At 67.1% G+C, this 56,029-nt stretch carries 53 protein-coding genes and 2 pseudogenes; 24 read left to right on the plus strand and 31 right to left on the minus strand.

Translation table 11 applies throughout. The features are described from left to right. From NA4_RS01305 to NA4_RS01325, 4 genes and pseudogenes are all read right to left on the minus strand, one after another. Window positions 1-441, minus strand: a pseudogene (locus tag NA4_RS01305) (hypothetical protein); the annotation flags it as partial. A gap of 35 nt (window positions 442-476) precedes the next feature. Further along, window positions 477-1,397: an RNA polymerase sigma-70 factor gene (locus NA4_RS01310; protein ID WP_067462559.1), complete on the minus strand. Its 921-nt coding sequence runs from the start codon at window positions 1,395-1,397 to the stop codon at window positions 477-479. Between the two features lie 139 nt (window positions 1,398-1,536). Then, window positions 1,537-2,727, minus strand: coding sequence for an NAD(P)/FAD-dependent oxidoreductase (locus NA4_RS01315; RefSeq protein ID WP_067462562.1), 1,191 nt, complete (start codon window positions 2,725-2,727; stop codon window positions 1,537-1,539). A 592-nt stretch (window positions 2,728-3,319) separates the two neighbouring features. Further along, window positions 3,320-4,573 (minus strand): cytochrome P450, encoded by a 1,254-nt coding sequence (locus tag NA4_RS01325; RefSeq protein ID WP_067462566.1) that lies wholly within the window; start codon window positions 4,571-4,573, stop codon window positions 3,320-3,322. 105 nt (window positions 4,574-4,678) lie between these two features. Here NA4_RS01325 and NA4_RS01330 point away from each other — a divergent pair, with 105 nt between their 5' ends. Continuing rightward, complete coding sequence (locus NA4_RS01330) at window positions 4,679-5,149, plus strand: winged helix-turn-helix transcriptional regulator (RefSeq protein ID WP_067462569.1); 471 nt, start codon at window positions 4,679-4,681, stop codon at window positions 5,147-5,149. A 351-nt stretch (window positions 5,150-5,500) separates the two neighbouring features. On the opposite strand, the gene NA4_RS01335 is transcribed toward NA4_RS01330, so the two are convergent. Next, entirely contained in the window at window positions 5,501-6,175 is a 675-nt protein-coding gene (locus tag NA4_RS01335) for a class I SAM-dependent methyltransferase (protein ID WP_157128732.1), read from the minus strand. Between the two features lie 99 nt (window positions 6,176-6,274). Between NA4_RS01335 and NA4_RS41185 the strand changes: the two genes are divergently transcribed. Next, the gene (locus NA4_RS41185; RefSeq protein WP_169810960.1) at window positions 6,275-6,439 is read left to right on the plus strand and encodes a hypothetical protein; all 165 of its coding nucleotides are present in this window, start codon (window positions 6,275-6,277) and stop codon (window positions 6,437-6,439) included. A 39-nt stretch (window positions 6,440-6,478) separates the two neighbouring features. Here the strand turns inward: NA4_RS41185 and NA4_RS01340 are convergent, their stop codons facing one another. The 4 genes from NA4_RS01340 to NA4_RS01355 form a co-directional block, all read right to left on the minus strand. After that, on the minus strand, window positions 6,479-6,823 hold the full coding sequence (locus NA4_RS01340) for a hypothetical protein (RefSeq protein ID WP_157128733.1): 345 nt from the start codon (window positions 6,821-6,823) through the stop codon (window positions 6,479-6,481). A 119-nt stretch (window positions 6,824-6,942) separates the two neighbouring features. Next, window positions 6,943-8,622, minus strand: a complete 1,680-nt coding sequence (glpD, locus tag NA4_RS01345; RefSeq protein WP_067462576.1) for a glycerol-3-phosphate dehydrogenase — start codon at window positions 8,620-8,622, stop codon at window positions 6,943-6,945. Between the two features lie 51 nt (window positions 8,623-8,673). After that, window positions 8,674-10,194 (minus strand): glycerol kinase GlpK, encoded by a 1,521-nt coding sequence (gene glpK / locus NA4_RS01350; RefSeq protein ID WP_067462578.1) that lies wholly within the window; start codon window positions 10,192-10,194, stop codon window positions 8,674-8,676. Window positions 10,195-10,229: 35 nt separating this feature from the next. Beyond that, entirely contained in the window at window positions 10,230-11,045 is an 816-nt protein-coding gene (locus NA4_RS01355; protein ID WP_067462581.1) for an MIP/aquaporin family protein, read from the minus strand. 261 nt (window positions 11,046-11,306) lie between these two features. On the opposite strand from NA4_RS01355, the gene NA4_RS01360 reads away from it, so the two are divergent. The 5 genes from NA4_RS01360 (at window position 11,307) to NA4_RS01385 (ending at window position 18,027) form a co-directional block, all read left to right on the plus strand. Then, a complete protein-coding gene (locus NA4_RS01360; protein WP_067462582.1) occupies window positions 11,307-12,071 on the plus strand; it encodes an IclR family transcriptional regulator in 765 nt (254 codons plus the stop codon). A gap of 48 nt (window positions 12,072-12,119) precedes the next feature. Continuing rightward, entirely contained in the window at window positions 12,120-13,634 is a 1,515-nt protein-coding gene (gene glpK, locus NA4_RS01365) for a glycerol kinase GlpK (protein ID WP_067462585.1), read from the plus strand. Between the two features lie 653 nt (window positions 13,635-14,287). Beyond that, window positions 14,288-15,484, plus strand: a complete 1,197-nt coding sequence (locus NA4_RS01375; RefSeq protein WP_067462591.1) for a cytochrome P450 family protein — start codon at window positions 14,288-14,290, stop codon at window positions 15,482-15,484. Between the two features lie 84 nt (window positions 15,485-15,568). Beyond that, a complete protein-coding gene (locus NA4_RS01380; protein WP_084496696.1) occupies window positions 15,569-16,846 on the plus strand; it encodes a wax ester/triacylglycerol synthase domain-containing protein in 1,278 nt (425 codons plus the stop codon). A 341-nt stretch (window positions 16,847-17,187) separates the two neighbouring features. Next, window positions 17,188-18,027 carry a DUF72 domain-containing protein gene (locus NA4_RS01385; RefSeq protein WP_084496697.1) on the plus strand — a complete coding sequence of 280 codons (840 nt, stop codon included), beginning with the start codon at window positions 17,188-17,190 and terminating at the stop codon, window positions 18,025-18,027. 52 nt (window positions 18,028-18,079) lie between these two features. Here NA4_RS01385 and NA4_RS42385 read toward each other — a convergent pair. Then, window positions 18,080-18,264 (minus strand): annotated as a pseudogene (locus NA4_RS42385) (YceI family protein); the annotation flags it as partial. A 26-nt stretch (window positions 18,265-18,290) separates the two neighbouring features. Then, window positions 18,291-19,517, minus strand: coding sequence for an alpha/beta hydrolase (locus NA4_RS01390; RefSeq protein ID WP_218022225.1), 1,227 nt, complete (start codon window positions 19,515-19,517; stop codon window positions 18,291-18,293). Between the two features lie 232 nt (window positions 19,518-19,749). On the opposite strand from NA4_RS01390, the gene NA4_RS01395 reads away from it, so the two are divergent. Next, window positions 19,750-20,277: an Rv3235 family protein gene (locus tag NA4_RS01395; RefSeq protein WP_157128734.1), complete on the plus strand. Its 528-nt coding sequence runs from the start codon at window positions 19,750-19,752 to the stop codon at window positions 20,275-20,277. Window positions 20,278-20,655: 378 nt separating this feature from the next. Here the strand turns inward: NA4_RS01395 and NA4_RS01400 are convergent, their stop codons facing one another. Then, window positions 20,656-21,564, minus strand: coding sequence for a cutinase family protein (locus NA4_RS01400; RefSeq protein ID WP_084496698.1), 909 nt, complete (start codon window positions 21,562-21,564; stop codon window positions 20,656-20,658). 220 nt (window positions 21,565-21,784) lie between these two features. Continuing rightward, complete coding sequence (locus NA4_RS01405; protein WP_067462606.1) at window positions 21,785-22,384, minus strand: TetR/AcrR family transcriptional regulator; 600 nt, start codon at window positions 22,382-22,384, stop codon at window positions 21,785-21,787. A gap of 108 nt (window positions 22,385-22,492) precedes the next feature. On the opposite strand from NA4_RS01405, the gene NA4_RS01410 reads away from it, so the two are divergent. Beyond that, window positions 22,493-23,506: a crotonase/enoyl-CoA hydratase family protein gene (locus NA4_RS01410; RefSeq protein ID WP_067462608.1), complete on the plus strand. Its 1,014-nt coding sequence runs from the start codon at window positions 22,493-22,495 to the stop codon at window positions 23,504-23,506. Window positions 23,507-23,682: 176 nt separating this feature from the next. Here NA4_RS01410 and NA4_RS01415 read toward each other — a convergent pair whose 3' ends face one another. Together NA4_RS01415 and NA4_RS01420 are read right to left on the minus strand one after the other, a co-directional pair. Next, window positions 23,683-26,241, minus strand: coding sequence for an MFS transporter (locus NA4_RS01415; RefSeq protein WP_067462611.1), 2,559 nt, complete (start codon window positions 26,239-26,241; stop codon window positions 23,683-23,685). 7 nt (window positions 26,242-26,248) lie between these two features. Beyond that, entirely contained in the window at window positions 26,249-26,824 is a 576-nt protein-coding gene (locus tag NA4_RS01420; RefSeq protein ID WP_245671028.1) for a MarR family winged helix-turn-helix transcriptional regulator, read from the minus strand. A 278-nt stretch (window positions 26,825-27,102) separates the two neighbouring features. On the opposite strand from NA4_RS01420, the gene NA4_RS01425 reads away from it, so the two are divergent. After that, on the plus strand, window positions 27,103-27,777 hold the full coding sequence (locus NA4_RS01425) for a DUF8176 domain-containing protein (protein ID WP_067462617.1): 675 nt from the start codon (window positions 27,103-27,105) through the stop codon (window positions 27,775-27,777). Window positions 27,778-28,002: 225 nt separating this feature from the next. Next, window positions 28,003-29,181 (plus strand): lipase family protein, encoded by a 1,179-nt coding sequence (locus tag NA4_RS01430; protein ID WP_157128735.1) that lies wholly within the window; start codon window positions 28,003-28,005, stop codon window positions 29,179-29,181. A 183-nt stretch (window positions 29,182-29,364) separates the two neighbouring features. Here NA4_RS01430 and NA4_RS01435 read toward each other — a convergent pair whose 3' ends face one another. Together NA4_RS01435 and NA4_RS01440 are read right to left on the minus strand one after the other, a co-directional pair. Further along, window positions 29,365-29,556, minus strand: coding sequence for a DUF397 domain-containing protein (locus tag NA4_RS01435; protein WP_067462623.1), 192 nt, complete (start codon window positions 29,554-29,556; stop codon window positions 29,365-29,367). Continuing rightward, the gene (locus NA4_RS01440; RefSeq protein ID WP_067462625.1) at window positions 29,549-30,355 is read right to left on the minus strand and encodes a helix-turn-helix domain-containing protein; all 807 of its coding nucleotides are present in this window, start codon (window positions 30,353-30,355) and stop codon (window positions 29,549-29,551) included. The genes NA4_RS01435 and NA4_RS01440 overlap by 8 nt, the downstream gene beginning before the upstream one ends. 96 nt (window positions 30,356-30,451) lie before the next feature. On the opposite strand from NA4_RS01440, the gene NA4_RS41190 reads away from it, so the two are divergent. The 4 genes from NA4_RS41190 to NA4_RS01465 all read left to right on the plus strand — a co-directional run bounded on the left by NA4_RS41190 (window position 30,452) and on the right by NA4_RS01465 (window position 32,633). Then, complete coding sequence (locus NA4_RS41190) at window positions 30,452-30,814, plus strand: hypothetical protein (protein WP_067462628.1); 363 nt, start codon at window positions 30,452-30,454, stop codon at window positions 30,812-30,814. A 35-nt stretch (window positions 30,815-30,849) separates the two neighbouring features. Continuing rightward, window positions 30,850-31,056, plus strand: coding sequence for a hypothetical protein (locus tag NA4_RS41195; protein ID WP_169810961.1), 207 nt, complete (start codon window positions 30,850-30,852; stop codon window positions 31,054-31,056). Window positions 31,057-31,659: 603 nt separating this feature from the next. Continuing rightward, the gene (locus NA4_RS01460) at window positions 31,660-32,043 is read left to right on the plus strand and encodes a hypothetical protein (protein ID WP_084496699.1); all 384 of its coding nucleotides are present in this window, start codon (window positions 31,660-31,662) and stop codon (window positions 32,041-32,043) included. Continuing rightward, entirely contained in the window at window positions 32,040-32,633 is a 594-nt protein-coding gene (locus NA4_RS01465; protein WP_084496700.1) for a DUF3558 domain-containing protein, read from the plus strand. Before NA4_RS01460 ends, NA4_RS01465 begins: the two co-directional genes overlap by 4 nt. A 248-nt stretch (window positions 32,634-32,881) precedes the next feature. On the opposite strand, the gene NA4_RS01470 is transcribed toward NA4_RS01465, so the two are convergent. The 7 genes from NA4_RS01470 to NA4_RS01500 all read right to left on the minus strand — a co-directional run bounded on the left by NA4_RS01470 (window position 32,882) and on the right by NA4_RS01500 (window position 38,705). Beyond that, complete coding sequence (locus NA4_RS01470) at window positions 32,882-33,592, minus strand: ESX secretion-associated protein EspG (RefSeq protein WP_067462639.1); 711 nt, start codon at window positions 33,590-33,592, stop codon at window positions 32,882-32,884. 8 nt (window positions 33,593-33,600) lie between these two features. Then, the gene (locus tag NA4_RS01475) at window positions 33,601-34,770 is read right to left on the minus strand and encodes a hypothetical protein (RefSeq protein WP_157128737.1); all 1,170 of its coding nucleotides are present in this window, start codon (window positions 34,768-34,770) and stop codon (window positions 33,601-33,603) included. A 179-nt stretch (window positions 34,771-34,949) separates the two neighbouring features. Then, window positions 34,950-35,579, minus strand: a complete 630-nt coding sequence (locus NA4_RS38575) for a DUF3558 domain-containing protein (RefSeq protein ID WP_084496701.1) — start codon at window positions 35,577-35,579, stop codon at window positions 34,950-34,952. After that, the gene (locus NA4_RS01485; RefSeq protein WP_067462648.1) at window positions 35,576-35,944 is read right to left on the minus strand and encodes a hypothetical protein; all 369 of its coding nucleotides are present in this window, start codon (window positions 35,942-35,944) and stop codon (window positions 35,576-35,578) included. Before NA4_RS01485 ends, NA4_RS38575 begins: the two co-directional genes overlap by 4 nt. Window positions 35,945-36,022: 78 nt before the next feature. Continuing rightward, window positions 36,023-36,601, minus strand: a complete 579-nt coding sequence (locus NA4_RS01490) for an LppA family lipoprotein (RefSeq protein WP_169810962.1) — start codon at window positions 36,599-36,601, stop codon at window positions 36,023-36,025. A gap of 32 nt (window positions 36,602-36,633) precedes the next feature. Next, entirely contained in the window at window positions 36,634-38,391 is a 1,758-nt protein-coding gene (locus NA4_RS01495) for an alpha/beta hydrolase (RefSeq protein ID WP_067462653.1), read from the minus strand. After that, entirely contained in the window at window positions 38,388-38,705 is a 318-nt protein-coding gene (locus tag NA4_RS01500; protein ID WP_067462656.1) for a hypothetical protein, read from the minus strand. Before NA4_RS01500 ends, NA4_RS01495 begins: the two co-directional genes overlap by 4 nt. A 105-nt stretch (window positions 38,706-38,810) precedes the next feature. Between NA4_RS01500 and NA4_RS01505 the strand changes: the two genes are divergently transcribed. Next, window positions 38,811-39,284 (plus strand): hypothetical protein, encoded by a 474-nt coding sequence (locus NA4_RS01505; protein ID WP_067462659.1) that lies wholly within the window; start codon window positions 38,811-38,813, stop codon window positions 39,282-39,284. Window positions 39,285-39,494: 210 nt separating this feature from the next. Here the strand turns inward: NA4_RS01505 and NA4_RS01510 are convergent, their stop codons facing one another. Further along, window positions 39,495-40,550 (minus strand): phosphotransferase family protein, encoded by a 1,056-nt coding sequence (locus NA4_RS01510; RefSeq protein ID WP_067462662.1) that lies wholly within the window; start codon window positions 40,548-40,550, stop codon window positions 39,495-39,497. Further along, complete coding sequence (locus tag NA4_RS01515; RefSeq protein WP_067462850.1) at window positions 40,547-41,755, minus strand: acyl-CoA dehydrogenase family protein; 1,209 nt, start codon at window positions 41,753-41,755, stop codon at window positions 40,547-40,549. The genes NA4_RS01510 and NA4_RS01515 overlap by 4 nt, the downstream gene beginning before the upstream one ends. Before the next feature lie 155 nt (window positions 41,756-41,910). Between NA4_RS01515 and NA4_RS01520 the strand changes: the two genes are divergently transcribed. From NA4_RS01520 to NA4_RS01535, 4 genes are all read left to right on the plus strand, one after another. After that, window positions 41,911-42,507: a TetR/AcrR family transcriptional regulator gene (locus NA4_RS01520; protein WP_067462665.1), complete on the plus strand. Its 597-nt coding sequence runs from the start codon at window positions 41,911-41,913 to the stop codon at window positions 42,505-42,507. A gap of 366 nt (window positions 42,508-42,873) precedes the next feature. After that, window positions 42,874-44,433, plus strand: coding sequence for a hypothetical protein (locus NA4_RS01525; RefSeq protein WP_067462668.1), 1,560 nt, complete (start codon window positions 42,874-42,876; stop codon window positions 44,431-44,433). Window positions 44,434-44,679: 246 nt separating this feature from the next. Further along, a complete protein-coding gene (locus tag NA4_RS01530; RefSeq protein ID WP_067462671.1) occupies window positions 44,680-45,285 on the plus strand; it encodes a ClpP family protease in 606 nt (201 codons plus the stop codon). Further along, the gene (locus NA4_RS01535) at window positions 45,282-45,875 is read left to right on the plus strand and encodes a ClpP family protease (RefSeq protein WP_067462673.1); all 594 of its coding nucleotides are present in this window, start codon (window positions 45,282-45,284) and stop codon (window positions 45,873-45,875) included. Before NA4_RS01530 ends, NA4_RS01535 begins: the two co-directional genes overlap by 4 nt. On the opposite strand, the gene NA4_RS01540 is transcribed toward NA4_RS01535, so the two are convergent. Continuing rightward, window positions 45,876-46,262, minus strand: a complete 387-nt coding sequence (locus NA4_RS01540) for a helix-turn-helix domain-containing protein (RefSeq protein ID WP_084496702.1) — start codon at window positions 46,260-46,262, stop codon at window positions 45,876-45,878. It lies immediately after the preceding gene. A 158-nt stretch (window positions 46,263-46,420) separates the two neighbouring features. Here NA4_RS01540 and ilvD point away from each other — a divergent pair, with 158 nt between their 5' ends. Further along, window positions 46,421-48,136: a dihydroxy-acid dehydratase gene (gene ilvD / locus NA4_RS01545; RefSeq protein WP_067462856.1), complete on the plus strand. Its 1,716-nt coding sequence runs from the start codon at window positions 46,421-46,423 to the stop codon at window positions 48,134-48,136. Between the two features lie 230 nt (window positions 48,137-48,366). Here the strand turns inward: ilvD and NA4_RS01550 are convergent, their stop codons facing one another. From NA4_RS01550 to NA4_RS01560, 3 genes are read right to left on the minus strand one after another with little or no spacing between them, the layout of a single operon-like run. Beyond that, window positions 48,367-49,848 carry an aspartate ammonia-lyase gene (locus NA4_RS01550; RefSeq protein ID WP_084496703.1) on the minus strand — a complete coding sequence of 494 codons (1,482 nt, stop codon included), beginning with the start codon at window positions 49,846-49,848 and terminating at the stop codon, window positions 48,367-48,369. After that, the gene (locus NA4_RS01555) at window positions 49,848-50,918 is read right to left on the minus strand and encodes an asparaginase domain-containing protein (protein ID WP_067462675.1); all 1,071 of its coding nucleotides are present in this window, start codon (window positions 50,916-50,918) and stop codon (window positions 49,848-49,850) included. The genes NA4_RS01550 and NA4_RS01555 overlap by 1 nt, the downstream gene beginning before the upstream one ends. Continuing rightward, entirely contained in the window at window positions 50,915-52,399 is a 1,485-nt protein-coding gene (locus NA4_RS01560; protein ID WP_067462678.1) for an amino acid permease, read from the minus strand. Before NA4_RS01560 ends, NA4_RS01555 begins: the two co-directional genes overlap by 4 nt. Window positions 52,400-52,599: 200 nt before the next feature. Here NA4_RS01560 and NA4_RS01565 point away from each other — a divergent pair, with 200 nt between their 5' ends. Both NA4_RS01565 and NA4_RS01570 read left to right on the plus strand, forming a co-directional pair. Continuing rightward, window positions 52,600-53,277, plus strand: coding sequence for a FadR/GntR family transcriptional regulator (locus NA4_RS01565; RefSeq protein ID WP_218022226.1), 678 nt, complete (start codon window positions 52,600-52,602; stop codon window positions 53,275-53,277). Window positions 53,278-53,415: 138 nt separating this feature from the next. Then, window positions 53,416-54,135 (plus strand): DUF8020 domain-containing protein, encoded by a 720-nt coding sequence (locus tag NA4_RS01570; RefSeq protein ID WP_067462863.1) that lies wholly within the window; start codon window positions 53,416-53,418, stop codon window positions 54,133-54,135. Window positions 54,136-54,323: 188 nt separating this feature from the next. On the opposite strand, the gene NA4_RS01575 is transcribed toward NA4_RS01570, so the two are convergent. Beyond that, a complete protein-coding gene (locus tag NA4_RS01575) occupies window positions 54,324-54,914 on the minus strand; it encodes a TetR/AcrR family transcriptional regulator (protein WP_067462681.1) in 591 nt (196 codons plus the stop codon). A gap of 84 nt (window positions 54,915-54,998) precedes the next feature. Between NA4_RS01575 and NA4_RS01580 the strand changes: the two genes are divergently transcribed. Then, entirely contained in the window at window positions 54,999-56,000 is a 1,002-nt protein-coding gene (locus NA4_RS01580; protein WP_067462684.1) for a saccharopine dehydrogenase family protein, read from the plus strand. Window positions 56,001-56,029: the final 29 nt, after the last annotated feature.

Below are 56,029 nucleotides of genomic sequence, written 5' to 3' on the forward strand. Positions count from 1 at the left end.
TAGGGCGGCGAGGTCGCGGACCCCGGTCGGCGTGCTGGTGCTGCCTGCCTGGCCGAGGCCGGTCGCCATGGCCTGCAGGGTTTGAGCGATGGCTGGGCTGGCGGCGGAGGCGACGATGACTTGCGGGGTGCCGGAGCCGAGGTCGATCGCCCCGTATACCTGCCGGTCGCGGATGAGTTGTTCCGCGGCCGTGGTGTCGGTGACTTCGGTGATGTCGAAGCCGCCTGGCAGGCGTCGGTCGAGTGCGGTCCGGGTCTGCGCGACCGCGGTGGCCGGCCCGGCGACGGCGATCGGGACATCGTGGACCGACGACCGTACCGACGGCCAGGCGAAGGCGACCAGCAGCACGCTGGTGATCGCCGTGAGCAGGACGACCGCTGCGGCGACCTTCGGCCATCGCGACGGAAGTGTATCGGTGGCGAGCGGTGCCCGCGTGGTCATGTCTACTCCTCGGACAGCTGGGCCGTGACCGGTGTTCAACGCAGGGTGAGTGGGGTCTCGGATTCGATGTGGGTCAGTTTGTGCGGGTTGCGGACGTAGTAGACGCCGCTGATGTGGGTGTCCTCGACGCGCAGCGCGATGACGCCGTCGAGTTCCCCATTCACGTGCAGAGCCAGTGCGGGGCTACCGTTGACCGTCGTCGGCTCGACGGTGAGCACGACGTCGTTCTTGGTGAGGCCGCCGACGATGAAGCGGGCTACCTTGTCGGCACCGATGACCGGCCGTGGTGTCGCCTTCTTGATGCCGCCTCCGTCGCTGATCGCCACAACGTCCGGGGCGAGCACGTCGAGCAGGCCCTGTAGGTCTCGTGTCTCGAGCGCACGCTGGAACGCTTCGAGAACTGCCTGGGCCTGGCGCGCGGTGACCGAGCGGCGCGGACGGCGGGCTTCGACGTGGCGGCGGGCGCGATGGGCGATCTGATGCACGGCGGCGGGGGTCTTGTCCACCGCGGCCGCGATCTCGTCGTAGCCGATCCCGAATGCTTCGCGCAAGACGAACACCGCCCGCTCGGTCGGGGTCAATGTCTCGAGTACGAGCATCAGCGCCATCGAGACGCTTTCGGCGAGTTCGACATCGGCGGCCACATCCGCAGTGGTGAGCAGTGGCTCCGGCAGCCAGGAGCCCACGTATGACTCCCTGCGGCGTTTCATCGACCGCAGCCGGTTGAGCGCTTGGCGGGTGGTGACCCGAACCAGGTAGGCACGAGGTTCGTCGACCTGCGCCGCGTCGACTCCGACCCAGCGCAGCCAGGTCTCCTGCAAGACGTCGTCGGCGTCGGCCCCCGATCCGAGCATTTCGTAGGCGACGGTGAACAGCAGATTGCGATGCGCGACGAACGTTTCGGTCGCCTCGACGGTGGCGCGGTCGCGACTGGCGAATTCCTGTGGGGTGTTCATGGGGTCCTCTCCCGTGCGTCGTGAGGTCCGAGTTCGGGTCGCCGATCACGCACGATGTGCGGCAGCGTCCGAGGAGATCCGGGCGATGACGGACATCGTGCGGCCGAGATCACCGGCAGCCGACACTGGGTTCTGTGTTCTACGCGACCGTCTCCGCCGCGTCGCTGTGCTGGGCCGCCAGCTGCGCCGGCCGATGCTGGCCGTCCTTCGGCCAGTGGTGCGAACCGGGCTTACGCGCCTCGGTCACCAGATGTTTCACGCTGGCGGCACAGCTGAACTCCTTGATCGTCTTGCCCGCGAACCCGGTGAAGTACAGCGGCACCGCGGTGTCGTCCTTGTGAGCGAGCTGGAAGATCCCGGTGCGGCGGCCGAAGCTGATGCACATCGCGGGAAACGACAGGTCGATCGGCGTCGGCTGCTTGCCCGCGATCCGGTTCAGCACGGTGTCGGCGGCATGCGCACCCAGGCACCCCGCGGCGTAGGCGCTCATCCTGAACGGCAGGTCGGATGGTGCCGACGAGTCACCCGCCGCGACGATGCGCTCGTCGTCGACACTGGTCAGTGTCTCGTCGGTAAGCAGACGCCCGGCGGCATCGGTACGCAGCCCGCTAGTGGCCGCCAGGTCGGGGACACCGAAACCCACGGTCCACACGGTGACCTGACTTGCCAACGTGCGGCCGTCGGCGAGTTCCACGGCCTCCCGTGTGACCGCGGTAACCGACGCATCGGGGCCTTCCAGCACGCTGACTCCCAGCTCGGCGAGGTATTTGCGGGCGGTGCGCCGGGCCCTCGGGTGCAGATACGGACCGAGCTCACCGCCAGAGACCAGCGTCACGGCGCGCCCCTGCTCCGCCAGCTCCGCGGCGGTCTCGATGCCAGCCGGACCGCCCCCGACGACCGTCACCGGGGCCGTCATCGACGTGTCGAAGAGCACCGACCGCAGCCGCTGCGCCGCCTCCAAGGTCGCGACCGGGTAGGCGAACTCGGCCGCGCCCGGCACCCGCGGGCCGCCGCTGACGCTGCCCACCGCGTAGATCAGATAGTCGTAGCCGATCGTGCCGCCCTCGGCCAGGGCCACACTGCGCCCGGCCGCATCGATCCGCGTCACGTTGTCGACGACCAGCCGCACACCATCGGCCAGGACGTCCTGGTATTCGACGACCGCATCGTGCGTCCCGCCCACCAACTGGTGCAGGCGCAGTCGCGGAACGAAGACCGGGCGCGGGTTGATCACGGTCACCGTCACGTCCTCGCGCTGCGTCAAACGATTGGCCGCCATCACACCGGCGTATCCGCCGCCGATCACGACCACATCGGTGTTCTTGCTCATGGTGTCTCCTTCGCTTCGAGAGGCTCGTGAACAAGACACCGCGGCGACGAGAATCCTGACACTCTGTGACGCAGGTCACCGAATGGCTCGCGTGATCGTCCACCATCCAGTGTTCTGAAAGTGGGTGAAGGTGGGCGCGTGCCCGCCTGTCTGTGTCGGAGCGGGCTCGACCTCGACCCCCGGGTGGCTCGACCTGCGCGTGGCCGTCGCGGCGGGCACCTGCGGCGTGCTTGTGCGCGCCGCGACGGTGGAATCCGCACTCACCCGCCAGAGGATGCGGTCAGCGGCATCGGCGATGGCCTGCGGCATCTTCCAGATCAGTGCCTACACTCCCGCGCGCTGCCACCGCCGGAACAGCCGTTACACCGCCGGAACAGCCCGTACACCGTCTGCCACAGCCCGTGACACTCCGGCACGTCCCGCCAAGTCCGCGCAGATGGCCGTGTGGTCATCGAGCGAGAACCGTGTCATGTGCCAGGCAGCGCGAGAATGCGGCCACGTGCACGTTGAGGTTTGAGCCGACTTCGGCGACAGCTGCTTTCGCTCGCCTTCGAGATCACGCCCGAGACACCAATGTCATGGGACATCACTGCTACCGGGGTCGAATGGCCGCGAACTCGATGGGCAACTGAGCAGGTCCACGCAGATTGACGTGTTCCCGGTAGCGCGGGGGGTCCACCGGTAGCGATGGGGATTCGACGCGCTGGGCGAACCGGGTCAGTGCTACCCGTGCTTCCAAGCGGGCCAGCGGTGCGCCGACGCAGAAGTGGGCTCCGAGGCCGAAGGCCAAGTGGCGATTGTCGCGGGCCGGATCGAATCGGTCGGGGTCGGCGAACACCGCGGGATCGCGATGTGCGGCGGCGATCAGCAGCACTACCAGGTCGCCGCCCTGAATGTCCATGCCGCCGATGGTCAGATCGTCGGCGGCGATGCGTGGAATCAGCTGAACCGGAGGGTCGAACCGCAACGTCTCCTCGACCACACCGGGTCCTCGGTCCGGGTCCGCGCGGAGTGCGGCGAGTTCATGGGGCCGGCGCAGCAAGGCGAGGGTCGCGTTGGCGATGAGGTTGACCGTTGTCTCATGTCCCGCGACCAGTAGCAGCGCGCAGGTCGCGATGAGCTCCGCGTGGGTGAGCACGTCACCGGCGTCCTCGGCCGCGATGAGTTCGGAGAGCAGATCCGGGCCCGGCGTGCAGCGGCGGCGTTCGGTGAGTTCTTCGAAGTATGCGTGCAATTCGGTGCCGGCGCGCTGGATTTCGGCCTTGTCGGCGCGGAACTGAGGAGCCGCGCGCGAGGTCGGATCGAGGGTGCGCGACAGCAGCGCGGACCAATTGCTCAGCCGCGCTTCGTCTTCCAACGGCACACCGAGCAGTTCACAGATCACGGTCACGGGGAGCGGATAGGCCAAGTGCTCGACCGCGTCGAAGGTCCCGGCATGGGCGCGCTGGTCGAGCAGATCGTCGACGATCTCGGTGATTCGCGGCTCCAACTGCCGGGCGACGCGCGGAGTGAACGCCTTCGACACCAGGCGGCGCAGGCGGGTGTGGTCCGGCGGGTCGAGGAAGAGGAACGACGGCTTCGCCTGTGCCGCACCGTCTTCGCGTGTTCCGTCGTAGATGGGCATGGAACCGAGCTGCAACCGCGCGAGCGACCGGTCGACGCTGGCCCGCGGATCGCGCAGCATCGCGGCGCAGTCGTCGTAACGGGTCAGTACGACCACGGGTGCGGTGCCGATCCGGAACGGGCCGGACTCGCGCAGCCGGGCGAAAAGGGGGTACGGGTCCGGCCGCACCGCCGGGTCGAGCAGCCGCACGTAGTCGTCGGTCGGGTGGTTCGTGGTCGTCATCGACACTCCCAGCGGTCCGGCCCGGAGTCGGCGCCGAGCTTATCGGTATTATTCCGATACCGATGGTAGGAAGGCAATACCGCTAGGGGATGCGAAAATGTCGCCATGACACTCCGGCGCCCGGTCGACGATTCGGTCACCCGCGTCGTCGAACTGCTCGGCGACCGGTGGACCATCCTGCTGATCGCCGAGGCGTTCTTCGGGGTGCACCGCTTCAGCGATTTCGCCCGCAATATCGGCATCACCAACCGCAATCTGCTCACCAGCCGCCTGCGCATGCTGATCGACGCGGGCATCCTCACCCGCACCGACCACGGCGGTGGACGCGTCGACTATCACCTCACCGCCGCGGGCCGCGAGCTGTATCCGATCGTCATCTCCATGATGGTCTGGGGTGACAAGCACCTGGTCGGGGCGGAAGGCCCGCCGATCGTGCTCGAACATCGCCGCTGCGGACACCAGACCGCGCCGGTGCTGGTTTGCGACCACTGCCGCGAGCCGCTCGACCCGCGCGAGGTCGAACCCAAGGCGGGGCCGGGCTTCCACCAGCCGCCAGGCGCCGAACAAACCGGATAGCCAGGTTCGTAGGCCCTTTCGAGCCGCTGTCGGCACGGCAGCGGGCGGACATCGAGGACAGTGTTGGTCCGGTCGCCGAGACCGCCGGAGCGGATCCGCCCGCGGTGCGCTGGAACTGGCGCCGTTCAGTCCAGCAGGCGGAAGAAGGCTTCGGCTAGATAGAACGGCAGCAGGACGTAATACAGCAGCATCGCCATCGAATCGGCTCCGATCATGAACGCAGGTCCCACGTCGTGCGGCACGTCGCACCGGGATTGGAGACCGAGTGGTCTCACGAGAGCGGGACGCTAGTGCAGCGTCGCATCGTCGGCAAGACCGATCAGCGTGTCGCCGGACAGCAGCGTGCCTGCGTTACTCGCGGCGGATCCTGGCCAGCCACGCGGCGAGATCGACTTTGCCGGATTCGGAGACCTCCAGGCCTTCCGCGTTCTGGGCCACCGTGTCGGTGATCCGTCCCCGGTAGCGAGTAGGACGCAGGTCCTCCAGCGTCCAGCCGTCGCGGAAGGATTCCCGGATCAGGGTGTCGCTGATCCGAGGACCGAACCCGGGCTCGGTGTCGGAGAGCGCGAGGACATGGAGAATGCCGCCGGGCTTGCAGACCGCATGCAGGCTGCGGACATACGCGGCGCGCTCGGCGTCCTCGGTCCCGAAAACATGGAACAACGCGCTGTCGACGATGGTGTCGAACGCGGGCGCAGATCCGGGCGGGTCACCGGCGAAATCCGCTCGTTCGCCCAATGCGAGCGCATCGGCCACCTCGAACGCGGCAGTCGGCACGCCCTGTGCGGCGGCATTGGCGCGGGCATACTCCACCGCGCTGGGTGACATGTCGATCCCGCGCGCGTCGTATCCGAGTCTGGTCAGCAGGATCGTGTGCTCGCCTGCACCGGAGCCGGGATCGAGCACACGTCCGGTGATCCACCCCTCGCGTTCCAGTTCGACGATGGCGGGCTGTGGCTCGCCGATCACCCAGGGAGCGGTGTCATTGTCGTAGACGGAATTCCAGAAATCAGCTGGACGAGTCATGGCTCCATGGTCCATCCTCAACCGCGCTCGAGGTCAAGATCGGACAGACCGTCTACCGGCACCCTGCGTCGAGGGCCCACGACCGGGTACGCGCCGGGTATGAGCACACCCGATATCGATCCCACCACGGCGCAGTCGATGCGGCAGGACGCGGATTTCGCCGACGAGCACACCAAGCCGACGCACGCCGACGAGCATCCCACCGGCGAAGAGCTGGAGACCGACGAGTCGACTCCGCGCGGGCACGGTGGCATGGACCGGTGACCACGACACGGCACGGGTGAGCGGAACCGTGCCACGCGGTCAGCCGATGGCGGTCAGCCCGGCCGTGTCGGCGGATTGGTCACGGGCCGCCGGCACGGCATGGGTCCAGGCGATCGCGCGCTCGGCGGGTGGGGGCGTCGCAGCCCAGGCACGCGCTGCCGGACACGGTCCGAGGAACAATCGTTCGCACGGCAGGCGCGGCAGTAGCCGACAGTCCTCGATGGTGCTGCGGAGCAATTCGATCGTGCACCACTGATTGCGCATCCAATCATGGAGCAGATTGGACACCGCTGCCGCAGCCGCCGCGTAGTCGAACGCCACGTCAGCCAGCCAGATCCGTAGGTGCACATCACCTATGGGTGGGAACGATCCCTCGGCGCTCATGGCCTATCGCCTCCTACACCTTTCCGGATGAGGCAATCAGTCGGCTTCGCGCGGCTTGCGGCATGGACCGGATGAGTACGGCGTGGCACGGTTCGCCGGGAACCGTGCCACGCACGGGCTCAGGCGATGGCGACCAGCCGGGCCGCGTTGGCGGATTCGTCGTCGGCCGCCTGGTTGGCGGCCAGCTCCGCATGCACCCGCTCGCGGTAGCGGGCGATCTCGCGCTCGGTGGCGGCGGCGTCCCAGCCCAGGTGGGCGCCGATCAGCCAGGCCACCTCCGGACCGGCGGCCAGTCCGCGGTCGGACGCCTCGATGGAGATCCGGGTCCGGCGGGTGAGCACGTCGTCCAGGTGCAGCGCGCCCTCGTGGGTCACCGCGTACACCGCCTCGGCGCCGAGGTAGTCCGGCGCCCCGGTCAGCGGCTTGCCGAGGTCGGGTTCGCGTGCGATCAGGTCGAACAGGTCGGTGATCGCCGAACCGTAGCGCCCGAGCAGCCGCTCCACCGTCGCCCTCGGCAGGCCCGCACGCTGCGCGAGGCTGTCCAGGTCGGCGGCGAGTTCCTGGTAGCCGACCGCGCCGATGATCGGCAGATGCTCGGTCACCGACGGGGCCGCCGCCCGGCCGAGCCCCGCCACGGCCGCGTCGACGACGTCGGCGGCCATCACGCGGTAGGTGGTGTACTTGCCGCCCGCGATCACGAACAACCCTGGGGCCGGTTCGGCGACCGCGTGCTCCCGGGAGAGCGTCGCGGTGTCGGCCGACGCGCCGGACAGCAGCGGACGCAGCCCCGCGTAGGTGCCGACGACGTCCTCGTGCGTGAGCGGATCGCGCAGCACCCGGTTGACCTGGTCGAGCAGGTACCGCACGTCGGCGTTGCTGGCGGCCGGGTGGTCCTTGTCCAGCGACCAATCCGTGTCCGTGGTGCCGATGATCCAGTGCGCGTGCCACGGGATGACGAACAGCACGCTCTTCTCGGTGCGCATGATCAAGCCCGTGTCCAGGTTCAGGCGGTGGCGTGGCACCAGGATGTGCACGCCCTTGGACATGCGGACGTGGAACGGGAAATCGACCCCGGTCATCCGGTTCATCTCGTCGGTCCACACGCCGGTCGCGCTGATCACCCGGCGCGCGCGCACGGTGTGCACCCGGCCGGTCTCCAGATCGGTGACCTCCGCGCCGACCACGCGTTCGCCGTCGCGCAGCAGCGCGGTCACCTTGGTGCGGGTGAGCACGGTCGCGCCGTGCTGGGCCGCGGTGCGGGCGATCATCATGGTGTGGCGGGCGTCGTCGACCTGGGCGTCGAAGTACCGGATGGCGCCGGTCAGCGCGTCCGCCCGCAAGGCGGGCGCCAGTTCCAGCGCGCGCGTGCGGGACAGGTGCCGGTGCATCGGCAGTGCGCGGGCACCGCCGATGGTGTCGTACAGCGCGACACCGGCTCCGATGTAGGCGCGCTCCCACACCCGATGCCGCAACGGCAGCAGGAACGGGACGGGCCGCACCAGGTGGGGCGCGAGGCGGTGCAGCAGCAGGCTGCGCTCTTTCAACGCCTCGCGCACCAGCCAGAAGTCGAGCTGCTCCAGATAACGCAAGCCACCGTGGATGAGCTTGCTGGAGCGGCTCGAGGTGCCTGCCGCGAAGTCCCTGGCCTCCACCAGGGTCACGGTCAGGCCGCGGGAGGCGGCGTCGAGGGCGGCGCCCGCGCCGACCACGCCACCGCCGATGACGAGCACATCGATCTCGGTGTCGCCGAGTGAGTTCACCGCGCGGGCGCGGTACTGGGAGTCCAATCGTGCGGACACAGCGGTATCTCTCCTTGTTTCGGTGTTATTCGGATAGGCCGACGTCGCCCCTCATTCGTCGACGTCGATCCAATCGAGGGTGCGGGCGACGGCCTTCTTCCAGCGCGCGTAACCGCGCTCGCGCTGCTCCTCCGACCAGGTGGGGCTCCAGCGCTTGGCCTCGTTCCAGTTCTGTTCGAGCTCGTCGGTGTCGTTCCAGAATCCGACGGCCAGCCCCGCCGCGTAGGCGGCGCCGAGCGCGGTGGTCTCGGCGACTACCGGACGCGACACCGGCACACCGAGGAAGTCGGCCTGCAACTGCATGCACAGCTCATTGGCGGTGACGCCGCCGTCCACGCGCAGGACGTCCAGCTTCACACCGGAGTCGGCCTGCATGGCTTCGACCACGTCCCGGGTCTGGTAGCAGATCGATTCCAGCGTCGCCCGCGCGAGATGGGCGTTGGTGCTGTAGCGCGACAGGCCGACGATGGCGCCGCGCGCATCCGAGCGCCAGTACGGCGCGAACAATCCGGAGAACGCCGGGACGAAGTACACCCCGCCGTTGTCCTCGGCCTGCCGGGCCAGCGATTCGCTCTGCGACGCACCGGAGATGATGCCCAGCTGATCGCGCAGCCACTGCACCGCCGAGCCGGTCACCGCGATCGAACCCTCCAGCGCGTACACCGGCTTGTCCGAGCCGAGCTGGTAGGCGACCGTGGTGAGCAGGCCGTGCTGCGACCGCACGATCTCGGTTCCGGTGTTCAGCAGCAGGAAGTTGCCGGTGCCGTAGGTGTTCTTGGCTTCGCCGGGACGGAAGCAGACCTGCCCCACCGTGGCCGCCTGCTGGTCGCCGAGCACACCCGACAGCGGCACCGCACCGCCGAACGGGCCGTCGGGGCGGGTGGTGCCGAACAGCTCCGGGTTGGACGAGGGGGCGATGGCGGGCAGCATCGCGCGCGGGATGCCGAAGATCGACAGCAGCTCGTCGTCCCAGTCCAGCGTCTCCAGGCTCATCAGCATGGTGCGGCTGGCATTGGTCGGATCGGTGACGTGTACCCCGCCGTCCACGCCGCCGGTGAGCTGCCACAGCAACCAGGTGTCGGTGGTGCCGAAGAGCGCGTCGCCGCGCTCGGCATCCTCGGCCACACCCGGGACGTTGTCCAGGATCCAGCGCAGCTTCCCGCCGGAGAAGTAGGTGGCGGGCGGCAGGCCCGCCTTGCGCCGGATCGTTTCGCCGTGCCCGGCCTTCTCCAGATCGGCGGCGATGCGATCGGTGCGGGTGTCCTGCCACACGATGGCGTTGCAGTACGGCCGCCCGGTCTTGCGGTTCCACACCACCGTGGTTTCGCGCTGGTTGGTGACGCCGACCGCGGCCAAGTCGCTCGCGACCAGGTCGGCCTTGGTGAGGGTGCTCTGGATGACCGCGCGGGTGCGCTCCCAGATCTCGGTCGGGTTGTGCTCCACCCACCCGGGGCGCGGCAGGATCTGCTCATGCTCGAGCTGGTGGCGGGCAACCTCGTTGCCGCTGTGGTCGAACACCATGAAACGGGTGCTCGTGGTGCCTTGGTCGATGGCGCCGACGAACTTGGTCATCGCGGTCCTTTCGAGAAACTGCTGTCGGAAACGGATCAGAACAGGAACTGGGCTGCGAGACCGGCGAGCGCGCCGCCGACCAGCGGGCCGAGCACCGGCACCCAGGCATAACCCCAGTCGGAGTTCTTGCCGCGCGGTTCGGTGCCGGCTTCCGGAGATTCCAGCGCCGCACCGGCGCCAACGGTGACCGGCACCCGGTTCGCCTCGGCAGGCACGGGCTTGCTGACCGGCAGCAGTGCGTGCGCGATGCGCGGACCGAGGTCGCGAGCCGGGTTGATGGCGTATCCGGTCGGGCCGCCGAGCGACGCGCCGATGCCGACGACAAGGAACGCCGCCGCGACCGGGCCGAGCCCGGTGGGGGTGTGCCCGAACGCGAGGATCACCAGGACCAGGGTGAACGTGCCGATCACCTCGGTGGCGAAGTTCCAGCGGAAGGCGCGGATCGCGGGGCCGGTGGCGAACACCGCGAGCTTCTTCTCCTCGTCGGTCTCCTCGTCGAAGTGGCGCTTGTAGGCCAGGTAGGCAGCGGTCGCGCCGAGGAAGGCGCCGACCAGCTGACCGCTCAGATAGGCGAGCGTGGTGGCGCCCGAGATGGCGATTCCGGAGGAGTACTCGTCGGCGCCGCTGAACAGGATGCCGATGGTGACCGCGGGATTGAGGTGGCCGCCGGTCTTATAGGCGACATAAACGCCGGCCAGCACCGCGAACCCCCATCCAATGTTGATCAGTAGCCAGCCGCCGTCCTGTCCCTTGGACTTGGCCAGCAGTACGTTCGCGACCACACCGACCCCGAGCAGCAGCAGTACCCCTGTACCGAGTGCTTCGCTGAGGAAGATTGAGCCGAAGTTCATCGTTGAGCCTCCGTTTCGCCCCGCAGGTCGCGGGCGCGACCGTGCGTGAAACGGAAAATTACGGGGGGATTTCACAGTCCGACATAGCTCGTGTTCGACAATGTCGAATGGCTCGGCTGGTTGCCGGAACGCGGCGCCACTACCGTCCGACCCGCGAGGAGGATGTATGGCGCAGCTCACACTGGGTTTCAATGATGTAACCCAGGTATCACCGAAGATTCGACATTGTCGAATCGCGACTTGCCGGATAGGTTTCCCGATATGCCAGGTCCGATCCAATCAATCGAGCGGGCGGCGGCTGTCTTGCGGTTGCTGGCCCGTGGATCCGGCCGTCTCGGCATCGGCGACATCGCGGGTGCGCTGGATCTGGCCAAGCCGACCGCGCACGGCATTCTGCGCACGTTGCAGGGCGTCGGTTTCGTCGAGCAGGACCCGGCGACCGGCAGGTATCAGCTCGGTGCGGCGCTGCTGCACCTGGGCACCAGCTATCTCGACGCCAACGAGCTGCGCTCACGGGCGATCAACTGGGCCGACGCGCTGGCGGCGCGTACCGGAGAGTCGGTGCGGATCGGCGCCCCGGTCGACGGCGCGGTGGTGGTGGTCCACCACGTGTTCCGGCCGGACAACACCGAGCAGGCGCTCGAGCTCGGCGAACTCCTGCCCCCGCACGCCACCGCTCTGGGCAAGGTCCTGCTGGCCTACGACACCGACCTGGCCGCCACGGTACGCGGAAGCGAACTGGCTCCGCTCACCCACCGCACTCTCGTCGACCGAGCCGCGCTGGCCAGGGCGCTGGCCGGGGTACGGCAGGCCGGTTGGGCAGGTGAAACCGAGGAGTTCCGGTCGGGCGAGGCGGGTATCGCCGCGCCGATCCGGGCGCCCGGCGGTCTCGTGGTCGGCGCGATCGGCATCACCGGCCGGGTGGATCGGTTGTGCGACGCACAGTTGCGGCACCGGCGGGCGCTGGTCGGTTTCGTCCTCGACGCCGCACGGGCGGTCTCGAGGGATCTCGGTGCCCCGCACTGAGTTCCGGCAGGCCGGTGACCGGCCGACTTCGGCCGAAGGCGGCCGCCGATGACGCAACGCTACGTGCTGTCCATCGACCAGGGCACCACCTCCACCCGCTGCATCCTGTTCGACCAGCGCGCCCGCTTGGTCGGCGTCGGGCAGCGCCCGCATCAGCAGTACCATCCGCGCCCGGGATGGGCCGAGCAGGACGCGCTGGAGATCTGGCGCAACGTCGAACGGATCGTGCCGCAGGCGATGCGGGATTCCGGCGTCGCCGCCAACCAGATCGTCGCGCTCGGCATCGCTAATCAGCGTGAGACCACCGTGGTGTGGGACCGCCGCACCGGGATGCCGATCGGGCGCGCCATCGTCTGGCAGGACGTGCGCACCGAGGATTTGGTCGGCGAAATGCGCGAACGTCCGGGTGCGGACCGGATCCGCGAGCTGTGCGGCCTGCCGCTGGCCACGTACTTCGCGGCGCCGCGGCTGCGGTGGATGCTGGACGCCGTCCCGGGTCTGCGCGAGCGCGCCGAGCGCGGCGAGGTGCTGTTCGGCACCATGGAGACCTGGCTGATCTGGAATCTCACCGGCGGTGTCGACGGCGGGCTGCACCTCACCGATGTCACCAATGCCAGCCGCACTTTGCTGATGAACCTCAGCACCCTCACCTGGGACGACGAACTGCTGGCGTTCTTCGGCATTCCCGCCGCGATGCTGCCGCACATCCAGCGCTCCACCGCGTCCTATGGTGTGACCCGCCGGGTGGTGCCCAGCATCCCGATCGCCGCCGCGCTGGGCGACCAGCACGCCGCCCTGTTCGGCCAAACCTGTTTCGCGCGCGGGGAAACCAAGTGCACCTACGGCACCGGCGGATTCCTCATGATGAACACCGGACGCGAGCTGGTGCGGTCCGAGCACGGTCTGCTCACCACGATCGGCTACCAGATCGGTCCCGAGCCGGTGTACGCGTTGGAGGGACCGATCGCGGTCACCGGCTCGCTCGTGCAGTGGGTGCGGGACAACATCGGCCTGGTCACCAGCGCACCGGAGATCGAAACCCTCGCGCGCAGCGTCGAAGACAACGGCGGCTGCTATGTGGTGCCCGCCTTCTCCGGGCTGTACGCGCCACACTGGCGCAGCGACGCCCGCGGCCTCATCGCCGGACTGACCTCTTACATCACCAAGGGGCATATCGCCCGCGCCGTGCTGGAGGCCACCGCGTGGCAGACCCGCGACGTGGTCGAGGCGATGAACACCGACTCCGGCCTGCAGGCCGCCGCCCTGCGCGTGGACGGCGGCATGACGTCGAACAACCTGCTCATGCAGATCGTGGCCGACGTGCTCGACGTTCCCGTCCTGCGTCCGTTCGTCGCCGAAACCGTCTCGCTCGGCGCGGCGTATGCCGCCGGCCTCGCCGTCGGCTACTGGCCGGATCTGGAAGGGCTGCGCAATAATTGGCGCCTTGCCGCCCAATGGATTCCGCGGATGGACCCGGCGCATCGCGAGAACGAGTACGAGAATTGGCGGCGCGCGGTCGAGCTGACTTTCGGCTGGGTGCAATCGAAACCGCGGGCCCGGTAGCCGACTTTCGCGCGTGCGAAAGCGCCCGAACACCACCGGCATCTCCCGCGAGGTGTCGGGCACCATACGCCCGGCGGCGATCAACGTTTGCCGTGCTGCTGCATTGCGCGGGCACGTGTCGGCGTGGCATCCGCGATGGCGCTGCATGGTGGCGTGCGCTTCAGGCAAGCTCAGCGGGTGGTCGGCTGCCTCCTGCGCGCAGAGACCGCCGCACCGCAGTATGCCCGGGGCCTTGTGCATGTCCAAGAACTAGTCGGGCACATGATGCGCTCGGCGCGACGTGACCTCACAACGGGCGAACTCGGCCGCCTCGCGCAACGAGTCGGCGTCATACCCGTCTGACCGACAGGAGTTAGGAGTCGAGTTTTCCGCGCACCTGGTCTACGGCGTGGCCGAGCGGTGGTCGGCCTTCACCAACCGGGTTCGACGGCCGAAACTTCGAATCGGCTGTGGCCGATGCGGCGCGGCATAGTTCGCACGAAACACCCCTGGACAGTACGCTCCTCGAAGTAGCACTAGTTGTTCGGCGGCCGAAAGCCGGGAGGCGCGGATGACCGCGTCCCCACAACACACGAATATCTGGAGTTCCATTCTTGAGTACGACACAGTCCCGACCGGACACCCCGACCTGTCCGGTCGTCCACGGCTCGCCGATGGCTTCCGAAGGTCCGAGGGTGCCGCTGTACTCGTCGGAATTCGCCTCGGATCCGCACCGTGTTTACGACGAAATGCGAAGGCAGTACGGCTCTTTGGCTCCGGTTGAGCTGGCGCCGGGCGTGCCGGCCACGTTGGTGGTCGGGTATGACACCGCGCTGCGGATTCTCAACGATCCCGAGCACTTCCCTGTCGATCCGCGCACCTGGCAGCAGAACATCCCGGCCGACTGCCCGGTCCTGCCGCTTATGGAGTGGCGTCCCAACGGGACTCGAAACGACGGAGCGGTCCTCCAGCGCTACCGGCAGGCAATCACCACGAGTATCGACGCGGTAGATCTGTACGCTCTCCATGCCACCGTGGAGAAGATCGCCATCCCGCTGGTCAACACCTTTTGCCAGGCCGGTGCAGCCGATCTGATCAGCCAGTACGCGCTCCCACTTTCCTTCGCGGTCACCGATTCCCTGCTCGGCTGCCCGCCGGAGATCGGACGGCGGGTCGCCGCAGGCATGGCCGCGATGCTCGAGGGGATCGATGCCGAGGACGGCAACCAGATGATCGCCGAGGCGCTGCTGGAACTGGTGGCCCTCAAACGAACCCATCCTGGCAACGACATCACCTCGCTACTGCTGCGGCATCCGGCCGAACTCGATGAACTGGAGATGATCCACCAGCTGACGAGCTTCTACGGCGCCGGGATCGAACTGCAACAGAACCTGATCGGCAATACCCTGCTGCTGATCCTCACCGACGAACGCTTCGGCGGAAGCGTCGTCGCCGGGAACCTGTCCACCCGCGACGCTCTGGACGAAGTCTTGTTCAACAACCCGCCGCTGGCAAACCTCCTCACCACCTACCCCCGTCAGCCGATCCTCATCGACGACGTCTGGCTGCCCGCGCACCAGCCGATCCTCATCAGCATGGCCGGCTGCAACAACGACCCCGCGATCCGGACCGAGAATCGCACAGGCAATCGCTCGCATCTGGCATGGGGCATCGGCCCACACGCCTGCCCCGCGCCGTCGCTGGCCTACATGATCGCTCAGGACGCGATCGATCAGCTTCTCGATGCGCTGCCCGAGATCCGGCTGGCCGTACCTGCCGACGCACCGACCTGGCGGCCTGGTCCCTTCCACCGGGCCTTAGTGGCTCTGCCGGTCACCTTTCCCCCTTCTGCTCCGTTGAACGAGCACTGAGAATCTCGCAATCTCCCGCCCGCGTCGGAAGCGACTATCGGCCGGCGATGCCACCGAAGCCGCACAATTGAAGGAAACTGCACGATGAGCGCACTCCGGAGCACCCTCGACCTGCCCACTACGGCAATGGATCGGACGCTACGCGGTTTAGGCTCTCCCGAAATTCCGCTGAATATCGGCGCAGTTCTGCATTTCGACGGACAACCGCCCCACCTCGGTGACATCCAGGACTACATCGCTACCCGGCTGGCTGCTCTGCCGGCGTTGGCTGTATGGATGACCCGGGGAGCCCGGCATTGGACGGTGGCCGACGAGGTGGACCTGACCAGCCATGTTGTCGAGCACGTTGTGCCCGCCCAGGATAATCTGGAGCAGGTCGTTGTCGAGCTGGCGAAAACTCCGCTGCCGGAGAGCGCTCCGCACTGGCGGATGTGGTTGCTGCGCGGTTACGCGCCGGATCGATACGCCCTGTTGTATCTGGTGCACCACTGCGTACAAGACGGCGCGGGAATGCTTCGAACACTGGAGTCGCTGTTCGCACCTGGTGTCCCCGAGAGTGAATCGTCGGCGGCATATCACGGTTTCGCCCAATACCCTCGCACGTCGGCCCGCACGCGAGTGCAGTGCGCCGCAACGGATCTGCAGAGCCTTCGGAGCCTGGGTGCCTGGGACCTGCCCGAATGTCGGCCCGCACATGAGGTCGGATTCGCGTGGAGCCGCGTGCCCACCAGCACGCTCACCTCCGTCGCCCGCGCTTTCGGCTGCACCCGCAATGACGTATATGTCGCAGCACTCGCCCACGCGCTCACCCGCTGGCAGAGCGAGATACGTGGGAGTGCCGACTTGCCCGACATACCGTTACTGGTGGCGGCCAATGTCCGTCGCCCGGACGAGGTCGCCCTGGCGGGCAACAGGACAGCCATCCCCTACCTCAGACTGCCGGGAGCGCCGCTGCCCTTCGACCAACGGCTGACCAGCACCATCCGCGCCACTGCACCATTGAAGTCACCAACTGTCCGGGCAGCGTTGCGCCGCAACTTCGACAGCACGCCCGCATGGCTCATGCGCACAACGTTTTCCGCTATTTCGACTCCGCGACGTACTCCGGCCGCGGTGTCGAATGTCGTTTTGCGTCATCCCCTCGCGCTGCACGGCGATCCCGTCACCGCGATCGATCCGATTACGACCACCCTCGGAGGCATTCCGCTGAGCGTGCTCCTCCTTGTCAATGGAGACAGCGCCACCGCATGCTTCAGAACGAACGCCGGATACTCCGGCCTCGATCAAATACACCGCACGTGGGAACAGACCTTGCTCTCATGGCAGAGCAACGCGGCCACAGCTGAGTCGATCCCAGGCTAGGGTCCTGCGCCCATAGGCCAACGGCATGGTTTCCGTGCGAGTTCGAATTGGTACTTTGCAGTGCCCTTGCTCAGGACTGCCATTGTGCCCATCGCGCAGGTGGTGAGGCTGGTTTCAGCGCACCCGGCCGCGGTTCCATCGGCCACAGATCACACGGTACTGTCGGTACCATGACCAGCGACGATGCGTCTAGTCTCAGAGCGCACACTGGTAACTCATCGGGTACGCCCAGAACCTGAGCGGCATCCAACGCAGGACCTGAACGCAAATCTCGCCTCACCCGGCTGGTACGGCCTGAAGACACGGAGAGGCGGGACAGCGCCTGGGATAACGTCGAAGGCATGCGGCTTCACGTGGGGTGTGCGATGTGGACGCACGCGGCATGGCAGGAACGGCAGCTCCCTCCGGGGGAGCGGCTGCGCTGGTACGCCACGTGGTGCAACGCGGTGGAGGGCAACACGACGTTCTACGCCACCCCGTCGCGGCGCACCGTGGAATCGTGGGCGAGCCAGTGCGATTCGGAGTTCCGGTTCGTGCTCAAGCTGCCCCGACCGATCACGCACGAGCGCAGGCTGTCCGGCGTCGAGGAGGAGCTGCGGTCGTTCCTCGCCGCGATGGCGCCGCTCGGGGAACGCGTGCACGCGCTATGGGTGCAGCTGCCCGGCTCGTTCGGTCCGACCGATCTCGGCGCGCTCGCCGGATTCCTGCGCCTGCTGCCGCGCGCCTACCGCCCCGCCGTCGAAGTCCGTCATCCCGCGTTCTTCGGCGACGAGCAGGCCGCGCGCAGACTCGAGTATGTGCTGTCGCGCGTCGACGCCGAATGGATACCGTTCGACACCACAGTGCTTTTCGACGGTCCGGCCGCCAGCGCGGCCGAGCAGGAGGCGGCGGCGAAGAAGCCGCGGGTGCGACGTCGGATGCGCGCGTTGACGGCAAACCCGATCGTGCGTTATCACGGCCGCGACGACGTCGAGCGGACGGTCGCGGGCTGGCAACCGTGGGTGGCCACGGTCGCCGCATGGCTGCGCGAAGGCAGGTCGCCGACGGTGTTCCTGCACACCCCGGACAACGCGGGCGCGCTGGAGCTGGCTCGCCGTTTCCATGACGAGGTCCGTGCGCGCCTGCCGGAGCTGGACCCGCTGCCCGAGCCCGTGCCCGCCGAGCCGATGACGCTGTTCTGACCGAGAAGGACGCTCCCGCACGGAACGTCTTTGCCGTTCGGGACCGCAGGCCGACTTCGATCGTGAGCGTGATCTTGTCGCCGATCACCGCGCCGCCGCCGGGCAGCGGCATGTCGATGGTGATGCCGAAATCGCGGCGATGGATCACGGTCTTGGCTTCGAAGCCGGCGACCGGCCCTGGCCCGCGCCGGGATGCACGCCGAGGAACTCGACGGCGAGCGATACCGGCTCGGTGACGCTCCCAGGCGGCGGTGTGGCGTCGGTCAGGCCAGATTTTCCTCCAGCCAGGTGCGGGTGAGAAGGCGGGTCACCTGGGCGCCGGTGTCGAGTTCGGTGCTGCCGAAGGCGTGGTCGAGGAAGGGGAGTTCGACGTAGCGGTGGGGGATGGCCGCGGCGTCGAGCGCGGCGGCGTAGGCCGCGGTGTGCGCGGCGAGCACGAGGTGGTCGTTCGCGCCCTGGACCAACAGTGTCGGCGGGGACTTGCCGGTGATGTGCGGCGCGGAGTCGGTCGCGGTGTAGCGATCGGGATACTGCTCGGGCGTTCCGCCGAGATACTTCCGGGCCGCGCCGGACCCGACCGCGGTCTCGGTGCCGGAGGCGGTGAGGTCGACCACGGGATACAGCGCGATCACCGCGCCCACCCGGGGCAGGTCGGCGGCGTTGCCGCAGCTGGGCCGCAGGACACCGGCGTTGATCTTGTTCGCAACGTTGATCGCGAGATTGCCGCCCGCCGAGCCGCCGAACGCGGCGACACGGCCCATGTCCCAGTTGTACTGCCGCGCGTGTGCCGCGGCCCAGGTCAGTGCGCAGGCGACGTCGGCGTCCGCGGTGTCCCAGCGGTGCGCGGCGTCGTCGGAGAGGCGGTAGTCCACATCGAGGACGGCGTAGCCGTTGTCGGCCAGCCATGTGGTGTAGGCGTTGGTGCCGCGGCCGCCGCTGACGAACGCGCCGCCGTGAATGCTGAGCACCAGCGGCGCTGGTGCGGATCCGGCTGCGGGCAGGTACAGATCCGCCTGGATCGGCTGCCCGTCGACGGTCGCGTACGTGACGGTTTCGTCGGGCGCGTCGCCGACGGTGCTGAACGGAACGGCCGGGGCGAACGGTATCCACTCGCCCGCGGCGTCTCGCGCCGCGAACACCAGCGCCGCGCTCGTCGTGACGGAAAGTGCCAGACCCACGGCGGCCACCCCGGTCACCGTCCCCGCGACGCGCCGCCGGCCCGCCGCACTCCGGCGCAGCACTACCAGCGCGAGTCCGGCCGTCACCACCGCCAGCACCACGTTCCATGAGCCCATCGCGTCGCGCACCGCGCCGAGCAAGAGCAGGGCGGATTGGCTGATCGCGTTGCGCAGCAACGGCATGACCCACGAGACCGGCACGACGGCGATCAGCTGGCTGAGTGCGACGTACCCGGTCAGCGCCGCCGCGAGCGTCAGCAAACCGAGCCGGGCCAGGCGCCGCGGCGGCTTCGGCGTTCCGGGTGCGGTCATGTCCGCTCCTCGCTCGTCGGTCATTCGGGCTCTCCGCTTCGGCGTCGGTTCGTGCGACTCCAACATAGGTCGACCGCTATGCGAGCCCCTTCCCGCTGGCGACGCGTGCGTAAGTACTCGGGTAGCCGACTACGCACGACTTTCGGCAGCGGGTCCGCAGAATCGGTCGCCAAAAGTGACTTCGGACACAGTGGTTTTGGAAGGTGTTTGGATGGCTGGATATAGTGATTGGTTGACACCCGCTCCGAATCCGGAGCCGCCGTTGGACAGTCGCCGCCGGGCCGAGCGCGACCGGACGGCGAGCGATCCAGCGGCAGCGCGCGCACTACCGTGCCGACCTCGGACGCACCTCGCCGCCTCCGGGCGGCCGGGCGCGGGCGTGCGCGGCGCGCTGCACCGGAGTCATCCGCAGGGAACTCAGCGCGACGACGCAACACTCGCCGCGGCGCGGCGTTTCGCCGATTCAGCGGTGCGGATCGTGCTGGAGGTGCTGGACCGCAGGAGACCGGTCGCGCAGCTCGCCGTGGTCGCCGACGCCACGGTCATCGCCGCGACGCGCACCCTGATCGCGGCGGACCTGGTGCCGGGCCGTGCCCTCGGTGTCGCGGTGCCGATGCGCGTGAGCGTGGCGCTCGTCGATGCCAAGACCGGCGAGGTCTACGCCGCTTACGCCCGCGGTGCCAGGCATTTCGCGCTGGCGGCGCGCATCGTACGCACCCGGTCGGCTGGCTGGCGGCTGACCGCCTTGCGCATCCGGTGACAGACGGCGCGCATGTGGCGGTGCCCGGTCAGCGCCGTCACGCGCAGGTCGAGCTGCTGGACGATCAGTTCTGGGCCGCTGGCCGGGGTGCCGGTCGCGGGCATCCTCGGCGACCAGCAGGCCGCCACCGGCTCGGTGACGCGCCGGAGCGCCGGTGGTGGATAGAACCCGTCGATCTGCCCTACCTTCAAGGTCAAGTAGCCCGCTACCTAGGTCCGTACTTCGCCCGGTGTGATGGCGGAGCAGTGACCCGCCTGTGGAACCGAGCGCCGGAGCGTCGCGGTATCGGCCCACGGTGGCGCACCTGTCACATGCCCACGCGGCGGCCTACACACCGTGGTCTCAGTGTGTGACAGGCGTCGTCGACTGCCCGCTGCTTCAGGCCTGCGAGCTCAGCCAGTCGCGCATCCAAGACAGCGCGGTCGCGCCCCCGCCGACTGGGTAGCTGCCGTAGGCGGTGTGGGCCTCGGAGCGGTAGAACTCCTCGAGCAGTCGCGCGCGTTCCTGGTTGGCCGATTCCGACAGCTGGCTCTGCAGCAGCGTGATCCCGCCGCTGGACATGAGATCGCCGATGATGGCGTTCATCTCGAGTTGGTAGCGCCAGAGGTAGGCGGGGTCCGGATGCGAGGTCTGGGCCAGGAAGCCCGCGAAGCGGGTCACGAAGTCGTCCGCGGCCGTGGCGCAGTAGAGGTCGCCGACCGCGCAGATGGTGCGGGTCTGCGGGGTGACGAAACCGAACCCGCCGATCCGCGGACCCCCCGCGCCCGCACCGCCGACCGCAGGCCCGACCAGCGCGTCGGTGGGGGAGCGGCGCGGATCGGAGATGAGTCCGACCGCCGCGATCCGGTGCGGCGGCACGACGCCCAGGCCGGTGCCGATCTCCGCGGCGAGATCCCCCGCGGCGTCGGCTCCTTGGCTGTAGCCGAGAAGCGCGATCTTCGTCGCACCGCACTCCCTGGCCATCGCCGCGATCATGCCGCGCGCGTTGTCCACGGCCTCACGCTTGGAGGCGCCGTAGACCTCGCTCTCCCACGGGAACGCCGTAGCGGAGTAGCTGACGTAGTCCACCCGCGCCGAGCTGGGCAGTCCGGCAGTGACCCCCGCGAGCATTCCAGGTCCGGGCGGGTCGCCGTCCGGCCGATCGCTGGTCTCCCATGTTCCCGGGATCGCCACTACGTACAAGCTCGGGCACTCCGGTTCGGCGACGGCCGGCCCGCTGCCGGGGCCGGCGTACATCAGCGTCATCGCCGCGATACCGATGGCCGCAGAGATCAACTTCGATCGCATGCGCTCGCTCCTGGTAGTCCACGCGCCGCAGGCGCTCCCCGGCAGGAATCGGCCTCCGCCGGTGCCGCGCGGTGGTCGGACCCGGCCCCGTCGAAGGCAGCAATGAGACTCGATGGTCTCAAAGTGCAGCCAGGATAGCGAGACTGTGTCAGACAGCACAATCGACCAACTAAGTGACGCGTGTCACAGTCCATTTGCCTCCGTTTGCGTCGGATGATTGCTATGGGCTGTGACCGAGCAGGATGGCAATGGCCTCCGCCCATCGGTCGATAGTTGCCGCGGCGGCGCGCTCCGTCGAGCGCAGTGGCCGGGACATCGCGGTGCCGCGCAATATCGCGACCGTGAGATCCCGGACGGCCGGATAGCGCGGATGCGCGACGCAGTCGGGACCGAACAGCGCGTCGACCACGCGATGGAGATCCCGCCCGGCCTGCCGTTCGGCCGCGCGCAACGCCTCGGCAAGCGACGGATCGGTGCGCGCGGCCGCCCATAATTCGAACTCCGCTTGTGCCGCGGGCCGGGCCATCGACTCGTACAACGCGGTCAGGGCGCGCAGTACCGGGTCGGAGCCCTCGCCGAGCCGATCGGCGACCTCCCGGACGGCCGCTTCGTTGCGTGCGACCAAATGACCGACCAGCCCCGAAATCAAGGCGTCGATGGTGGGGAAGTGGTGAAGTAGCGCCCCGCGGCTGACACCCGCCGCTCGCTGCACCGACAGGGTGGACAGCGCCGAGTATCCCCGCTCTGCCAGGAGATCCGCGGCGGCGTCGAGAATGCGGACGCGAGTCGCCCGCTTCTGCTCCTCACGCCGTCCGGCCATCGGGCTCCCTTCCTCGCCGAGGACGATTTCACAGTCAGTATTGACTGTCAAATGCTCCGTGCGCCAGACTGCGGATACCCGCTTCCGGCCGACGCCGAAAGGAAAACGATGACCGACAGTGGACTTCAGGACGACGCGGCCGCGTGGTACCGCAACTGGGCCGAGACCCCGGACTCGCCGTGGGCGGGCCGCCCCGAACCGGACGACGCGGCCGAGTACCGCACGCTGACCTACGAACGAGACGGCCGGATAGCGCGTATCACCTTCAACCGGCCGGAAAAAGGCAACGCGATCACGCCGGACACCCCGCACGACTTGGCGCGTGCGGTCGAGCGCGCCGATCTGGACCCACGGGTGCATGTGATCCTGCTGTCCGGGCGCGGCAAGGGGTTCTGCGGCGGGTACGACCTGAGCATGTTCGCCGAGCAGAGTTTCGCGGTGACCGGCGGACCAGACGACGTGGCGGGAACGGTCGTCGATCCGGTGGTGCAGGGCCGCAATCACGACCCGGCGCAGAACTGGGACCCGATGATCGACTACGCGATGATGAGCCGGTTCAACCGTGGGTTCGCCAGCCTGATGCAGGCGAACAAGCCGACCGTGGCCAAGTTGCACGGTTTCGCCGTGGCGGGCGGCAGCGACATCGCCCTGTTCGCCGACCAGATCATCTGCGCCGACGACACCAAGATCGGTTATCCGCCCACCCGCGTGTGGGGCGTCCCGGCCGCGGGTATGTGGGCGCATCGTCTCGGTGACCAGCGCGCCAAGCGCCTGCTGTTCACCGGTGACTGCCTCACCGGCAAACAGGCCGTCGAATGGGGCCTCGCGGTCGAATCCTGGCCCGCCGACGAACTCGATGCGCGCACCGAAGAATTCGTCGCCCGGATCGCGCGCATGCCGGTCAACCAGCTCATGATGGCCAAGCTGGCGCTCAACTCGGCGCTGTATGCGCAGGGCGTCGCCAACTCCGGCATGGTCAGCACCGTCTTCGACGGCATCGCCCGGCACACCAGGGAGGGTTATGCCTTCCAGAACCGTGCTGTCTCAGTGGGTTTCCGCGAGGCAGTCCGTGAGCGCGACGAGCCGTTCGGCGATCACAAACGCGAGCGGTCCGACCGCTAGATCGCCCGGGCGGGCCGACGCGCAACCGAGACCTGCACGTAGTTCTCGTCGGCGTCCACGTCAGGGTCCACATTCCGCGCTGCTCGTGATCATGGCTGCCCACCGGTGTACGTCTCGGAGTGCCGAGGGGGCTTGGTCGCCACGGTATCTCCGCGTCTCCGCGCGGCGACCTCGAGTCAGTGCTCGGGCGAAACCTTCCCGGCCGCTCGGTCCTCGACGTCATAGCTGAGCCGGACATCGTGCGCCGCCTCGCCGCCGCACACCGCGATCTGGCTGGTCACCGGCGGATAGCCGCGCGCGACGATCGTGTAGTCGCCCTCGGCCAGATCGGTGACCACGTAGCGGCCGTGCTCGTCGGTGCGCGTCGTCGCGATGAGCACGCCCGCGGTGTCGAGCACGCTGATCTGGACATCCGAGACCGCCCTGCCGTCGTCCGACCACGCTGTCCCGGCCAGCGCAGTCATCGGGGCGAGATCGATGTCATAGTGCAAAGGACCGTTGTCCGGCACCGTCAGCGTGATCGCGCTCGGACGCATGCGCTCGGCGATCGCCACCAGAGTGTAGGTGCCGGGGACCACGCCATGGCAGAGATAGGCGCCGTCGGAGGCGGCGGTGACGGAGCAGACGACCTCGCCGTCCGGATCGGTCAGCGTGACGGTTGCGCCGGGCAGGGGCTCGCCGCGGGTGCGCCGGACGACGCCGGACACCTCTCCTGAGCCGAGCAGCGTGATGTCGACCTGCTGTGGCCGGTCTCCGAGGGTGACATTGAGCGCCGCTGGTTGATGCCCGGCAGCCGAGACGATCAGCACGTAATCGCCCGCCTCGGGCGAGCCGACGACATAACGGCCGTCGGAGCCGCCGGTCGCCCGTGCGGCCTGACGTCCGCGCTGGTCGATGAGGGTCAGCGCGGCAGCGTCCACGGGGTGGCCGTCGGCACGGTGAACGTAACCGCCGAGGGAGCGCCCCTCGTATTCCGTGCCGTTGCCCGCGTCGAAGCTCGCGCGCGGCTCCAGATGGCGCGCGCCGTTGCCCGCGGGATCGCCCGACGCATGCTTGCCCGACGCGGCGAGTACCGGTGCCGGCTCGGACAGCGCTTGCGCGGCGCCCTCCCAGACCTGATCCGCGTCCCACCGCGGCTCGGCGTCCTCCCGCTCGCCGCCCTGCGCCGCCGCCGGGACCGGATTGTCTTGCAGCGGAATCTCTTTCATGAACATCAGCACCACGCAGGCCAGCAGCGCCACACCGGCCGCCGCGTAGAACACGCCGTGCATGGAGTCGGTGAACCCCGTGAGGATCGGTATCTTCAGCTCGTCGGGCAGAGCCGCGATACCGCTGGTGTTGGACTGCATGCCGCTGAGCTGCTCGGGGCCGAACCCGGGCGGCAGCACGCCGCCGAACGCGTCGGTGATCCGGTGCGGCAACAGGTTGAACAGGATGGTCAGGAACACCGCGACGCCGAGGGTGCCGCCCATCTGCCGGAAGAAGGTGGCCGACGCGGTGGAAACGCCCATGTCCGAGCGTGGTCCGGCATTCTGCGCGGCGATGATCAACGTCTGCATGCAGCAGCCGAGCCCGAGGCCGATCACGCCGCCGTACACCAGCGGCTGCCACAGCGCGCTGTCGTAGTGCACCTGCGCGTACAGCGTCGCGCCGATCGCGACGATGAAGGTGCCGGTCACCGGCAGGATCTTGTAGCGACCCGTCCACTTGGTGATCCGCCCGGCCACCTGCGAGCCGATCGTGATGCCGAGCACGAGCGGCAGCATCAGCAACCCGGCCTTCGTCGGCGAGTAGCCGCGCACCACCTGGAAGTACTGCGGGACCATGGTGATCGCGCCGAACATCGCTACGCCGACGATGAACCCGCCCAGGATGGTCACGCTGAAGGTGGAATTCTTGAACAGCCGCAACGGGATCAGCGCCGCGTCCTTCATCAGGTACTCGACCAGGACGAACAGCAGGAAGCCGACCGCCCCGACGCCGTAGCAGATCAGCGCGCGCTCCGACGACCAGCCCCAATGGCGGCCCTGCTCGGCGACGATCAGCAGCGGTACGACGAAGATCGCCAGCGCCAGCGCGCCGGACCAGTCGATGCGGTGGTTCTGGCGCTGGTGCGGCGCGTTGAGCACCTTGGCCACCACGAGCATGGCGAGCACGCCGACCGGGACGTTCACCAGGAACACCCAGCGCCAGCCTTCGATGCCACCGAGCTCTTGGTACTCGGAGAAGAAGCCGCCGAGCACCGGGCCGAGCACGGTGGCGCTAGCGAAGACCATCATGAAATAACCCTGGTAGCGCACTCGTTCCCGCACGGGGACGATGTCGCCGATGATGGTGAACGCCAGCGCCATCAGCCCTCCCGCACCGAGGCCCTGGAAGGCGCGGAACCCGGCGAGCTGGTACATCGAGGTGGCGAAGGTGCACGCCACCGAACCGATGACGAACAATCCGATCGCCACCAGATAGAACGGCTTGCGGCCGTAGATGTCGGCCAGTTTGCCGTACAGCGGCGTGGTGATCGTCGCGGTGATCAGGTAGGCCGTGGTCGCCCAGGCCTGTTCGTCGAAACCGTGCAGGCTGTTGGCGATCTTCACGATCGCGACGCTGACGATGTTCTGGTCGAGCGCGGCCAGGAACATGCCGAGCATCAGGCCGGACAGGATGGTCAGGATCTGCCGGTGCGACAGTGCCGTGCCCGTGGCCGGCGGCGGAGCCTGAGTGGTGGAATTCGTCATGGATGTGCTATTTCCAATCGGCTGGCTGTCGGGGAGTTCTCTCGATCCCTGCGGTGAGCCGGTCGAGCAGACCGGTCAAGGTGTCCCGGTCCCGCGCGGACCAGTCGGCCAGGATGTCGGCCAGCCATCGGTTGCGCAGCGCGCGGTTCTGCTCGAAGACGCGCACGCCCTCCGCGGTGGGAGCCAGCATGCACGCGCGGCCGTCGACCGGATCGGCCCGGCGCTCCACCAAGCCGTGTGCCACCAGCGATCTGGTCTGTCTGCTGATGGTGGAGGCTTCAGCGTGCAGCAGTTCGGCGATCCTGCCCGCGCGCTGCGGTCCCTCGTGGACCAGGCAGAACAGCACGGAGTAGGCCAGCCGTTCCAGCCCGTCGGGGCCCGGCTTGGCCAGCTGCGACTTCGTCCGGTTGACCGCTCGCATGAACCGCACGAGCTGCTTGCCGAGCTCGTCGGCGGCGGCGAGGTCGGCCGCCGTGACGGTGCGCTCGTGAGCGAGCGCAGGGAGCGAACCATCAACACAGCGCGCATCGCGCATGACTGAGCCGAGCGCCGGCGAGGTGCCGTCAGGAGCGGTAGCGGACATGGCACTCACCTCGGATATTCCAGAACACAGGTTAGTTAGCAAAGTCAATTAGTTGCTTATGGTAACTATACATCCGCTTGCCGAAACTTTGCGGGTGGGTCACTTCGCGGACTCGTCACCATCGTCGCGAGCGACTTTCGGCGACGCATCGGCCTTGCCTGTTGACCATTCGACCGACAGAATCCGCCCGAATATGCAATGTTGTTACTGCCCAACGGCATTCAGAGGGAACCCACGGTGGCCGAGTAGGCGCCGGTAAAAGGGGGTGCGGCGAGATCATGTCGTCGAACACGTCCGAGCCGGGCGGTCTGCCCGCCCGCCCGGGCCTGGCGCGGCCTCAGCGCGTGCCCACATGGCCCGGGATGATCGCGCCGCAGGGTCCGTCGCACCGCGCCGTCCGTGACCAGCGCCGGGTGCCCCGCAACCGGCGTCGGTCACGGCGCCGACCACACCGGGCCTGGCTGGTCGGCGGCGTCGGGATGGCCGCCTCGCTCGCTGCCGCGGCGCTGGTGCTGGTGTACACGGACGCGGCGTCCGCGCCACGGCAATCGGCCACCGTCGCCGACCCGGTGCTCGGCGGCGGCCCAGGCTGTGAGCCGATCCGTGGCGATCAGCTGGTGCGCGGCAACGGCACCGGTTCGGTCGACTCGGGTCCGGACGTGATCCTGGCTTTCCAGCACGCCTATTACGTAGCCCGCTCGGGCGCGGTCGCCCGTGCGTTGACGGCCCCGGACGCCGCTGTGCCACCGGTCGCCGTGATCGACGCGGGCATCGCTTCGGTGCCGGCCGGGACCCAGCACTGCGTCATGATCACCTCCATGCTCGACGGGCGCTACGACGTGGTCATCACCGAACTGCGCCCCGACTCGGCCAACCGCACTTATCGCCAGTTCGTCACCGTGGCAACCACCGGCGGCAAAACCACCATTATCAAGATCGCCGCGCCGAACTGATCCGCTCCGATTCTCCGGGTCATCGTCATTACGCCCCTGGAGCGCAGCGGATTTCGCTACGATTTCATTGCCGGAGCGGTCGATCGGCGACGAAATGCGGGGCACGTCGGGTCGGTTCAGGGGAGGTTGTCGGTGGGATTCGCACGATGCGGTGCGGTTGTGGGAGTGGCACTTTCGGTTCTTCTGGGTCTGCCTGTCCCGTCGGCTGCGTCGCCAGGCGGTTCGGTGGTTGCGGAGCCCGTGCCGCCCGAGCAGGACGCGTTCTATCGGCCACCAGCCGATTCGGTCGTGTCGAAGCGGCCGGGCGAGATCCTCGCCGCGCGGCCGATCGAGATCGCGAACCAGCTCGGCGCATCGCTGGATGCCGAGGTGTGGCAGGTGTCCTACCGGTCGAACAACAGCGCCGACCAGCCGATCGCCGCGGTCGCGACATTGCTGAAACCGCGCGCGGCAACTGGAAAGCTGGTGTCGCTGCATCCCGCCGAGGACTCCACCGGGCTCTTCTGCGCGCCGTCGTACACGATGCGCCGCTCGGTGCAGGCGGGGCTGCTGGACGGCCAGCTCGATCCGCTGCGCGGCGCGGCAGCGCTGCTGGCACAGGGGTGGAGCATCGTGGTGCCCGACCATCAGGGGCCGAACGCGGCTTTCGCCCATGGTCCGCTGGCCGCGCGGATCGCCTTGGACGGCATTCGCGCCGCCCAGCGTTTCGGCCCGCTTGGACTGCCGGGCGCGGACACCGAGGTGGCGATGTGGGGCTATTCCGGCGGCTCGATCCCCACCCTGCACGGGGCGGAACTGCGCGCGGCCTACGCACCGGAGCTGAATCTCGTCGGCGTTGTCTCCGGCGGCACCGATGTCGATCTCGAGATCATCTCGCGGGAGGCCGACAAGGGACCCGGCGCCGGTCTGGTCGCCGCCGCGATCATCGGACTCGCCCGTGAGGAACCGGCGCTGGACGCCTTCCTGCGCGCGAACGCCACCCCGCGCGGCCGCGAGCTACTCGCGGCGAAGGACCGCATGTGCGTGCTCCAACACGCCATGACGGACCCATTTCTCGACATCGACAGCCTGGTGCGGGGCGGCCTGCTGCACACGCCGATCATGCGGGACGTCTTCGCGCGCACCAGGATGGGCAAGTCGGTCCCCGACGCCCCGGTCTACCTCTACCACGCGACCGCCGACTGGCTCGTCCCCATCGGCCCGGCCGACGCTCTCGCGGCCGCCTACTGCCAGGACCCCGCCGCCCGGGTCACCTACCTCCGCGACCACCTAAGCGAACATCTGACACTGAACACCCTCGCAGAGCACAGCGTGGTCGCCTGGTTGCGCGATCGATTCGCCGGGATTGCGGCCGAAAGTGGCTGCACCACAGCGAATGTCGCCTCGATGGCACTCGGACGCTGAGCGCGTTGTGTGGGTTGTCTCCTACTCGTTTCCGGCGACCCTCCGGCAGCGCCAGTCCAGGTAGTTGATCATCAGCGGCGCTTGGACATTGTGCATGACCTGTAGACGCTGGTCGGCGGGGAGGGGACGGATGTGATTTATCCCGGATTGAGATCTGTGTGGACCGTGCTGCAACCGCAGAGGTCAGGCCAGGTCGTCGAACTCTCCGGCCTTGCAGCCCTTCAGCCAGGCTGAGAACTCTTCACGGGTGAAAGCCACGGTTCCGGCCTCGCGTGCGTTGCTGTTGCGAACGTAGATGGTGTTCGGGGTTCCAGCTACCTCGACGCATGTCTCGTTATCCGTGAAGCTAGACACTCGCCAGTCGAGGTCATCCATCGTGCTTGTACTCCCATTTCTCTGCTAGTCCGCGGACGAACTTGCGCGACTCGGTAGGGCTCAGAGCAATCTTTGCCCCGTGGTCGAACGCACTGGCGAAGTATCCCACTTCCTCGGCATCTGTGATGAACCGCCCGCCGCCGTAGGACTCGATGTGAACCCGCGGTGAACCCCACGGGTGAGACATGATCGAGAACGAGTGCAGCCGTCGCGCCTCGTACTGTCCGGCGTCAGAGGTCGTCACCCGTACCGTCACGTTCGGCAACTCCGACAGCTCCGCCAATGTCCGCAACTGTTCGGACATCACATCTGCCGTGCCGACACAGAGCCTCAACGACGATTCCGGCTGAATCACGTCCAGCACCAAGTCCCCCGACCGGACACGCTTCTGTCGGTGCAAGCGCTGGTCGACAGCCTGCTGAACGTAGGTGTCCGAGACTCCCGAGATGCCCACTCTGCTCACCAGGGCTTCAACGTAGGCCGGAATCTGTAGCAGTCCGTAGACGGCTCGTGGTTCGTGCGTGCGGATGGACGTAGCCGACTGTTCCATGCCGAGATACGTCGACAGCCATTCCGGCATCTCGCCCTCGATGGCAGGAAGGCTACTCAGCATCGCCGAAAGTTCATCCGTCGTAACTCCAAGTGCCTCGGCGTATTTCGGCCGCTGCGCCGGATACGGCGTCCCCTCGTTACGCTCCCATCTGCCAAGCGTGGTTCGATCCACCCCCACTGCTTCGGCTATCTGCTCTTGAGTCTTCCCGGTCGCCTTCCGCGCCTCGATAAGACGGTGCCTGCGCATACATGCATCGTAGGTGCAACTTGCGCGCCGTGGTCTGTTTCGACGGCAGCGCTGAACATTGAATGCACCAGGGGAAATCCGAAGAGAGGCAGTTCAATGTACGCACTACCGCAACGGATTCCGGGTGAGCATGAGTACCCAGCGGGCACGGTAGAGCGTCCGTCCGTCGATCTGATCAGACGTACCGCCGTCGCGCTTGCGCAGTGGGCGGACGCCGACGCGAGGGGGTTGTCAGTGGATACCGGAACGGCAGAGGCAGCGGTATTGGCTGTACTCGCACCGGGCGGGATGCTCACCGCCGACCAGATCAGCCGCGACGCGCAGCTCACCGGATGGTCGGCCCGCCGGGCGATAGGTCAGCTCGAATCACGTGGCCTCATCATGGCGACTCCGCACGCTTCACGGTGGTCGATCACCCCACGCGGGCGGTCGGTGTGGGCTGCCCAGAGCGGCTGGTGAAGATGGGCGACGGATGCATCGCGGTCGCTATCGGCTTGCCGCTCGCCGCGTTCATCGCGGTGATCCTCTGGCCGAAACGGATACCGAAACGACGGTCGGTGGAGGAAATCAAGCGGCGGCTCGAGGACGAGCTTGCCGGGCTCCGCCGCTGGATTGTGCCGGTGCGCGACCGGTTCCGGCCCAGCATGGAAACCATCCTGGACGCGCCGACCGAGGCAGACCGGGAGATGTGCAATGCCTGAATGTGATTGTGGCCCGTGGATAAAGCTGTCGCACTGCGGAGTCGGAAAGTTCGACCCACGCACGAACACGCTAGTCGAAGTCGCCTGCCCGGCACGGTCCTGCATGAAATGGGTGCCGCTCGTACACGGCAGGATCGACAAACACGACGGCTGGGTTCCTGGGGGTTGTCCGTGGATCGGCGTCCGCGTGGTCGATGACCGCGCTGACGTTCCGGCCCGTCAACGGGGAATCATCGACAACGAGACAGTGCGACGGGACGGTACGCGGTGAGGACCGATGTGCCCCCGCTCCCCGAAGAATCGGATGTACGCCTCAGCGTCTTTCTGCACGGTGCACGATTCGACTTCGCCGCCTGCCTCACTGCCGCGCTGCTATTCTTTCAAGACCACCAGGCGCGCCACTACGCGGACGCTGTCGAAGTGCTCCCTGGCGACACCGCGAACCTGCCCCGGCTACCGTGTGAGCGCTTGTTTCTCGAACCGTGAATCAGGAACTACCAGCGGCGCTCCTTCTCGGCGCGGCACCGTCTCGCACTATCAGCTGGCAAGCAGTCGGGCGACGAAGAAGCTGGTAGCCCGCCAGAGACGGTCGATTGGGGGTTCATGATGCAGGTCGAGCACGGCAGGGCGGAGATCCAGGCGTTCAGCCAGGCCGCCGGGGCCGGGCAGCTCGAGTTCGACAAGGATGCGGTCCGAGAAGTCGTTCGGCTGTATGACGTTCTCATCGACGGTCTGGTGGCTGAACAGAGATACATCAAAGATGCCCTCGTCCTAGCAGGTTTCGGAGGGTTCGGTTCTACGCAGCAACTTGCGGCCGGGTTCTCGAACAAGGCCAATCAGCTGTTCGACGTGCTGACGCAATTCATCGAAGGCGCGATGATGCTGCAACAGGCGTATTTGCGCGCAGGCCAGATGTACGAGGAGGCGGACCAAAAGAACGCCGCTGCATTGCGTTTCACCGCTGAGTCCAATGGACTGGACGCATGAAACCTACAGCCGCTGCCGCGTGGTGCGGCATCGCCGCCCTGCTTGTCGCGGGCTGTAATGCTGGATCATCAGGCGAAGACCCCGCTACTGTGGCGTCAAGCCAGGCAAAGCTGGCTGTTTCCGTGCCGCCGGCTCCGGCCCAACGGAACCAAGGTCGTCAAGACGTAGTCTTCGACCCCTGTTTCAGGATCGACGATGCCACAATCGAGCGAGCTGGCTACGACCCGAGGACCCGCAAGCGCTCGGATTTCATCGCCGACCGCTATTCCTTTCTCGGATGCGAGTTCGAACACAAAGAGAAGGGGCTGTTGATCAGGTCGGTAACCATCGATTCGACGAACCTGACGCTCGAGGAGTATCGAAGTCGATACTCGAATTCCCTGACGAATACATCGGTGGCCGGCCGCGAGGCTGTGATGTACCAGCTTCCGGGCGACTCCGCGAACACGACGTGTTTCCTGGCTATGAAGTCGCTTGACGGGGTGCTCGAACTGCAACTCAACGTCAATGAGGCTCGGACCGCAGACCGAGCCTGCGACCTTATCCAAGGCACGGCCGAGACCATCGAACCAAGCCTGCCACGCGCGTAGAGGAGATCGCTGCAATACGAGTCCGATCTGCCAGCATGATCACACTCAGGCGCGAACCTTGCGTCTGGCTACGGCAAGGTAGCTTCTATCGCCCGAGCGGCGGCATCAATCTGGTCGCACGGCTTCCAGTCCGGAGCACTAGTGGCGCCGCCCAGCCGTACGCTGACCGTGCCATCAGGTCCGACCATCGCGTAGAGGCACTCGTGCCAGGAGCGCACCAGGCTGAGGTGCTGCGAGCTATCCGCAGGCTACGCCTCCATCAGCCGCGCGAGGGATCGGCGGACCTCATCGGCACTGCACGGGTCGATGAGGAAGTCGCCGTGGCGGCGCGTGTATACATAGCGGCCGTCGCCCTCGACATCGAACCAGCTCAGGTATCGGGGCGGAAGAGGGCGTGCCGCGCGGCGGTCACACAGAATCTCGATATGCCCAGAGCCGACGCGAGGTGCGGCAAGCAGGCTACGCATCCGGTCGAGAATTGACGACTCATCGCGAACCAGCCCGACAACCGGGTGGTCCTCCTGGAGCCGGCCCCAGGACTCGACCATGCTGGGATGTCGGCCCGCAGGCTGATTTCCAGAGACAGCAGCAAAGACCTTCGGCACGAACCCTGGAGAGCCGACCTCGATAATGACGTTGCCGCCGACTGCAGGCTCTGGGCCGGGCCGCTGCACCATCGTGACACCGATGTTCGCGGTCACCGCACCGCAAGCGCGTAGCGGGTGTCTCCGGCTGCCGATCAGGATGAGCGACATGTCCGGGTCCGCAGCAGTCCGCAGCACCGGCAGCAGGTCAGGATCCTCGAGCACCGGAAGCCGTCGTCGCAGTTCGCGTTCGATTTCCTCCCATTCGTCACGCCACACCACCGACGGCCGCAGGCTCAACGGGATAGGGTTGCGATCAGCGCCTAACTGTTGCCAGGCATAGAGGAATTCGTCCGGCGTGAACTCCCACCTCATCGATCACGCTAACCCTGGTCCGGTCGCGTCCGGTCACGCGCGTCGGCCCAGTCGTCCCGCGGCGGGGCAGGATTTTCACCGAGCACCGGAGGCACCATCGGTCTGCGCTCACCGACGAGGTCGATCTTGTTCTGCTCATGGACCAACAGCTCCCGGCGGCCCTGGTGCTCTTTGTCATCGTCCGCGGACTTGCCCCGCGCACCGGGCGGCATCATGCCGGGCATACCCGGCATTCCTACCGAAGCCGCAGGCCGTGCCGCAACGCCACCGGGCGCACCGAACGGGTTGCCAGCTCCAGGTGACCCGGCAGGACTCCGGACGCTGTGCCCCGGACCACCCGGGCTTGCCGACGTGCTCGGGCCGGGCGAACCCTGGATTCTGGAGCTTGGCGCACTCCCCGGAGCAGCTCCCGTCGGTGTGGTATTGCCAGGACCGACACCGGCGGGCGTGGTCGATGCTGGCGTACTGCTGGTCTGCGGACTGCTTCCTTGGCTCCCAGTCGAATCCGCGGCCGTAGCGGCCGGTGAGACGCCAGCCGTTTCGGTCCCCGGCTGCCCCTGGGTGTCAGGCCCGCCAGGCGCGGTCGGTTCACTGGAGCCACTGCCGACCTGCTGGTTGCCGTTAGCGAAGCCTGCTGAGCCCAGACCGTTGGATACCGGCAACCCCGGGCCGTCAGCTGGTGAACTCGGGGCGACGAAGGTCGGGACTCCTTGTCCGGCGGGCTCGTATGTTGGCACGTAGTAATTCCGCATCGCCCAGATGGCGGTCTGATGCGCTTCCTGCTCGATCGCCTGCTGAGCGACCGCCTGCGCGGGACTTTCCGCACCCGCAAGCGCGGGAATCGGCGCCGACGGGGGGACCGGCGGAATTTGTGCCTTCACCACCTCCGCCCCAAAAGCGGAAGCCTCGATCCTCTGGTACACCCCTTGGACGATGTCCTGGATATCGCCCAACTCGTTCAGGAAACGCTGCGTCGCGGCCTGCACTGCGTCCGCTGAGGCCCCCTCCCAGCCCTGCGCGATGCTCGTGCGCAACTTCGCGTTGAGACCCATTATGTTGGCCAGGAAGGCGTCACCGATCTTCTTCCACGCCTGCGCCGACGAATGCATGACACCAGGCTGCATGGCCTGCGCCTTCTCGTAGATCTCCTGATGCGACAATCCGGCGAACTCCTCCATCCGCTGGATGTAGGCAGGGTCCCGGCCCCCATGACCAACCAGACGGTCTGCACCCTCGGCCCCACGCTGCATCGTTTGTGATGCATCGCGTTTCGGCGCCACCTTCGAATCAAGACCCGGAATACCCGACAGGACGGGGAACGGGGACCCAGACGGGTTCGACTCGTCATTGCTCACGATCAGTTGTCCTTGCCAATGGAAGGTTCAAGGGCTGTCGCGGCTTCTACTATGCCGTCGCAGGGCTTGAGGCCCTTAACGCGGCCTGGGGTGCTGACGAAGAAGGAAAGTCCGAGATACCCTGCCTTCGTCCGCATGTCGAGTGAGCACTCGTCGAGATTCGTCTTCTGCGTGATAACGGCTTCACGACCATTGATGGTCACCGGCTGCGTCTTCCCTGCGTACTTGCTCTTTACCTCTTCGAGCGCGACATTCCCAGAATCGAGTTGCAGGGTTCTGTCCGAAGTCCTGAAATCGCATGTGAGGAAGGTGTATTCGCCGACAATGTCGTTGCCGCGCTTCCGTGTGGCCGGGTCGAACCCGAGTCGAGAAATCACGTCATCTTCGACCCACGTGCAAGGGTCAACAACAACATTGGGGCGTCCACCGGCCTTCGTGAAATCGTTGTCTTGCGAGGGTGGCTGGAGCCTGGAGGCCGTCAGGGTTGGCCTGCTGACAGTTGTCGCCGCCGCCGTGGCTGGCTCAGATGCCGATGTCTCCGATGCCGGGGTGCCGTCGTTCGAACATGCACCCAGTGCCCCGATAGTCAGCGCGAGCACCGCTGTCTTACTGCCGATGGCGCGCCATTTCATCGCGTGACCTCCCTGGTTGCGGTGCTGATCGCGGCGGCGTTGGCAGCGTCCGCCTCGTCGAGTAGTCCAGCTGCGCGGAGGATTGCCGCTTTCATGCGAAGCGCACCCTGCTCCGCAGCTATCAGGGCTTCTGCCCCCTGAACAGCCTTGCCCTCGAACCCGGACTGCAATTGCTGCGCTGAGTCGAATCCGCCAAATCCATCGAGCTTCTGGAGTCGTCCGATCTCCTCTTGGCGAAGGCGCATCATCTCCGCGAACCAGTCGAAGTGGGCCGCACATTCACGCGCGGTACCTGGTTCTAGGCGGAACTGCCCGGCTACCGCTGCCTGCCACAGTTCGGCCGCCGAGGCGTGTCCGATGTCCATCACTGACCCTCCTGCTCCAGCGTGCGGTTACCTACTTGGACGCGCCGGGCGACCGAACGGTTCCACCTGCCACGAATTTCACCGAGTCGAGGGGATAGGCGAGCCGAACTTGTCTTGCGGCAGGTGGCATCCGACGGTTCCGGAGATGATGGTGACACGGTCGCTGCCGATCCAGATCGTCGTGCCAGTGTCGGGGTTGTAGAAGTTGGCCCCACGCCCCATGTCGGTGCTTGGTTCCTCAGTTGCCTGCCCCTGCCGGATAGCACCGAGCGTGGCGGCCAGCGCACGTACTCGTTCGACGTACGTGGGCCAGACGTCGTCGGGTATTCGTATGTTCGAGTATAGATTTTGAAGTCGCACCGTTCGGCCCTCTGTCTGGTCGAATGGCCGCGGACAGCTGGCGACCTCTCGGTCGCGGTTCGGGCCGAGGCTGATTCCTGGCACGAGTTCGTTAGCCACGGTGCCGATTTGTTCCATGATCGTCCGCACCTTGCGTTCTGCTTCTTCGAGGCTGGGTCGATCGAGCAGCTGCTGCGTAGCCTGCCGAGTTTCCTCGTCTGTCGTCTGTGGGTGCGGATCATCGGCTGCCTCGTAGACCACGACCGTCAGCACGACGACCCCGATAATCGACAAGACGATGCTCGCGAGGATGATCACGACGGTGAGGCTGATCCGTTGGAATCGGGTTCTCATCGCATCGCATTCTCGGGTAGTCCTGCCACGATTGCGGCGAGGTTGTATCCGGAGCGGTGCAGGTTACCGGTGCTGGGGTCGGTACGCGGGTACTCGGCATGTCCCGATGCCCCTGTGTAAGTCCGACCATCTACGGTGATCGGATCGGTGCTGAGTGGGGTGATCCAATCCATTTGGTTTGGGCTGCGGCCGAAGCTGCTGAAGTTCGCCACCGGGTCATCGTGCTCGGTCATCTGGTACACGTGGTGGCTCTGCAACCCTAGGTCGGCTGGCGAGTCGACCACGTCGTTCACACCGGACATCGCGATCAACCCGGGAAGTGCAGGAATGGGGGCGGCCGGAATATGTCCGCCGAGGCCCGGTGACCCGTAGAAAACGACGTCGTCGACCGCCCGGCCGTTCTCTTGGAGCGCCAAACTGGTTGTCAGTGACCCGTACGAGTGGCCCAATGCCGTGATGTGCGGGTCATTTTGGGTGCTCGCGACGTCTAGGCCCTCATAGAACTTGGCCAGCACCGGCGCTGCTTCCTGTGCGCGATCCGGCGACGCGACGTTGACGATATCGAGGTCGTTGTATGTCTTCTGCGGTGGGTCGTAGCCAATCCACGCGATTGTGGAGACGGTCTCGTTCGGTCGTCCCGCCTGTGACAGTTGTGACTCGGATTCCTTCTTGAGTTGCTCTGCTTCGTTGACCATGCTGCCCAGCGATTCACGCACGTTCGTGCCGAGACCCGGAGTGGTGACCGAGACGTGGTCGGCGCTGTCCGGATCACCGACCGCGACGGCGGCCCGCACCTGCCGCCCGGATTGCGTATCGAGCACCATCAGCTGCCGAGGTGGTTTTCCATCCTGGTTCGTGATCGCCTTCTCCACGGCCAGAAGGTCGTCTCGGCGCTTCTTGGAGTCTTCGAGCTGTTGCTGCGCATATGCCGATGTGGGGCTCGCCTTCACGAGTGCCTCGTTGACGGCGATTTCCTGATCGAGCCGCGCCTTCTCGATCGGAATCAGATTCCGGTTGGCCTGATCTCTCACGCTGGCGGGCAAGCCATCGAGATTACCCACGGACGCGGGCTGCGTGTTGACCACTGACGCCTGCTCCTGGGGTGTCAGCGAATCCCACCACGCGCGATTCTCCTCAGGGGTGCCGTTCTTCGGTGCCGGCTTCGGCTGCGACGTCGGCGTGGTCGCGTTGCCGAAGGAATCCGCAGCTGGTAGGTCGGAGAATGCGGTGTTGATGGCCTTTTCCGCCCGGTTGTCCACGTCGGCAGCATGGTTCAGCGCCTGCTTGACGAATGCCGTCTGCTGGTCGGCGGATGTCCGAAGCGCCGCCATGGCGGTGACGTACCTGTTCGCATCACCGGTGACGGATGCGTAAACGGCGTGCTTTGTCGACTCCCTGATCGTGCAGGTGCCATCAGGAGCGACATCCAGCCCCTTCGCCTCGGCAGCGACCTTAGTCTGCTGCACCAGGGACTTGGCTGCGGTGAAGTTCAAGCTCGCGATCTTGGCGGCGTCGCGTCCTTTTTCCAACGCCTCCAACGCCTTCCGGGCCTTGTCATAGACCTGCCGAAACCGATCGCGCATTGCGTCGCCAGCCTGGCCCTGGAACGTCTCATGAGAGCCGTCGACAGAGCGATTTTGCGCATCGAGATTGGTACGCAGCTCGTTCGCCTGCCGATCCCAGTCACCTGCTTGGGCGGTGAATGCTTCGGGGCGCCAACTCAATACCTGCGGCACGGTCAGATGCTGGCTCATCGCACGCCCTCGGTGGCTGCACCGATTCCGGTGGCCGTGGACTGGTCACGCTGCTGATAAGTCACAATCGCACCGACGACGGTGCCGCCCATCTCCATCATCGCGGTGGCGACTGCGCCCATCGCTTGGTCCGCTCGACGGCTCGCAGCGTGGTAGGCGTTCGGCGCGTTGGCACCTGGGAAACCGTCGGCCATCCCGTCTGCGAGGGCACCACCCCGGCCGACCACGCGGATCTGCTCGCCAGCGGTTCCGAGCCCATCGGCGAGCGTTCGAGTGGCGGGGATGTCGAGATACAGGATGTCTTGTGCGCCCACGTTTCCCCCTCGGTTCGCTTGGCCACCCTCCGGCCCGCTGGTCTCCCGGTCCCAGGTCACTATAAGCTTCGGCGGCAGGAATCAGGAAACGGGGGAGGACTTCTCATGTCGGATATCGACCCGCTCACCAGCAACATCGAACAGCTGGAAACCTCCCTCACCCGGTCCGCCACGGCGTCAACGGCCGGTGATGTCGCAGCCGTGGAAGTCGATCCGGACGGAAGCCTACGCGCGATCCGGCTCACCGATGTCGGCCGTCGACTCGACCCCGATACCATTGTCGAGGCTATCGTTCGCTTGCACGCCGCCGCGCTTGTCGAGGCGCGCAAGTCTGTCGCGGAAGCGATAGCGAAGATTGAGAACGATCCCCGCCTGCGCACACAGCACGATCGCGCGGTGGACGCCCTCAACCAGCCAGTGCCTCGCCAAGCACATCCCACCACGCCATCTTGGCCGCAGCCTCAAACTCCAACCCGGCCAGCTCCACAGCAGTCTGTCTCACAGCAGCGCCGCGAACCAACGCCGGAAGAGGACGAAGAGATGGACCGCTATTACCAGCGCAAGAGCTGGCTTGAATAGTGAACGGAATGCCGTGCATAGCCTGCGGATCGACCGCTCGTCGTCTTCGGGAGGCTCGGCCCGCGGATGGCGTTTCCCGGCGTTGAGTCCCGATCGGAGCGTCGGCAGGATTTCGTGCTCCTCCAGACCGATGGACTACGCGATGGTGTGCAGCCGCTCGACCACCTCCGCCTCGCTCATCCCGGCACCGGCCATCAGCGCGGCAAAACCTCAGGTCAGGCCCGCGATTTTCCGGCAGCGCCAGTCCAGGTAGTTGATCGCCATCCAGAAGTCCTTGAACGCCGGGTTGGTGGTCTGCCCATGGTGATAGCGGTAGTAGATCTGCTGGGCGATGACGGCCAGGCGGAACAGGCCGAAAACCTCGTAGAACGGCCAGTTCTCGGCCGAATGGCCGGTGCGCTCGCAGTAGTGGGCGACGATCTGGGCGCGGGTCAGCATGCCGGGCAGGTGGCTCGGCTGGCGGCGGACGGCCAGCATGGCCTCGTCGTCGTCGGCCTGCACCCAGTAGGCCAGCGCGCCACCGAGGTCCATCAGAGGATCGCCCAAGGTCGCCATTTCCCAGTCGAGTACGCCGACGATCGCGCCCGAACCGGATGGGTCGAGCACGAGATTGTCCAGGCGGAAGTCGTTGTGGATGACGGTGGTCGCGATGTCCGGCGGCTGGTTGCTATCCAGCCAGGCCATCACCGCCGCGAAATCGCTGACATTGTCGGTGCGCGCATTGACGAAACGGCGCGACCAGCCTGAAACCTGGCGGCCGACGTAGCCCGATCCTTTGCCGATTTCGCTGAGTCCCGCTGCTACGGGGTCCACCTCGTGCAGTTCGACCAAGCAGTCGAAAGCCGTGGTGGACAGTCGCCGCGCCTGATCGATGGACAAACTCATCCCCTGCGGCAGATCACCGCGCAGGATGGTGCCCGCCACCCGCTCCATCACATAGAACTCGCTGCCGATCACACCCGGGTCGACACACCGGGCGACCATCCGTGGCACGTACGGGTAGTGCGGACGCAGCCGTTGCTGCACCAGGAACTCGCGGCCCATGTCGTGTGCGGAAGCGGCCTTCGTGCCGCTCGGCGGCCGCCGCAGGATCAGGTCGCGGTCCGGATAGCGCAGGAGATAGGTGAGATTCGACGCGCCACCGGAGAATTGGCGTACCTCGGGCGGACCGACGAGGTCCGGCACCTGCTCGGCGAGCCAGGCGTGCATGGCCGCGACGTCGAAGGAGTCTTCGGCGCGGACGGCACCGGCATCTGGTGCGCTCACCGGTCGGACCCGTACTTGCGTAGTTCCTGGCGGGCGATCACGCCCAGGTGCACTTCGTCGGGGCCGTCGGCGAAGCGCAGCGACCGAATGCCCGCGAACGCTCGCGCCAGGGGGAAATCATCGGAAAGCCCGGCGCCGCCGTGCAATTGGATCGCCATGTCGAGGACCTCCTGGGTCATCCTCGGTACGACCGCCTTGATCTGGGACACCTCACTGCGCGCGCCGGCCAGTCCCTTCGTATCCAGCAGCCATGCGGTGTGCAGGACGAGCAACCTGGCCTGATTGATCGCGACGCGGGCATTGGCGATGCGCTCCCGATTACCGCCGAGATTGGCCAGCGGCTTCCCGAAGGCGGTGCGCGAGAGGCTGCGGCGACAGGCCAGCTCGAGCGCACGCTCGGCGAGGCCGATGGCGCGCATGCAGTGGTGGATGCGGCCGGGGCCGAGGCGGCCCTGCGCGATCTCGAATCCCCGTCCCGGCCCGGCGATCACAGCGTCCAAGGGGAGCCGCACGTCGGTGAAGGTGACCTCGCCGTGCCCGTAGGGTTCGTCCAGGTAGCCGAAGGTGCTGAGCATGCGCTCGACCCGCACGCCTGGCGTGTCCAGCGGGACCAGCACCATGGAATGGCGCTGATAGGGATGCGCCGCCGGGTCGGTGAGGCCCATGAAGATGACGAACGCGCAGTTCGGATGGCCGATGCCGGTGCTCCACCACTTGCGGCCGTTGAGCACGATCTCGTCGCCGTCCACCACGGCGGTCGCGGCCATGTTGGTCGCGTCGGAGGAGGCGACCTCGGGCTCGGTCATGCAGAACGCGGAGCGGATCGTGCCGTCCAGCAGCGGCCGCAGCCACTCCCGGCGCTGCTCCGGGCTGCCGTAATGCAGCAGCACCTCGGCGTTGCCCGTGTCGGGCGCATTGCAGTTGAACACCTCCGGCGCCCAGCCGGAGCTGCCCATCGCCTCGGCCATCGGCGCGTAGTCGACGTTGCTCAGACCCGCGCCGTGTTCCGGATCGGGGAGGAAGAGATTCCACAGCCCCGCGGCCCGCGCCTTCTGTTTGAGCTCTTCGACCACCGGCGGGACCGCCCACGGCGATTCCCGCAGGAAGGCGGCGTGCTCGGCCTCGCGCGGCTCGATCTCGTCGCGGACGAACTGCCGCACCTGGTCGGTGAGACGGACGGCTCGGTCGGAATGTGTGAAATCCATACCCATCCTCAGGCTGTGCTGAGCATTGCTCAACTTCCGGTCGGGTTATTGGTAGCATAGTGTTGAGCATTGCTCAATAGACGAGGCGTGATCGAATGCGCAGCGCCTCGTCCCGCCGACCGTGAGCGGGTGTCCGACAAGACGCAGGAGGCTGGATGACCGAGGTTGCCGCGGAGCCCGGCGGCCGTCGCTCGGCGCAGGACCGGCGCAGCCAGCTGATCGGGATCGGGCTGGCCATGCTGATCGACCGGCCCTGGCACCAGATCACCATCGACGCGGTCGCGCAGCAGGCCGGTATCTCACGCGGACTGCTCTTCCATTACTTCCCGACCAAGCAGGACTACTACGCACAGCTCGTCCGCGCCGCCACCCTGCGATTCCTGCGCGCCACCGGTCCCGACACCGACGCCGCCGACCCGCTCGCGTCGATGATCGCCAACTTCGTCGGCTACATGCGCAGGCGCAGCGGGCCGTTGGTGGGGTTGCTGCGCGCGGCGGGGCAGGATCCGGTGCTCGAGTCGATCATGGAGCAGTTGCACGACGAATTGACCGATCGTGTGTTCTCCGCGCTCGGACGGGACGAGCCGACGACCGCTCAGCGTCTGGTGGTCCGGTCGTGGTGGGCGATGGCCGAAGATCTCACGGTGCAGTGGCTGGCCCGCGACGATGTCGACCAGAACCGGCTGGACGGGTTGCTGTTCGACACGCTGTCTCGGGTGCTCGATTCGGTGGACGCCGAGCATGGGCGCTGATCGGCGCAGAGGCATCATCGAAATGCTTGGTGCGCCAGGGTGATCGGCGTCTACGGTCGGCCCGATGCCGCCGAGGGGCGAATCTCGGCGGCATCGGCGTATCCGAGCGCCCCGGGGGAGCGCACGCGCCGCCGCGAAGGGAAAGCGCGCCACCTCAGCATAGGGCGGTCAATGGTTCAGTGCTCGGTTCGATGCGGAGGGTATGCCGTCAGGGCCGACGCGTGTCATTCGCGGCGCGCCGAATAGTTTTACGAGATGGCAAATGAATAGGTTTCGCCGGTAGCGGTGCATCGACTATGAATGTGGGGTGCCGTTGCCATTCGTGATCACTTGTCTGCCATCGATTCTCCCGTGCGGGGAGCGCTGATGGTCATCGAACATCCCATCGAGGACGAGGTTACACAGCTGGCTAGACGGGTCGAGAAGGCCCGTGGACGGCTCGCCTACCAGTTCGATCCCGCGCTGACCCAAGCGCTGTCGGAGGACGAACTGCATGCCGAACGTGAGCTCGCCGAACGGATTCGCACGCAGGAGCGCGGACAGCGCTGGAAAGAGGCGCAGGCGGCCGCCGCGGCCTCCGACCGGGCCAGGCAGACCACCGAAGCGATCGAGAAGGCCGACATGCGAGATCTCCTGGTCGCCCGCAAGGCGATTGCCGCACAGCGACGCGAATCCAGCCCGCACGCCAAGCTGGCCTCGCTCTATCGGCACAGATCCTGGTCGCTGCGCGCGCTGGCCGGTGTCGTCGCGGCGGGCATGCTGTGGTCGGCGGTCAACGTCCAGCAGAACATAGCGCCCGGTGGGCCGACCGATCCGCTGTACTGGTTCAGCTATCTGCTCGAAGGCATGATCAGCGTCTGCCTGATCATCATCATGATCGGCACCAACAAAGTGGCCGAATGGGGCGTGATCGACAACCGCCGCCAGGTCGCCACCGCCGAAATCGCCCTCCTGGCGCTGACGGTCGGTCTCAATACCTACCCGTACGTGCGCACGGGCGCGTGGTACGACGCCGCAGTGCACGCCATCGCGCCGGTGATGATCGGCGTGGCGCTGCTCATCCACGACGCTGCCAGCGCACGCTACGGCCTCGCCATCGCCAGGGCCACCGAGCAGGTCCGCGAGCTCCCCGACCCGGCCGAACAGATCCGGCTCACGCTCCCCAGGTATCGGATGCCGATCCCGCAGGAGGTGACCACGTCCGGCGTGCCGCACGATCAGCTGGCTTTGGCCGAGTATCCAGCGCCACCGATCGAGGTGGTCGAGGAGGAGATAACCGAAGAGGTCGCGGAAACCGCTGGCGCACCGGAACCTCCTGCTCCGGTGCAGGCCGAGCAGAAGCGGGCACCGGCCGAAGTGCCCCGCAAGCCGCTGTTGCCCGAGACCATCGAGGCACTCGACGCGATGGAAGCCGTCGAGACGCGTCCCGCCACGTCGGTGCAGGGCGTCGACGCGGCGTCGGTCGCCAAGAACGGTGCCGCGACCAACGGCAAGAAGCCTGCCGCGGACAGCGAGACTGTCGCGCCGGCCCCGGTTTCCTCGACCAAGTCCGACGACCGACCGGCGACCCGGGTGCGCGCCGACGAACCCGCCGCGGCGAAGGTGGTCGTCCGGCAGGCTCAGACGCGGCCCTCGGCATCCGACACCGAAACCCCGACCGCCGCATTGCCGGAGATCGCGGCGACCCGCCGCCCGCTCGCCGATGCCAAGAGCGACACCCCCACGGCCGAGGCCAAGAACGGCAAGGACAGCACCAAGTCCGACCTCGCGCAGCCGCCGACGGCCCACACGCCGGACATCTATGACACCGGTTCGTTCCGCGTCGCCGACATTCTCGAGCAGGAACTCGCCGAACTGCAGGCCGAACGCCGCCGCGCCCGCAAGGACAGGCAGCGGTCCGCCTCGACCGCGGGACGCGAATCCTGACGAGTCACCTTCCGCGGCAACGATGCCCGTCGGCGCACCCCGCGCCGACGGGCATCGTCCTTTTGCCGGCACGCAAGGGTTGATCACCCGTGTGGCGAACCGGCCGCGAGCTATGGCGTGTTGGTGAGGGTTCGGCGGCTATCACGTAGTGACCCCCACGGGCATGCGCGGCTCGGCTGCTGAGAGCGGATCTGCTGGGGGCAGCGTGGCACCCGTTTCGCGGAGCGAGTGGGGCACGGTGGGGGCATGGCTCACGATGACAAGACACCGTTGTTCAGCTGGCGGGCCCGGGAGCAACTGCTCAGCCGCCGCATCCTCGTCCTGGATGGTCCGCTCGACGATGACAACGGGACCCTGCTGATGACGCAGTTGCTCACCCTCGCCGCGGAGGATCCGGAGACCGGAATCTCGCTGTGGATCCATTCCCCGGGCGGATCGGTCCCGTCGATGCTCGCCATCCGTGATGTGATGCGGCTGGTGCCGTGCGAGGTATCCACGCTTGCCCTCGGATTGGCTTGCAGCGCAGGGCAATTTCTTCTGTCGTCGGGTAGCCGTGGTCGGCGTTTCGCGTTGCCTCATGCCCGGGTGCTGATGCATCAGGGGTCGGCGGGCATCGGTGGCACCGCGGTCGACATCGAAGTCCAGGCCGACGATCTGCGGCATACCGTCGACACGGTGCTCGGCATCATCGCCGAGGACACCGGGCAGCCGTTCGACCGGATCTACGAGGACTCGCTGCACGACCGCTGGTTCACCGCCGCGCAAGCCAAGGAGTACGGCTTCATCGACCACATCGTCGACTCGTTCGGACAGATCGTTCCCCAGCGGCAGAGGGTCGGAATCTCGGCATGAGTACTTACACCATTCCCAATGTGATCGCGCAGCATCCGCGCGGCGGCGAGCGAATCACCGACATCTACTCCCACCTGCTCGCAGAGCGCATCGTCTACCTCGGCACGCCGATCGACTCGGGGGTGGCCAACGCGCTGATCGCGCAACTGCTGCACCTGGAATCGGAAGGCCCGGAGCAGGAGATCAACCTGTACATCAACTGCGAGGGTGGTGATCTATCCTCGATGCTCGCCGTGTACGACACTGTGCAGCACATCAAGTCGCCGGTGCAGACCACCTGCGTGGGCCAGGCCATCGCAGTCGGCGCCGTCTTGCTGGCGGGCGGGGAGCCCGGCCGCCGCGCCATGCTGCCGCACGCGAGGGTGGTGCTGCACCAGCCCGCGGCCCGTGGGCAGGGTGCGATACCCGACTTGATTCTGCAGGCCGACGAGTTGGTGCGGATGCGCGCGGAGATCGAGTCGATCCTGTCGCGGCACACCGGCCAGTCGGTGGAGCGGCTGCGCCACGACACCGATCGCGACCGGGTCTTCACCGCGCGGGCGGCGGTCGAGTACGGCCTGGTCGACCAGGTGCTCGGCGCCCGCGACTGATCAGGCCGCCAGCGCCATGAGCGTCGGCCCGGCGCTGGAACGCTGCCCGGGCCGTCCGAGGAAGGCGACACGACGCTGAGCGCGAAGGTCATCGGCCACCTGTCCGATGAGCTCGCCCAGCGTGGTGCCGAGCGATCCGGCCAGAGCGGCGATCATCTCACTCGACGGCTCTTTGCGGCCCCGCTCCACTTCGGACAGGTATTGCGGGGAAATCCCTGCCCGCTTGGCCGTTTCCACCAGCGTCTCGCGCCGATCCTGGCGAAGCGTGCGCAACTGTTCGCCGAGCGCCTCGCGCCAGAGCGGTTCCGGAGCCGTCCGCGGTTGCGGGTCGCGAATCCGGTCGTCGCGTCCGCCCGGGATCGAGTGGAGTCTCGGATGCTCGGTCATGGTGCGAGCGTACGGTTCAGGCTGCCCGGTCGGCCCAGCATTACGCTCAGGGCGTACGAGTTCGCGTTGCGCTGAATACCGGCAGTGCGCACGGACTCCCTGATCGTGCTGATGCGGTTCGGCGTGGTCGCTGCCGTTCGCGCGCCCGGCCGAGCATGATGGGAACCGTGCCGGAGAATGCGAAGGTGTCCGACCTCAAGCCGCGCAGCCGCGACGTCACCGATGGCCTCGAGCGGGCCGCGGCCCGCGGGATGCTGCGCGCGGTCGGCATGGGCGACGAAGATTGGGAGAAGCCGCAGATCGGGGTGGCCTCTTCGTGGAACGAGATCACGCCGTGCAATCTGTCGCTCGACCGGCTTGCCAGAGGCTGCAAGGACGGCGTGTTCTCTGGTGGCGGATTTCCCATGCAGTTCGGCACCATCTCGGTGTCCGACGGCATCTCCATGGGTCATGAGGGGATGCACTTCTCCCTGGTCTCGCGCGAGGTGATCGCCGACAGCGTCGAGACGGTGATGCAGGCCGAGCGCCTGGACGGTGCGGTGCTGCTGGCCGGCTGCGACAAGTCGCTGCCCGGGATGCTCATGGCGGCGGCCCGGCTGAACCTGGCGAGCGTCTTCCTGTACGCGGGCTCGATCCTGCCCGGTATCGCGAAACTGTCCGACGGCAGCGAGCGCGAGGTGACGATCATCGACGCGTTCGAGGCGGTCGGCGCCTGCGCGCGCGGCCTGATGAGCCGCGACGATGTGGACGCCATCGAGCGAGCCATCTGTCCTGGCGAGGGGGCCTGCGGCGGGATGTACACCGCCAACACCATGGCCAGTGCGGCCGAGGCGCTCGGCATGTCGCTGCCGGGCAGCGCGGCGCCGCCCGCGACCGACCGCCGCCGCGACGGCTACGCCCGCCGCAGCGGCGAGGCGGTGGTGGAGTTGATCCGGCAGGGGATCACCCCTTCCGACATCCTCACCAAGCCCGCCTTCGAGAACGCGATCGCGGTCGTGATGGCATTCGGCGGTTCCACCAATGCGGTTCTGCACCTGCTGGCGATCGCGCACGAGGCGAACGTCGAACTGACGCTGGACGATTTCGCCCGCATCGGTCGCCAGGTGCCGCATCTGGCCGACGTCAAACCCTTCGGCAGGCACGTGATGACCGACGTGGACCGGATCGGCGGCGTGCCGGTGCTGATGAAGACGCTGCTCGACGCCGGATTGCTGCACGGCGACTGCCTGACCGTGACCGGCCGGACGGTCGCGGAGAACCTGGCCGACATCACCCCGCCGGATCCCGACGGCAAGGTGATCCGGGCCATGACGGCGCCGATGCACCCGACCGGCGGCATCACCATTCTCCGGGGCTCACTCGCGCCCGATGGCGCCGTCGTCAAGTCGGCGGGCTTCGAATTCGACGTCTTCGCTGGCACCGCACGCGTTTTCGACGGTGAGCGGGCCGCGATGGACGCCCTCGAAGACGGGACGATCGCGGCGGGAGACGTGGTGGTCATCCGGTACGAGGGCCCGAAGGGCGGCCCCGGCATGCGGGAGATGCTGGCCATCACCGCAGCCATCAAGGGCGCGGGTCTGGGCAAAGACGTTCTGCTCCTCACCGACGGACGGTTCTCCGGCGGCACCACCGGTCTGTGCGTCGGCCACGTCGCCCCGGAAGCCGTCGACGGCGGCCCGATCGCATTCGTCCGCGACGGCGACCCCATCCGTCTCGACGTCGCCGAAGGAACCCTCGACCTGCTCGTCGACCCCGAAGAACTCACCCGCCGCCGCGAGGGTTGGAAACCCTTGCCGCCCCGCTACACCCGCGGCGTCCTGGCGAAATACACCAAGCTGGTGGGCTCGGCATCGATCGGAGCGGTCTGCGACTGAGGGCACGACATCCCGGAAACGGCTGCGGCGCTCACTACTTTTGCGTCGCCAGTAGTCCGCCGTGACCAATGCCAGCACGATCGCCACAACGCCGCATTGCGGGCGCTCGCCACGACGATCGCGGTCACGGCGTCGGCGCAGGAGACCGTGACCGTGATCGGCAGTGCCGGAGGACACGCCGACCGGCGAAGCGTGGGAACCGAACTCGAGAGCAGAATGCGCGGTCGGCTTCAGCGGAAGTTTCCGAAGCGGTGTATTTCCGCTCCGTCGGTCGTCCGGACTATGCGGCGAAGCGGTGCGGTGTCGGTTGCGGAACCCGGGAGCCCTGCGAGCCGGCGGGCTCCGAGGATTTCCTCGATCGCCTCTGGTGTGAGCAAGCCGAGTTCGATCGCGATCTCCGCGACGGATTGCCCGGTTTGCAGTGCTTGTTTGGCGATTCGGGCGCTGGCCGCGTACCCGATGTGGGGGGTCAGCGCCGTAACGATGCCGACGGAGCGCCGGACGCCCTGCTCGAGGTGGTCACGATTGGGGGTGATGCCCGCGACGCACTTGGTCGCCAAGGTGTCGACCGCGGCGGTTAGATGCGTGGTCGTGCGCAGCATGCCGTAGGCGATGATCGGTCCGAACGCGTTGAGCTGGAGCTGCCCGGCCTCGGCGGCCATGGTCACGGTCAGGTCGGTGCCGATGGCCTCGAAGGCGACCTGGTTGACGATCTCCGGAACGACCGGATTGACCTTCCCCGGCATGATCGATGACCCGGCCTGGACCGGCGGCAGATTGATCTCACCGAATCCCGTAGTGGGACCCGACGACATCAACCGCAGGTCGTTGCACGTCTTGGACAGTTTGACCGCGACCCGCTTGAGGATGCCGGAGACCTGAACGAAAGCGCCGCAATCCTGGGTGGCCTCGATCAGGTTGGCCGCGGGCGTGACCAGTTCGCCGGTGAGCTCGGCGAGGTGGGCGCAGGCCAGCGCGGGATAACTCGGATGGCCGTTGATTCCGGTGCCGATCGCGGTGCCGCCGAGGTTGCTCTCGCACAGCAGGGCGATGCCCTCCTCGAGCCGTTCGCAGTCCTCGCGCACCATGACCGCGAAGGTGCCGAATTCCTGTCCGAGCGTCATGGGTACGGCGTCTTGCAGCTGGGTGCGGCCCATTTTGATGACGTCGGCGAATTCGTCGGCTTTGACGCCGAACGCGTCCGCGAGCCGCCGCAACGCCGCGACGAGGTCCCGGATGTGTCGTACGACGGCGAGCCGGACGGCCGTCGGGTACACGTCGTTGGTGGATTGGCCGAGGTTGACGTGGTCGAGCGGGTCCAGTTCGGTGTAGGTCCCGCGGTCGTGGCCGAGCAACTCCAGCGCCCGGTTGGCGATGACCTCGTTGGCGTTCATGTTCGTCGAGGTTCCCGCGCCGCCCTGGATCGGGTCGATCGGAAACTGGTCTTGCAGCACGCCGGCCCTGATCTCGGCGCAGGCCGATTCGATCGCGTCGGCCCGGCGAGCGTCGAGGATGCCCAGTTCGCGATTGGCGCGGCAGGCGGCCTGCTTGACCGTGGCGAGCGCGGCGACGAGCGCGGGATATCGCCCGATGCTGTCGCCGGTGATGGCGAAATTGTCCAGCGCGCGTGCGGTGTGGATGCCCCAGTAGGCGTCGCCGGGCACGGTGCGGGTGCCGAGCGAGTCGCGTTCGGTTCGGGTGCTGTCGGTCATCATCGGCTCCGGGCGGTCAGGGCGTCTTCGCGGACAGGTACCAGGGGCGGCGCGGCAGGATTCGACAGCTCGCCGAGCATGTTGGTCGTCATCCAGTCCCGCAGTTGCCCACCGGAGAACCCGAGGTCGACGAGGTAGGCCAGTTTGGCGAGCGCCGCCTCCCTGGTCATGTCGCCTCCGCTGATCACCCCCGCGTCCAGAAGTGCGCGTCCGGGGAGGTAGCGCTCGAGATCGACCGAACCGCTGTCACATTGGGTGATCACGACGACCGGGGTTCCGCGCCGCGTCGCCATCCGGATCGTCTCCATTACGTCGGCTCCGTGCGGCATCGTGCCCGAGCCGTAGCATTCGAGGACTATTCCGCCGGGATACTGCCGAATCGCGGCGCTGAGCAGGTCGGCGTGCAGACCGGGAAAGACGGTGAGCAGCCCCACCGGAAGGCGGGTTGCCGTGCTGTGTCGTCGCGGTAGCAGTGGCGGAGGGGACGGGGGCGGCGTGAACTCCCGAACGGTGCCGAAGCCGTCGTATTCATCGCAGGCGCGTTTGCTTGCCCGCACGGCGGGATGCAAAGCGGAGCCGAACGCGATGTAGATTCCCGGCCCGGGTTGGGTGGCAATCGAATCCAATGCGAGATGCAGGTTGCGTTCGGCATCGCTGCCGGGATGTCCGAGAGGTATCTGGGCACCGGTCAGCACCACCGGGACAGCGAGATCACGCACTTCGAAGGCTATGCGGGCGCCGACATAGGCCATGGTGTCGGTTCCGTGAATCACGATGACACCATCCGGGCGCTCGGATTCGATGCGGTATCGCACCCACTCCGCTATCCGGAAGGCAGTGCCCGAGTCGGCGGCGGCGCTGTCGATGACGCGGTCGAATTCGGCGTAGCGCAACTCGACCGACCGGCCGGTCACCGTCTCGTATCGCGCGATGAGGTCGGCGATTTCGGCACCGATTCCCGAACGTGGACCCATACCGGCCCCGTGGTCGGCCATTCCGAAAGTGCCGCCGGTGTAGAGGACGTGGATTCGCAATCCCATGCGGAGGTATGCCGTTCCGCGAGTGCTCATGCGCCCTGCGCTCCCTCGGTGGTCGCGTCCGGCCGATCCACCGGAGCGAGCACGTCCTGATCGAGACGGCCCCTGATCCGGAACCATCCCGCGACCATGGCCGCGACGACAACGGTGAACACCGCGAGCGTGATCCGCCCGATCTCGTCGTCGAAGAACATCAGCGCGACGACACCGGCCAGGAAGACGAGGGTCAGGATGTTCAACACCGGAGCGAAAGGGAGCCGGAAGGCCGGTCGGCGGTACTCGCCCCGCTGGGACTTCTGCACGAAGATCCAGTGACAGATCATGATAGAAGCCCAGGTTCCGACGATGCCGAGCCCGGCAAGGTTCAGCACGATCTCGAATGCCTTCTGGGGCACAAGGAGATTCAGCACCACACCGGCGATGCCCACCGAACTGGTGATCAGGATTCCGCCGTATGGAACGCCATTGCGATTCATCCGTGCGGCGAAGCGTGGCGCCGTCCCGGCCACGGCCATCGATCGCAGGGTGCGACCGGTCGCGTACAGGCCCGCGTTCAGGCTGGACATCGCGGCGGTGAGCACGACCAGGTTCATGACATCGCCCGCGTGCGGGATCCCGATGGAGCTCATCACGGTGACGAACGGGCTCTCGCTGGGGGAGTACGCCGTCCACGGCAGCAACAGCGTGAACAGGACCACCGAGCCTGCGTAGAACAGGATGATCCGCCACATGATCGAGTTGACGGCCTTCGGAACCACCGCGCCGGGGTTGTCGGATTCGCCCGCGGCCACACCGATCATCTCCGTCCCACCGAACGCGAACACCACGCCGAGCGCGATGGTGAGCATCGGAGCGAGACCGTGCGGGAAGAAACCACCGTTGTCGGCGATGGTGGAGAAGCCGGGGACGTTGCCGTCGACCGGTGTGCCGGTGACGAGGAACACCACGGCCAGCAGCATGAATGCGACGATCGTGCCGACTTTGATCAGCGCGAACCAGAACTCGAACTCGCCGAACAGGCGCACCGATACGACATTGAGCCCGACGACGACCGCCAGCGCGATCAGCGCGAGGACCCACTGCGGTATCGGTACGAACGGCGACCAGAAGTGCGCGTACAGCGCCACGGCGGTGATGTCGGCGACCAGGGTGGTGGACCAGTTCAGGAAGTACAGCCAGCCGACGGAATAGGCCCCGCGCTCGCCGAGGAATTCGCGGGCGTAGGAGACGAACGCGCCGGAGGACGGCCGATACATCACCAGCTCGCCGAGCGCGCGCACGACCATGAACGTGAAGACGCCGCAGACGATGTAGACGATGGCCAGCGACGGCCCGGCTAGCGCCATGCGGCCGCTGGCCCCGAGGAAGAGCCCGGTGCCGATGGAGCCGCCGATCGCGATCATCTGCATATGGCGCTTGCGCAGCTGTTTCTGATAGCCGACGTCGCCGATGTCGAGCTTCGCTGCTGATGGTTGCGTGGCTGGCCGGGCCGACAGTTCGTCGTGGTGCGTCATGGAAACCTTCCTTGGGCCGAATCCAGCCTGCGCGGCAGCGCGCTCAACAGGTCGAGGTGGAGCATGGCTGCCATGCGGTCAGGCTGTAAGACAGGTTGACCGTAATACAGGTCACATTCGCTGTCAACGCCGGGGCGACACGAATACTCGCAGGACCGAGCGTTTTGACGCCCTATCGGCAGATCTCCATACTTGGTCACGTGACAGTCGAAGAAGGCCGGGTGCATCGCATCGGCGCCACGGAAGCGGTCTTTCGTCGGCTGAAGGACCTGATCCAAAGCGGCGAATACGCGGTGGGCGACCGCTTGCCCGCCGAGCTCGCCTTGGCCCAGCAGTTCGGCGTCAGCCGTCCGGTGGTCCGCGAGGCGCTGCATGCCTGCGCGACTCTCGGTCTTACGGAAACCCGTACGGGCCGAGGAACTTTCGTCGTCTCCACGAAGGAGAGCCCGCAGCTGACGTTCGCCGGTGTCGACGCCGGAGATCTGATCGAGGCTCGCCAGCTCATCGAGATCCCCACCGCGGGGTTCGCGGCGCAACGCCGCACGCCAGAGCAGCTGCGGCGGCTTTTCGAACTACTGGGCAAACTGGCGGCAGCCACCGACGCCCGCGAGTGGGTCCGCTACGACGGCGAGTTGCACACCGCGATCGCGGCGGCCAGCGGCAACAAGATGCTGACCGCGGTGGTCGCCGATACTCGCCGCGCGCTGGACCCGCAGTCGGAATTCCTCAATCTGACCCAGGACCGCCGCGCCGACTCCGATCGGGAACACGAGGCCGTCGTCCGGGCTATCGAGGCGGGCTCGCCGGAGGCCGCGCGGCAAGCGATGGCCGAACACCTGGAGCGGGTAGCGGAGACGATAGCCCGGATCGGCGAGTAGTCGCGGCGAGCGCAGAGCCGCACAATCGGCTGGTGCCGTTCCTGAAATGGACTTCAGGCGACTTCAGGCTGCCTTCAGCCATACCCTGCGACCGTGATGACCGACTTCGAGACGACAACTCCCGCAGGAGGTTTCACCATGGATGCCAATTTCGGTCGCGCGCTGGCGGTCGCGGCGATATCGACGCTGGCGATCACCGGCATCACCGCAGGAACCGCAGGCGCTACTCCTCAGCCCCTCGACAGCGGAATCGTCAATTACACCGCCACCACTTCCGAAGAGAGCATGGTCGTCGACATCGACGCGGGTTCGATGGAGGTGGAAAACGGAGTGTTCGAAGTCAAAGCAGCCAACGGCGCCGTACTCGCGGGTACTCCGCTGGAGTTTCGGGTCGACGATTTCGTCTTCCCCATCGCCGCCGACATTCAGGGCCGAACCGCCACGCTGACACCGCAATTCGACCTCGAGCACGCGGTATACCAGCCGGTTGCGCTGCCTTTCGAAGACCAGGCGCTGTGGCGAACGCCGTACGAACGCGAAGTCGCCGCCTTCACGCGATTGAAGGATACCATCGCGACCGGGGCCGCGATCGGCACCACTGTCGGCGGTATCGGCGGCGGCATCGTCGGCTGTGTACTCGGCGGCATCGCCGGCGCCACCATCGCCGCCGCGACCATCGTCGGCATGTTCGGGCCGTTCATCCCCGCCGCCGCCGTGGGCTGCCTGGGCGGAATCCTCGCCGTCGGCGCACTCGGCACGCTCGCCGGCCAACTCTTCGTCACGGCCCCGGTCGCCATCGCCGCCCTGGCCCAGTACTTCACCACGATCAATCAGCCGTTCACTCCGGCGCCCAGGTAGGCGGTTCGTCGTCGCGAGCTCGTTCCGAAACGCGCTCAACCCTCATGAAGCGCCAGGACATACCAGGTCCTGGCGCTTCGTTGGCGAGATTTCGACGCCGATCTGCGGCATCTGCTGAAGCTGGGGCGGATCTGGCCGCCGGCTCGCGCGGCGGTCGCCAGCGCCACTCGCGTGACGCGAGCGGTGGCCTAGCGGTCGGCCGTGGTGCCGATGCTGCCCACGATCAGGTCGGTCAGTGCGGTGATCGCGTCGGTGGTGGTTGCCCGCCCCAAGTTCAGCTCCGCGGCGATCGCCTCCGCCGCACCCAGTACGCCGACACAGCGCAGTCGAAGCGCCTCGGCGGTGAGGCCGGAGTGCGGCAGTAGGGCGGCGGCCATCAATTCCGTGTAGCTGTCGAGCATCTCGTGCTGGATCACCTCCATGTCCGGATTGCCTTTCAGCGCAGCGGAAACGGCGTTGAACTCCGGCATGTCGGTGGCGCAGGCGAAGTACGCGGTGCTCATGACGCGGGCGATCTCGTCCGGGGTGGGTGCGGCGCCCTGCAGTGCCTGCGTGGTCGCGGCGCGATGCCGTTGGTCGAGACGCCGGTAGAGCGCGAGAAGTAGGCCGGGGCGGGTGCCGAAGTGGTCGTACACGATGGGCCTGCTCACCCTGGCGGCCTCCGCGAGGGTGGGCAGGGTCAGTCCGTCGGCGCCCTCGCTGCGGACGATCGCGATTGCGGTGTCGAGCAATTGCTCCCGCCTGGCCCGCTTGGACAGGCGGGTCGGTGTGGTGGTCATGGTCCTCCCTTGCGCTGCCGCCCCAGTTTAGCTACAAAGAGTAAGTTACAAAATGTAGCTATCTGCGGCGTGAGAGGAAGTTCAATGGAGCAGTCGAAATCGGTTCTGATCATGGGTGGTTCGGGTCAGGCAGGCGCGGGCGCCGCCACCCTGCTGCGGCGGTGGTATCCGGCGCTGCCGCTGACCATCGCGGGTCGCGATCTCGATCGCGCGCAGCGTGTCGCCGACGAACTCGGCGCCGCGGAGGCCGTCACCATCGACCTGAAGCGCAGCGATCTAGGTCTCCCGCCCCGCGACGAGTACTCAGCGGTCGTCGCGGCACTGTGGGACGACCGCAGGCACGGCCTGCGCTTCGCGCAGCAGCGCGGATTGCCCTACCTCAGCATGTCCAGCGGTCTGGTCGATATCGCGCCGGAGGTCGTCGCGGGCGCCCAACGGGCAAATGCCGCGCCCATTCTGGTGGCCAGTCACTATCTCGCCGGCCTCGTCGTCCTGGCCACGCTGGACTCGGCCCGGGAATTCGACCGGATCGACACCATTCGAATCGGCGCCCTGCTGGACGAATCGGACACCGGCGGGCCTGCTGGGATAGCGGATCTGCAACGCTGGTCGGCCGTCACCTCGGCGGGATTGGTGCGCCGTGACGGCGTCTTCACCTGGGTCACCGGCCCGGACGCCCAGGGTGATGTGTCCGGTCTCGACGGTGTCGTCCTGCCCGGCCAGAGCATCGCCATCCTCGATGTGCCGAGCCTGGCCCTCGCGACGGGCGCACAGAACGTCCGCTTCGATTTCGCGGTCGGTGAATCCCCGGGCAGGCGACGCGGCGAACCCGCTTCCATGGAGGTCCGGATCGACTTGGACGGAGTAGGTCCGGCGGGTGCACCGCTGCGCACGAGCCGCTACCTCATCCACCCGGCGGGGCAGCGTCCGTTGACCGCGCTGGGTGTTGCCCTCGGGGTCGAGCGTTTGCTCGGCCTGCGCGGCGAAGCCGTGCCGCCGGGTATCCACACTCCCGAGGCCTTGCTCGACCCCGCCTACGCGGTCGAGCGGATGGTAGAGATCGGCACCATCCTCCAAGTGGTTTGAGCAACCACGCCAGGTGAATGGGGCGCGAG

Origin of the sequence: Nocardia amamiensis NBRC 102102, from assembly GCF_001612745.1 — a bacterium.
GTDB lineage: Bacteria > Actinomycetota > Actinomycetes > Mycobacteriales > Mycobacteriaceae > Nocardia > Nocardia amamiensis.

Excerpts from the sequence above, each read along its gene's own strand:
- NA4_RS01385 (WP_084496697.1), top strand. The coding sequence starts at position 17,188 with ATGCGGCTTCACGTGGGGTGTGCGATGTGGACGCACGCGGCATGGCAG.
- NA4_RS01470 (WP_067462639.1), bottom strand. The coding sequence starts at position 33,592 with ATGAGGTGGGAGTTCACGCCGGACGAATTCCTCTATGCCTGGCAACAG.
- NA4_RS01415 (WP_067462611.1), bottom strand. The coding sequence starts at position 26,241 with ATGACGAATTCCACCACTCAGGCTCCGCCGCCGGCCACGGGCACGGCA.
- NA4_RS01560 (WP_067462678.1), bottom strand. The coding sequence starts at position 52,399 with ATGACGCACCACGACGAACTGTCGGCCCGGCCAGCCACGCAACCATCA.
- NA4_RS01400 (WP_084496698.1), bottom strand. The coding sequence starts at position 21,564 with ATGCGATCGAAGTTGATCTCTGCGGCCATCGGTATCGCGGCGATGACG.
- NA4_RS01570 (WP_067462863.1), top strand. The coding sequence starts at position 53,416 with ATGGATGCCAATTTCGGTCGCGCGCTGGCGGTCGCGGCGATATCGACG.
- NA4_RS01375 (WP_067462591.1), top strand. The coding sequence starts at position 14,288 with ATGGCTTCCGAAGGTCCGAGGGTGCCGCTGTACTCGTCGGAATTCGCC.
- NA4_RS01355 (WP_067462581.1), bottom strand. The coding sequence starts at position 11,045 with ATGAACTTCGGCTCAATCTTCCTCAGCGAAGCACTCGGTACAGGGGTA.
- NA4_RS01520 (WP_067462665.1), top strand. The coding sequence starts at position 41,911 with ATGACCGAGGTTGCCGCGGAGCCCGGCGGCCGTCGCTCGGCGCAGGAC.
- NA4_RS01440 (WP_067462625.1), bottom strand. The coding sequence starts at position 30,355 with ATGCGCAGGCACCGTCTTATCGAGGCGCGGAAGGCGACCGGGAAGACT.
- NA4_RS01535 (WP_067462673.1), top strand. The coding sequence starts at position 45,282 with ATGAGTACTTACACCATTCCCAATGTGATCGCGCAGCATCCGCGCGGC.
- NA4_RS01575 (WP_067462681.1), bottom strand. The coding sequence starts at position 54,914 with ATGACCACCACACCGACCCGCCTGTCCAAGCGGGCCAGGCGGGAGCAA.
- NA4_RS01335 (WP_157128732.1), bottom strand. The coding sequence starts at position 6,175 with ATGACTCGTCCAGCTGATTTCTGGAATTCCGTCTACGACAATGACACC.
- NA4_RS01580 (WP_067462684.1), top strand. The coding sequence starts at position 54,999 with ATGGAGCAGTCGAAATCGGTTCTGATCATGGGTGGTTCGGGTCAGGCA.
- NA4_RS01465 (WP_084496700.1), top strand. The coding sequence starts at position 32,040 with ATGAAACCTACAGCCGCTGCCGCGTGGTGCGGCATCGCCGCCCTGCTT.
- NA4_RS01405 (WP_067462606.1), bottom strand. The coding sequence starts at position 22,384 with ATGGCCGGACGGCGTGAGGAGCAGAAGCGGGCGACTCGCGTCCGCATT.
- NA4_RS01330 (WP_067462569.1), top strand. The coding sequence starts at position 4,679 with ATGACACTCCGGCGCCCGGTCGACGATTCGGTCACCCGCGTCGTCGAA.
- NA4_RS01550 (WP_084496703.1), bottom strand. The coding sequence starts at position 49,848 with ATGACCGACAGCACCCGAACCGAACGCGACTCGCTCGGCACCCGCACC.
- ilvD (WP_067462856.1), top strand. The coding sequence starts at position 46,421 with ATGGGAACCGTGCCGGAGAATGCGAAGGTGTCCGACCTCAAGCCGCGC.
- glpK (WP_067462585.1), top strand. The coding sequence starts at position 12,120 with ATGACGCAACGCTACGTGCTGTCCATCGACCAGGGCACCACCTCCACC.
- NA4_RS01505 (WP_067462659.1), top strand. The coding sequence starts at position 38,811 with ATGTCGGATATCGACCCGCTCACCAGCAACATCGAACAGCTGGAAACC.
- NA4_RS01460 (WP_084496699.1), top strand. The coding sequence starts at position 31,660 with ATGATGCAGGTCGAGCACGGCAGGGCGGAGATCCAGGCGTTCAGCCAG.
- NA4_RS01380 (WP_084496696.1), top strand. The coding sequence starts at position 15,569 with ATGAGCGCACTCCGGAGCACCCTCGACCTGCCCACTACGGCAATGGAT.
- NA4_RS41185 (WP_169810960.1), top strand. The coding sequence starts at position 6,275 with ATGAGCACACCCGATATCGATCCCACCACGGCGCAGTCGATGCGGCAG.
- NA4_RS01325 (WP_067462566.1), bottom strand. The coding sequence starts at position 4,573 with ATGACGACCACGAACCACCCGACCGACGACTACGTGCGGCTGCTCGAC.
- NA4_RS41190 (WP_067462628.1), top strand. The coding sequence starts at position 30,452 with ATGTACGCACTACCGCAACGGATTCCGGGTGAGCATGAGTACCCAGCG.
- NA4_RS38575 (WP_084496701.1), bottom strand. The coding sequence starts at position 35,579 with ATGAAATGGCGCGCCATCGGCAGTAAGACAGCGGTGCTCGCGCTGACT.
- glpK (WP_067462578.1), bottom strand. The coding sequence starts at position 10,194 with ATGACCAAGTTCGTCGGCGCCATCGACCAAGGCACCACGAGCACCCGT.
- NA4_RS01555 (WP_067462675.1), bottom strand. The coding sequence starts at position 50,918 with ATGAGCACTCGCGGAACGGCATACCTCCGCATGGGATTGCGAATCCAC.
- NA4_RS01530 (WP_067462671.1), top strand. The coding sequence starts at position 44,680 with ATGGCTCACGATGACAAGACACCGTTGTTCAGCTGGCGGGCCCGGGAG.
- NA4_RS01425 (WP_067462617.1), top strand. The coding sequence starts at position 27,103 with ATGTCGTCGAACACGTCCGAGCCGGGCGGTCTGCCCGCCCGCCCGGGC.
- NA4_RS01435 (WP_067462623.1), bottom strand. The coding sequence starts at position 29,556 with ATGGATGACCTCGACTGGCGAGTGTCTAGCTTCACGGATAACGAGACA.
- NA4_RS01390 (WP_218022225.1), bottom strand. The coding sequence starts at position 19,517 with ATGACCGCACCCGGAACGCCGAAGCCGCCGCGGCGCCTGGCCCGGCTC.
- NA4_RS01340 (WP_157128733.1), bottom strand. The coding sequence starts at position 6,823 with ATGAGCGCCGAGGGATCGTTCCCACCCATAGGTGATGTGCACCTACGG.
- NA4_RS01515 (WP_067462850.1), bottom strand. The coding sequence starts at position 41,755 with ATGGATTTCACACATTCCGACCGAGCCGTCCGTCTCACCGACCAGGTG.
- NA4_RS01485 (WP_067462648.1), bottom strand. The coding sequence starts at position 35,944 with ATGGACATCGGACACGCCTCGGCGGCCGAACTGTGGCAGGCAGCGGTA.
- NA4_RS01310 (WP_067462559.1), bottom strand. The coding sequence starts at position 1,397 with ATGAACACCCCACAGGAATTCGCCAGTCGCGACCGCGCCACCGTCGAG.
- NA4_RS01360 (WP_067462582.1), top strand. The coding sequence starts at position 11,307 with ATGCCAGGTCCGATCCAATCAATCGAGCGGGCGGCGGCTGTCTTGCGG.
- NA4_RS01410 (WP_067462608.1), top strand. The coding sequence starts at position 22,493 with ATGACCGACAGTGGACTTCAGGACGACGCGGCCGCGTGGTACCGCAAC.
- NA4_RS01525 (WP_067462668.1), top strand. The coding sequence starts at position 42,874 with ATGGTCATCGAACATCCCATCGAGGACGAGGTTACACAGCTGGCTAGA.
- NA4_RS01315 (WP_067462562.1), bottom strand. The coding sequence starts at position 2,727 with ATGAGCAAGAACACCGATGTGGTCGTGATCGGCGGCGGATACGCCGGT.
- NA4_RS01495 (WP_067462653.1), bottom strand. The coding sequence starts at position 38,391 with ATGAGCCAGCATCTGACCGTGCCGCAGGTATTGAGTTGGCGCCCCGAA.
- NA4_RS01420 (WP_245671028.1), bottom strand. The coding sequence starts at position 26,824 with ATGTCCGCTACCGCTCCTGACGGCACCTCGCCGGCGCTCGGCTCAGTC.
- NA4_RS01475 (WP_157128737.1), bottom strand. The coding sequence starts at position 34,770 with ATGGAGGAGTTCGCCGGATTGTCGCATCAGGAGATCTACGAGAAGGCG.
- NA4_RS01540 (WP_084496702.1), bottom strand. The coding sequence starts at position 46,262 with ATGACCGAGCATCCGAGACTCCACTCGATCCCGGGCGGACGCGACGAC.